Below are 56,338 nucleotides of genomic sequence, written 5' to 3'. Positions count from 1 at the left end.
TGTATTCGATGATATCCGCGATGATCCGCATCGAGGGTTCTGGCGGATAGACATAGGTATTCCGCACCATGAATTCTTTCAGAATGTCGTTCTGAATGGTGCCCGACAGCAGGCTGCGATCCACGCCCTGTTCTTCACCCGCCACGATGAAAGACGCCAAAATCGGGATCACCGCGCCGTTCATCGTCATGGAAACGCTGACTTTATCCAGCGGGATGCCGTCGAACAGGATTTTCATATCCTCAACGCTGTCAATCGCCACCCCGGCCTTGCCAACGTCCCCCTCCACCCGTGGGTGATCGCTGTCATAGCCGCGATGGGTTGCCAGATCGAAAGCCACCGAGACCCCCTGCTGCCCCGCCGCCAAATTCTTGCGATAAAACGCATTGCTGGCCTCGGCGGTCGAGAACCCGGCATATTGCCGGATCGTCCAAGGCCGCCCCGCATACATCGTGGCCTTCACGCCACGGGTGAATGGCGCGAACCCCGGCAATTCGCCCATCTGCGGCAGGTCTGCGACATCCGCCTGCGTATAAAGCGGCTTTACCGTAATGCCTTCAAGGGTTTGCCAGTTCAGGCTATCGGGGTCACCCCCCTTCATTTCCTTGGCGGCAAGGGTCTTCCAGGCGTTCAGATCGGTCATGGCATTGTCCTGTAGCAGCGGGCGCGGATGGCAAAAGCCGGGGGTTTCACACCCCCGGAACCCCCGTGGGATATTTAAGCGCAGAGGATGAGCGAGAGGCTCACTCAAACTCCATGATCACCTCATCGACCTTCAGGCTGCTGCCCTCGGCGGCCTTGACGGCTTTGACCACGCCCTTGCGCTCGGCTTTCAGGATGTTCTCCATCTTCATCGCCTCGACCGTCGCCAGCGCCTGCCCCTCCTGCACCTCATCCCCAACCGCGACCATGATCTTGGCGACAAGCCCCGGCATCGGGCAGAGCAGGAATTTCGACGTATCGGGCGGCAGCTTTTCGATCATCAGCTTGGCGAGATCGGCCTGACGCGGCGTGCGCACATGCACTTTCAGATCGGCACCGCGCAGCCGCAGCCGGAAGCCGCCGCTGATCTTGCCCACCTTCATCACCAAAGCCGAACCATCGACCAAAAGTGCGGCAAGGCTTTGCCCCGGCACCCAAGCAGATTCGACACGGATCGAGCGGCCATCTGCGAAGGTCACGGTTGACCCCGCAGGGTCCGCTGCAATTTTCACCGCATGTTCAACGCCTTGCAGCGTCACCACCCAATCATCGCCCACCCGGCGCTCGTGGTTGTCCATCGTGCCGCTGATGCGGGTGCGCCGGATTTCCGCCACCCGGTTCATCGCAGCCGCACTTGCCGCAACCCGCGCCAAAGTGTCGGGGTCCAGCACCGCGCCTTGGAAGCCTTCGGGATATTCCTCGGCAATGAACGCCGTGGTGATATTGCCGGATTGAAAACGCGGATGCTCCATCACCGCCCCCACGAAGGGCAGATTGTGGCCGATGCCTTCCACCTCGAACGTGTCCAAGGCCAGCCGCATTTCCTCGATCGCCGCCGCCCGCGTTGGCCCCCAGGTGCAAAGCTTGGCGATCATTGGGTCGTAGAACATGCTGATTTCGCCGCCCTCATACACCCCGGTATCATTGCGCACGATGCCACCGCGCGGCGTGCTGCCTTCGACCGGTGGACGGTAGCGGGTCAGACGGCCAATCGAGGGCAGGAAGTTGCGATAGGGATCCTCGGCATACAAACGGCTCTCCATGGCCCAGCCGTTGATCTTCAGGTCGCTTTGCTGGAACGGCAGCTTCTCGCCATAAGCCACCCGGATCATCTGTTCGACCAGATCGACGCCGGTGATCAGTTCGGTGACAGGATGTTCCACCTGCAACCGGGTATTCATCTCAAGGAAATAGAAATTGCGGGCACCATCGACGATGAATTCCACCGTCCCCGCACTGGTATAGCCCACCGCGCGGGCCAAAGCGCAGGCCTGCTCGCCCATCGCTTTGCGCGTCGCCTCGTCCAAGAAGGGCGAGGGCGCTTCCTCGATCACCTTTTGATTGCGGCGCTGGATCGAACATTCACGCTCGTGCAGATAGACGGTGTTGCCGTGCTTGTCGGCCAGCACCTGGATTTCGATATGCCGCGGTTGCGTCACGAATTTCTCAATGAAAATCCGGTCATCGCCGAAAGACGCCGCCGCTTCGTTCTTTGACGACTGAAAGCCCTCGCGCGCCTCGGCATCATCCCAAGCGATCCGCATGCCCTTGCCGCCACCACCCGCGCTGGCCTTGATCATCACCGGATAGCCGATCTGGCTGGCAATCTTGACCGCCTCATCGGCATCCGCGATAAGCCCCATATGCCCCGGCACGGTGGAAACCCCCGCCGCCTGTGCCAGCTTTTTCGAGGTGATCTTGTCGCCCATCGCCTCGATCGCCGGGCTCGGTGGGCCGATGAAGGCCACACCCGCCGCCTCCAAAGCCGCCGCGAAGTTCATGTTTTCAGACAGAAACCCATAGCCCGGATGCACCGCCTCAGCGCCGCTTTCCTTGATCGCCGCCATGATCTTGTCGATCACGATGTAGGACTGCGCCGCAGGCGATGGCCCGATATGGATGGCCTCGTCCGCCATCTGCACATGCAACGCGCCTCGGTCGGCGTCGGAATAAACCGCCACCGTCTTGATCCCCATCTTGCGCGCGGTCTTGATCACGCGGCAGGCGATCTCACCCCGATTGGCGATCAGGATTTTCTTAAACATCAGCTCTCTCCCCTTCGCGTTCGGGCCAGAACGCGCAAAACAAAACGGCCAGCCGGGGATTTCCCGACTGGCCGTCAAAATAACCCGCCGCGTTTGCGGCGATCAGATCAGTAGCAGGGCGGCAAGCCCAGGTTGACGCCGCAGGTTGCAGCGCCTGCAAGGCCGCCAATGACAGCGCCGGTGACGGCATTGTTGTCAGTGACATCGGCGATTGCAGCGCCAGCCGCAGCACCTGCCAGCCCGCGCGAAGCCGGGTCTTGCAGACAGCCAGCCAGCGGCATGGTGAGAATGGCAAGAAGAAGGAGAGATTTCCGCATAGTGAACTGCCTCTTTTGGTTGTTGTTCTACCTGCAGATTCTACTGTTTCCCGCAGCGATGCAAACTGAAAAATGCACTGCATTTTGCAACTGGCAACAAGCCGCCAAGACGGTGCCAGCTTTGTTAGAAAAAAAGGCCTGACCCCGTCGGAGTCAGGCCAGAGGGTAGGGAAAGGGTAACAGTCTTGCCCAAAGCGTTGCGGTGCAGGCAACGCCCCAAGCACAGATTGATCATCGCGCAAGCCCGCGCGCGGCGCAAATCCTGTTTCGCGCAGCGGGAAGGCCTGCGCGAATTGCTGCCAAGATGCCAAGGGCTTGCGCGGAATCATGCCTAATCCTGATCCTCGTCATCATCCCAATCGCCAAAGTCATAAGGCGCGGCGTCGGGGGCGAAAATTTCAGGGAAAGACACCTGCGCGACCTTGAGGTTGATCTTCAGCAGCGCATCGTAAGAGGCGGGGTTGAAGGGGTCTTCGGCGGGCACCACCTCGCGGCCAAACAGCCACGACAGCCGCCCCGCATCCAGATTGCCACGCTCGAACGGCTCTTCGCCGAACTGCGCCCACAAAGCCGCCATAAAGCCGGTATCGGCGGCGCGGTCAGTGTTCTTGCGATCTGCGTAGCGTTCCCGCCGGATGATCTTGGCTGCGCCCTGCTTCATATTGGCGCGCCGGATCACGAATTGAAAATCAGTGCCGGTCAGGCGGCCAGGAAAACCGCGATGCTTCAGCATGATGCCACCTCCAGACCGGAGGTGAAGGCGGGGCTGTAACCCCGCCCGCAGAGATTACTTGTATTTGCCGGTATAGGTCGGCTCAACCGAGACCGGAGCCGGTGCAGGCTCCATGGGAGCTTCTTTTTTGGCGCAAGCTGCGAAAGCCGAAAGCGCGATGAAGGCGAGGATGGTTGCGGAACGCATGGGATACTCCAGTTTGCAGCGTTGACGTCGCCCGCACCATAGGCGCAGCCAAGGTCAAGTGCAAAGCGGTTCGCAACGCTTCGGTCAGTTGTTGCCGACGGCTGGCAAGCCCTTGCCGCAGATAGAAAAAGGGCGGGCTGGGCCATCAGGCCCAAAGCCCGCCCGATGATATTATTTGTATTTGCCGGTGTAGGTCGGCTCGGTGGTGACAGCCGGTTGATCGACGTAAACCACGTCTTCGGCTTTCTTGGCGCAGCCAGCCACGAAAGCGGCAAGGCAAACGGCCAGAACGGTAACTTTAGTGCTCGACATCCTCGACTCCATTTTTCTACGGGAGGCGTGCTTTGTGCCGCCCCCTTCTGCGAAGGAAAGACCGCTTGGGTTCGGTCTGCTTTAACACTAGCCGATAAACTGCGGAATTGACACGAAAATTCACCAATTGCCCAAAGCTGTGGCAAGGCTACATCAGCCATGGGTTGCACGGGGGTGTTGGCCGCTAGATTTTGTGCTTTCATCAAAAAGCCTCCCATATACAGGCGTCGCCCTCGACACGATACGCCTCAAAGAATTGAGTGGCCTCTGGGGCAGCTTCGCCAAACGGCACGTCGCGGTCGGAAAGGCTGATCACGATCTGGCTGGGCACAGGTCCGGTTCCGGCAATCCGTGGCAAAGCAAAGTTCTTGCACAGATGTTCCATATCGCCTGCCGCCACGTCAAAACCCACGGTTCCGCCGTCTTTGGCAATCGCCGGGGCGACAAAGCGGAAACGCGCAGTCAAGCCATCCGGCCCCGGCGCGTTCATAACCACGTCGACAAACCGCACCTCTTGCCCCGAGGGCACCGGCACCAGAACGCCTTCTGCACTTTCACTTGTGTTCGGATCGGTCATGGCCGCCCCGCTTTTCGGTTGCCCACACGCATTGCTGTTCTCCAAAGGTCACAGCGGAATGTTATCGTGCTTTTTCCACGGGTTCGCCAGCTTCTTGCCGCGCAGGGATGCAAATGCCCGCGCGATACGGCGGCGCGTCGAATGTGGCATGATCACTTCGTCGATAAAGCCCTTTTCCGCCGCCACGAACGGGTTGGCAAAACGGCTTTCATACTCGGCGGTCAGCCGCGCGATTTCTTCCGGCGCCTTGCCGCGATGGATGATCTCGGTCGCGCCCTTCGCGCCCATCACCGCAATCTCTGCCGTGGGCCAGGCATAGTTGAAATCGCCGCGCAAATGCTTCGAAGACATCACGTCATAAGCGCCGCCATAGGCTTTACGGGTGATCACCGTCACCTTCGGCACCGTCGCCTCGCCATAGGCAAACAGCAGCTTGGCACCATGCTTGATCACGCCGCCCAATTCCTGCGCAACACCCGGCAAGAACCCCGGCACGTCCACCAGCGTCAGGATCGGAATTTCAAACGCATCGCAGAAGCGCACGAACCGCGCAGCCTTGCGGCTTGAGTCGATATCCAGGCAACCCGCCAGCACCATCGGCTGATTGGCGACGACGCCCACCGATTGCCCCTCGATCCGGATGAAACCCGTGATGATATTGGCGGCGAAATCGCGTTGGATTTCAAAGAAATCGCCCTCATCGGCCAGCTTCTCAATCAATTCCTTCATATCATAGGGCTGGTTCGGGTTCTCGGGGATCAGCGTATCAAGGCTAGCCTCCAACCGCGCCGGATCATCAAAGAACGGCCGCACCGGAGCTTTCTGGCGGTTGTTCAGCGGCAGGAAATCGACCAGACGGCGCACCTCGGCCAAAGCCTCGACATCATTCTCAAACGCGCCATCGGCGACCGAGGATTTCCGCGTATGCGTTGATGCCCCACCCAGTTCTTCCGCCGTCACCACCTCATTGGTGACGGTTTTCACCACATCCGGCCCGGTGACGAACATGTAAGAGCTGTCCTTCACCATGAAAATAAAGTCGGTCATTGCCGGCGAATACACCGCCCCGCCCGCGCAAGGCCCCATGATCACCGAAATCTGCGGCACGACTCCGCTCGCCATCACATTGCGCTGAAACACCTCGGCATAGCCTGCAAGGCTGGCGACGCCTTCCTGAATCCGCGCGCCGCCAGAATCGTTCAGCCCAATGACAGGCGCGCCGTTCTGCATCGCCATATCCATGATCTTGCAGATCTTTTGCGCGTGGGTTTCCGAAAGCGATCCGCCAAACACCGTGAAGTCCTGCGAAAACACATAGACCATGCGCCCGTTCACCGTGCCCCAGCCGGTGACAACCCCATCCCCTGCCGGACGATCCGCCTCCATGCCGAAATCGGTGCAGCGATGCGCTACGAACATATCGAATTCTTCGAAGCTGCCCTCGTCCAGCAACAACTCGATCCGTTCACGCGCGGTCAGCTTGCCCTTGGCGTGCTGCGCTTCAATCCGGCGTGCGCCGCCGCCCTGACGCGCCACTTCGCGGCGTGCGTCCAACTGTTGCAGGATGTCTTTCATCGGCAGCCCCTCCCTCGAGCGCTGCCAACATAACCTCCGGCACCGCCCACGGGAAGAACAACATCGAAAATATGCAAATCAAGCGAAGCATCCAGACTGCAAATTGCAAACCTGCAAATTATACCGCCCCGATGTTAGTGCGCCCCCGGTTACTGCGCCCCAGTGATGCCCTCGATCGGCGGCAACGGCAAAGGCTGCGTTACCGACGCGGGATCAATCCGCTCATAAAACGCATTGCCGCCCGTGGTCAGCACATATTGCATGTTGTTGTAACCCGCCTTGTAAGTCGCGGTGTGGAAGAATTTCGCATCGCCGATCAAGGGATGCCGCTCGCCCTGCAACACCGATTTGGCCGCCTCGCGCAGCTTGGGCGCGGTGCGGGTATCCATCCGCTTGCGCATCACCCCCGGCGCGAACTGGTTGCGCTGGCCCACCACGCCGCAGACGCTGCGCGGATACTGCCCCGACTCCACTCGGTTCATCACCACACTGCCCACCGCCACCATGCCGTCGCGGCTGGAGCGGTTGGATTCGAAATACATCGCACGCTCCATACATTCCAACTCGCTATGGCCACAGCTTGCCAGCAGCGCCAGCGCAAAACCGGCACCAGAAAGGCGCCGAGCGGTTCGGATCACGGTCATTTTGTCAGTCCTGCTCGTTTTATTTTTTTGTGATCTTAGCGCAAACCGCGCCAAAATGCAGCGATTCCCTTGCGGCCCCGGCAGATCCGGCGCGGCATTGCCCAAACCGCCCCGCCAAACACAACTCTGGCATGGTCCGCACGCGCGCACCAAGCCTGATGGCAAAACCGCGCTTTGTCCTATATACCGCCAAAACCGCCCAACTTGGACCCGAGCCCCATGCCCACCCTTCCCGTCCCGCTAGTCACCATCGGCCTGCTCACGCTGTCGAACGTCTTCATGACCTTCGCCTGGTACGGCCACCTCAAACACAAATCCACCGCCCTGATCACCGTGATCTTCATCTCTTGGGGGATTGCGTTTTTCGAATACTGTCTGATGGTCCCAGCCAACCGCATCGGCTCCACCATTTACAACGGCGCGCAACTGAAAACCATTCAAGAGGTGATCACCCTCTCGGTTTTCGCAGTATTTTCAGTATTTTACCTGAAGGAACCGCTCACCTGGAACCACGCGCTCGGCTTTGCCTTCATCGCACTCGGCGCGTTCTTCATCTTCCATAAATGGAGCTGACCCGCGCTTAAGGTCATCCTCTCTGCTCAAATATCCCCGCCGGAGGCTTCCCCGACCAAGCCTTCGCGCCGCATCAAGGCCATACAATGCCGCACCCCAAGGCGATCTTTCTCAACCGCCGCACGCCGCCAAAAATCCTCACCCTGACCCTGCTCGCGGGCCTGTCAGCGCTGACGATGAACATCTTCCTGCCCTCGCTGCCCGGCATGGCCGCTTACTTCGACGCGCCCTACGCGCTGATGCAACTGTCGGTCGCGCTCTACCTCGCGCTATCGGCGGTGCTGCAAATCCTGATCGGCCCGATCTCCGACCGCTACGGCCGCCGCAATGTCGTGCTAGTGTCGCTCGCGCTGTTCCTGATCGCCACCATCGGCACCCTGACCGCCGCCAACGCCACCGCCTTCCTGATCTTCCGCATGGCCCAAGCCGTGGTGGCCGCAGGCATCGTGCTGTCGCGCGCCGTGGTGCGCGATATGGTGTCGGATGCCGAGGCCGCCTCGATGATCGGCTATGTCACAATGGGGATGAGCCTCGTGCCGATGATCGGCCCGGTGATCGGCGGGCTTCTGGATGAATGGTTCGGCTGGCAAGCCAATTTCGGCCTGCTGCTGGGGCTTGGCGTCATCGTGACCGCCCTCTGCTGGGCCGATCTGGGTGAGACCGCGACCCTGCAACGCCTGTCGGTCAAACAACAGATGCAAAGCTATCCATTCCTGCTGAAATCGCAGCGCTTCTGGGGCTATTGCGGCGCTGCCGCCTTCGCCTCGGGCTGCTTTTACGCCTATCTCGGCGGTGCGCCCTATGTCGGCAACCAAGTCTATCACCTCAGCTCCAGCCATATCGGCATCCTGTTTGCCATCACCGCCGTCGGCTACATGGCGGGAAACTTCTTCGCAGGCCGCTATTCGGTGCGCTTTGGCATGAACAAAATGGTGCTGATCGGCACCACCATCACCACCCTGGGCCTTGCCGCACTGGCACTGATCACCGCACTGGGCCTGTCCGGCCCGGTGATGTTCTTTGGCCTGACACTGACCATGGGGCTTGGCAACGGCGTGGCCCTGCCCTCGGCCAACGCGGGTATCCTGTCGGTGCGCCCCGATCTCGCGGGCACCGCCTCTGGCCTTGGCGGCGCGATCATGGTCGGCGGCGGCGCTGGCCTTGCCGCGCTGGCTGGGGCGGTACTACCCCCCGGCTCTACCGAAATGCCACTGGTGCTGCTGATGCTGGCCTCCTCGGTGCTGTCCACGCTCTGCATCCTTGCGGTGATCCGCCGCGCCCGCGCCTTAGGCATTGCGGCTTGACCACCCGAGTTTGCAAAGCCTAGGCTGGCTTTGCAAAGGAGCGTGCGATGGCCATCCAGAAACTTTACGCCGGTGCCAAACTGCGCGAGCTGCGCGGCCGCCTTGCGCTGACCCAGCGCAGCTTTGCCGACAAACTCGGCGTCTCGCTGCCCTATCTGAACCAGATGGAAAACAACCACCGCCCAGTCTCTGCCACCGTGGTGCTGGCACTGGCGCAGGAGTTTGGACTGGATGTCACCGAACTCAACGCAGGCGAAGGCGAACGTCTGGTTTCCGACATGCGCGAGGCGCTGGCCGATCCGGTCTTCGCCAAAGCCGCCCCGCCCTTGGCCGATCTGCGCCTTGCCGCCTCCAACGCCCCGGCGCTGGCCCGCGCCTTCCTCGATCTGCACCGCGCCTACCGCCAAAGCCACGAACGCCTCGCCTCGCTAGATGAGGCTTTGGGTCGGGAAGACACCGCCCTACGCGCAAGCCCGTGGGAAGAGGTGCGCGACTTCTTTCACTATTGCGACAATTACGTCGATCCGCTCGACCGCGCCGCCGAACATTTCATATCCGCCGCAAGCTCCGGCAAAGACGCGCTTATTATCGCAACCGAGGCACTAGAAAAGCGCGGCATCCATGTGCAGTTTTCGAACACTGGCCCACTGCGCCGCTTTGATCCCAGCACCCGCGCCCTCGCGCTCTCGGCCCGCGCCGCAGCGCCAACCCAGCGCTTCCAACTGCTCTATCAGGTGGCACTGCAAACTCAGAATGAACTGATCGAGGCCAGTCTTGACCTCGCCCGGTTCCAGACACGCGAGGCCCGCGACATCGCCAAGATCGGCATGGCGAACTATTTCGCCGGTGCCGCGCTGATGCCCTACCGCGCCTTCCTTGCAGCGGCGCAAGAAACCCGCCACGACCTTGAACGCCTCGCCGATCTGTTCGGCGCCAGCATCGAACAAGTCGCGCACCGCCTCTCGACCCTGCAACGCCCCGGCGCCAAGGGCATCCCGTTCTTCTTCGTCCGCGTCGATCAGGCTGGCACGATCACCAAACGCCACTCCGCCACCCGCCTGCAATTCGCGCGCTTCGGCGGTGCCTGCCCGCTCTGGAACGTCCATCGCGCGTTCGAAACACCTGGCCATTTCCTGCGGCAACTGGCCGAAACCCCCGATGGTGTGCGCTACCTCTGCCTGTCGCGCGATGTCTCAAAACCCGGCGGCGCCTTCCTCGCCCCAGTGCGCCGCTACGCCATCGGTCTGGGGTGCGAGGTCAGCCACGCCTCGAGCCTCGTCTATGCCGACGGACTTGATCTGAAAGGCCGCTTCGAACCCATCGGCATCTCCTGCCGCATCTGCGAACGCCGCGATTGCCACCAACGCTCGGTGCCCCCCCTGGAGCGTCGGCTGAAAGTCAACCCAGACCACCGGGGCCTTCTGCCATACGACATCGCAGACTGACATTTGGGAACGCTCCGCGGGGGATGTTTGAGCGCAGAGGATGACCAAAGCCGCCCTCTTGCATTTCACCTGTTCTCAAATATCCAAAACGGAATGCCTTGGCATTCCGTGTAGCCGGAGGCTTCAACGCCTGCCCAAAGCACTGCGTGTCCAGCACGTTCCTGCGGCAGCAGCGGCCGCGTGCCGCCTCGATGGCGGCCAAGGCCGCAGCCCGGTTGCGATCAGGCTTTCAGATGCTGCCAGATATGATCTTTCAACGCCGCCCGTTGCTTGCGTAACACATCTTCCTCTGCCGCGCTCAGCAACTCCAGCCGAGTCTCAGCCCGATGCACCTTGCCATTCACCGCGTCATATTCCGCGACCAGCTTGGCAAAATGCGCGTCCTTCTCTTTCATCGCCGAAAGCTTCAGAGCAAATTCGGGGAATTCTGCCGCCAATCCATGCGGTGTGTGTGACATCGGTCTCTCCTTGGTAACGCTGACGCCGCCCAGATTAGCGGCGGCGTCTTCGCGTTGCTTTGACCTTGATCAACCACCGATTTATTAACAAAGTCTTAAAATGAGAATACAAGCCTTTGTTTTGATATATAAATTTTTGGTCCCGAGTTGGGACCTCACCTTTGGGACGCCCGCCAGTTCTCATTGATCACCGGCTGCAAATTCGACCGCGCCAGCCGCTTGCCCAGAATATGATCCGCCGCTTTCTCGCCCGTCATGATCGACGGCCCGTTCAGATTGCCGTTCGTGACCTGCGGGAAGATCGAGCTGTCGGCGACCCGCAGCCCCTCCACCCCGATCACCCGGCATTCCTCATCCACCACCGCCAACGGATCATCCCGCCGCCCCATCCGGCAGGTGCCACAGGGATGATAGGCGCTTTCGACATGCTCCTTCAAAAACGCATCCAACTCTGCATCCGACTGCGCCGCCATCCCCGGCTGAATCTCAGATTTCACATGCTCGGCCATCGCAGGCTCAGCGAAAATCTCCCGCGTCAGGCGGATACAGGCGCGGAAATCCTCCCAATCGCTGGGGTCGGACATATAGTTGAACAGGATTTTCGGCGCATCCTTCGGATCGGCTGACCGCAACGTCACCGCCCCGCGCGATTTCGACCGCATCGGCCCGACATGCACCTGAAAACCATGCCCCCCCGCCGCCGCCTTGCCATCATAGCGCACCGCAATCGGCAGGAAATGATACTCGATATCCGGGTAATCCACCCCGGCCTTGCTGCGGATGAATGCGCAAGCCTCGAACTGATTGCTCGCCCCCAGCCCCTTGCCGGTGAACAGCCACTGCGCCCCGATCAGCGCCTTGCCCCAGAGGTTCCAGTATTTATACAGAGTGATCGGCTTTTTCGCCTGAAACTGCATGTAGATCTCAAGGTGATCCTGCAAATTCGCGCCCACACCGGGCCGATCTGCCACCACCTGAATGCCATGTTCCTGCAACGCCTGCGCATCGCCGATCCCTGACAGCATCAAAATCTTGGGCGAGTTTATCGAGGAGGCCGCCACGATCACCTCGGTGCTGGCGCGGATCACCTCAATCGCGCCGCCGCGTTCAATCTCAACCCCCACCGCGCGGCCATTCTCGATCACCACCTTGCGGGCAAAGCCGCGCACCAGCTTGACCAACCCGGTTTTCAGCGCGGGCCGGAGGTAAGCATTGGCCGTCGACCAGCGCACGCCTTTGAAAATCGTCGCCTCCATCGCGCCGAAACCTTCCTGCGCCTGACCGTTGTAATCCTGCGTCACCGGATAGCCTGCCTGCTGACCGGCCTTGATAAAGGCGTTGAACAGCGGGTTTTTGCGTGGCCCGCGCGAGATATGCAGCGGGCCGTCCTTGCCGCGAAACGCAGGGTCACCCGAGGCCGTGCCATCGGCCTCGCCATGCCATGTTTCCATGCGCTGAAAATACGGCAGCACATCGGCATAAGACCAACCCTGCGCGCCCATCTCGGCCCATGTGTCATAATCGCGCGCATGGCCGCGCACATAGACCATGCCGTTGATGCTCGATGACCCACCAATCACCTTGCCGCGCGGCGTCGCCAAGCGCCGACCATCCAGATAAGGCTCCGGCTCTGACTGAAACCCCCAGTCGTAGATTCCCATATTCATCGGATAGGACAAAGCCGCTGGCATCTGGATGAACGGGCCGAAATCGCTGCCGCCCTGCTCGATCACAACCACCCGCTTGCCCGCTTCGGCCAGACGATAGGCAATCGCCGACCCTGCCGAGCCCGAGCCAATGATCACATATTCCGCCGTCATGATATCTCCAGATTTCATCATCTTACCGCGTCAGGCCGCCGAGGCAGCAGCCAGTCAGGGTATTCAATAAGGCGCGTCCACCGGCCCCATACCCACGTAGACGCTTTTCACTTGGCTATAATGCTCCACCGCCGCATGGCCGTTTTCACGCCCCACCCCCGACAGTTTCGATCCGCCAAACGGCATTTCCACCGGAGTCAGGTTATAGGCGTTGATCCAGCAAGTGCCGGCCTGCAACGCCGCAATCACCCGATGCGCGCGGCTGATATCAGCAGTGAAAACACCAGCAGCCAAGCCAAACTCAGTGGCATTGGCGCGCGCCACGGCTTCATCCTCGGTGTCAAAATCCAGCACCGCCATCACCGGGCCGAACACTTCTTCCTTCGCTATGGTCATCCCATCCGTCACATCGGCAAAGACCGTCGGCTGCACAAAGGCCCCCTCGGCCCCGGCCTGTCCACCGCCACAGATCAGCGTCGCACCCTCAGCCTTGGCGGTCTCGATGTAGCCCAGAACCTTGGCCAGTTGCGCGCCCGAGACCAGCGGCCCCATCTGCGTGGCTTCGTCCAACGGATCACCCAGCTTGATTGCAGTCGTGCGTTCTGCAAGCCTTTTCAAAAACTTGGCCTTGATGCCCTTTTGCACGAACACCCGCGTGCCATTGCTGCACACTTGGCCTGCGGAATAGAAATTCCCCAGCATGGCCGCGCCCACGGCATCCTCGACACTCGCATCATCAAACACCAGAATCGGGGATTTGCCGCCGAGTTCCATCGTCACATGCCGCACGCCCGCCGCCGCGAGCGCGTAAACTTTCTGCCCGGTCGGCACCGATCCGGTCAGCGACACTTTCGCCACACGGGCGTCCGACACCAAAGCCGATCCAACCGCTCCACGCCCCTGCACCACGTTGAACAGGCCCGCAGGCAGCCCGGCTTCGATGAAAATCTCGGCCAGTTGCAACGCGCCGAGGGGGGTGACTTCCGACGGCTTGAACACCATCGCATTGCCCAAAGCCAAGGCGGGCGCGGATTTCCAGCAGGCGATCTGGCTGGGATAATTCCACGCCCCGATGCCGACGCAAACCCCCAAAGCCTCGCGGATGGTATAGGCGAAATCGCGGCCCAACGGGATCGTCTCGCCACCCACACTCGGCGCCAGCCCCGCGAAATACTCCAACGCATCGGCACCCGAGGGCCAATCGGCCACCAAGGTTTCCTGTATCGGCTTGCCGGTGTCCAAAGTCTCCAACCGCGCAAGCTCCGGATTGCGGTCCCGGATCAGATCGGCGGCGCGACGCAGCACCCGTGCGCGCTCTACCGGGCGGGTTGCAGCCCAAGCCACCTGTGCACGGGCAGCCGAGGCCAAAGCCGCCTCGATCACCGCAGGCGTAGCCTCGTGCAGACGCGCAATCACCGCACCCGTCGCGGGATAGATCACCTCGATCACAGCGCCCGCTGTGTCTTCAACATATTGACCGTCAACGAAATGACTGGCCTTCGGCTGCGCCATCATGGGCGGGCCCCTTCCAACTTAGAGTTCAGGTAATTCAACGCGGTCGTCACCGCCAATTCACGATCCGGTGGCCCCGATTTCAGCACTTCGCGCAGGTAAAGCCCGTCGATCAACGCGCCCAGACCCTCGGCAATCGGCTCGGCCCGATCGCCTGCCAAAGGCCGCAATCCGGCCAAAAGGTTCGACCGCAACCGCCCCTGATAGACCTTCAGCAACCGCTTGGCCTCGGGCACCGTTTGCGCAAGCACCCAGAAGTTCAGCCATGCCCCGACCGCCTCGCGCCGGAAATTTGCAGCGCTAAAACTTGCGGCCAGAACCGCCCGCAACCGGCTTTCCGGCCCCTCTGCCAGCGCCAATGCTCCGCGCACCTCGGCACCATACAGCGTCAGAATGTGCCGCATCGCCGCCAGAAACATCTCTTCCTTGCTGCCGAAATAGTGATGCGCCAACGCCGACGACATCCCCGCTCGCTTGGCGATCTGACTGACCGTCACGTCCAAAGACCCCGTCCGCCCGATTTCCACAATCGTGGCTTTGACGAGCGCCGCCTTTCGGATAGGCTCCATTCCAAGCTTCGGCATGATGCGGCCCTTGATAATAATGCTTGCCAAAGGCAGCTAGCTTGAAGTTTATTGACTCGTCAATCAACAAAAACAGGGAGCCCACCATGACCCTCAAATCGACGCTGCTCGCGTCCGCCGTCACCTTCGCGATGGCCGGTTCGGCGTTTGCCGCTGGCTGCGATAAAGTCACCTTCTCGGATGTCGGCTGGACCGATATCACCGCCACCACCGCCGCCACCTCACTGGTGCTGGAGGCTTTGGGATACGAGACCGAAACCAAGGTGCTGTCGGTTCCGGTGACCTACGAAGGTCTTGCGTCGGGCGATGTGGATGTGTTCCTGGGCAACTGGATGCCGACGATGGATAGCAACATCGCCCCCTACCGCGATGCCAAAACCGTCGACACTGTGCGCACCAACCTGGAAGGCGCGAAATACACGCTGGCCACCAACGCCAAAGGTGCCGAACTGGGCATCAAGGATTTCAAAGACATCGCCGCCCATGCCGCCGATCTGGATAACAAGATCTACGGGATCGAGGCTGGCAATGACGGCAACAAAATCATTCTGGACATGCTGGACAAGGATTCGTTCGGCCTGAAAGCCGCAGGGGTGGAACTGGTGGAATCGTCCGAGCAAGGCATGCTCGCCGAAGTCGCCCGCGCCGATAACGAAGGCAAGGCGATTGTGTTCCTCGGCTGGGAACCCCACCCTATGAACGCCAATTTCAAGATGACCTATCTGACGGGCGGTGACGATTTCTTCGGTCCTAACCTTGGTGGTGCCACCGTCGCCACCAACTCCCGCGCAGGATATGTCGCCGAATGCCCAAACACCGGCAAACTGCTGCAAAACCTGTCGTTCAGCCTTGCCATGGAAAATGAGATCATGAAGGAGATTCTCGACAACGGCACCGATCCGCGCGAGGCTGCGAAAACCTGGCTCGCCGCACATCCCGATGTGATCGGCCCGTGGCTGGATGGCGTGACCACCAAAGACGGTGGCGATGCCAAAGCCGCCGTGACGGCCGCCCTGCAATGAGCGTAACCGCCCGCTTCAAACGGGCGGTGCTGGCCTTGATGCTTGCGACCACGCCGGTCGCAGGCGTCGCCGCCGATTGCAGCACCGTGCGGATGGTCGATGTCGGCTGGACCGACAACATGGCGCAAAACGGCCTTGCCACCGTGGTTCTGACCGCCTTGGGCTACAAGGTGGAACCCAACCTTTTGTCCTTGCCGATCACCTTTGAAAGCCTTGCGCGCGGCGATATCGACGTGTTCACCGACCACTGGCTGCCCTCGATGGAAGGCATCATCGCCCCCTACAAGGCCGCTGGCAGCATCGACGTGGTGCGCACCAATCTGGAAGGCGCAAAGTTCACCCTTGCCACCAACCCGGCAGGCAAAGCGCTGGGGATCGCCGATTTCAAAGACATCGCCGCCCATGCCGATGCGCTGGATGGCCAGATGTATGGCGTCGAAGCAGGCAACGACGGTAACCGCCTGATCCTTGACATCATTGCGAAAGATGCCTTTGGCATGGGCAAGCTTGCCCTCGTGGAAAGCAGCGAACAGGCGATGATCGCAGAAGTCGCGCGGCTGACCGCCGAAGGCAAGCCGGTGGTCTGGCTCGCATGGGAGCCGCATCCGATGAACGTCAAGCTCGACATCACCTACCTGACCGGCGGCGATGATTTCTTCGGGCCGAACCTTGGCGGTGCCACCGTCTATACCATCAGCCGCAAGGGCTATACCGCCGATTGCCCCAATCCGGGCCGCTTCTTCCAGAACCTCGCCTTCACCCTGCCGATGGAGAACGAGCTGATGGGAGCAATTCTGGATTACGGCACCGATCCGACCGCAGCTGCGAAAACCTGGCTTGCCGCGCACCCCGAGGTTCTGGGGCCCTGGCTGGAAGGTGTCACCACCAAAGACGGCGGCGATGCGCTGGCGGCGGTGACGGCCGCGCTGAAATAACCAAAGGCCCCGGCGGAAGATCGGGGCCTTTTTCTATCCAACAAGGGGACAGTGAATGGATTGGTTGACGGCGTATAAAATCCCGATCGGGGCATGGGCAAACGCAGTTTTCACTTGGATGAAAACTAACCTGAGCGCGATTTTCAACGTGATCGCCGACGTACTTGAAGGGCTGATCAACGGCTTCAAATGGCTGTTGCAAGCGCCCAACCCCTTGGTGATCATCGCCATTTTCATCATCATCGCCTGGGTTCTGCAGCGCAACTGGAAGATATGCCTCGGCGTAGGCCTTGGCTTTCTGTTCGTGCTGAACCAAGGCTATTGGAAAGAAACCACCGAAAGCCTCACGCTGATCCTGTCGTCTTGCGCGGTCTGCATGGCCATCGGCGTGCCGATTGGCATCGCCTGCGCTCATAACGCCAAGCTGAACGCCGCACTCTCGCCGGTGATGGATCTGATGCAGACCTTGCCGACGTTCGTCTACCTGATCCCCGCGATCATTTTCTTTGGCATCGGCATGGTCCCCGGCCTGATCGCCACGGTGATCTTCGTGCTGCCCGCCCCGATCCGGCTGACCGAACTCGGCGTGGCCTCGACCCCCACCGCGCTGCTGGAAGCTGCCACCTCTTTCGGGGCCACCCCGCGGCAACGGCTGTGGAAGGTCGAACTGCCTTGGGCCTTGCCGCAGATCATGGTCGGCCTGAACCAGACCATCATGCTGTCGCTGTCGATGGTGGTCATCGCCTCGATGGTCGGCGCGAATGGTCTGGGCGTGCCGGTGATGCGCGCGCTGGCCTCCGTGAACGCCGCCAAAGGGTTTGAGAGCGGTTTTGTTATCGTTGTGGTCGCCATTGCTCTGCGCGCCACCTTCCAACGCAAGGTGTAAGCCATGGTAAATGCAGTAGAGTTTGATCGCGTCTCTATCGTGTTCGGAGACCAGCCCGACCGCGCCCTGCCGCTGATGGACAAGGGCATGTCGCGCACAGATATTCAGGCGCAAACCGGCCAGATCTTGGGCGTGCATGATTGCAGCCTGTCGGTGGCCGAGGGCGAGATTCTGGTACTGATGGGCCTGTCAGGCTCTGGCAAGTCCACGCTTCTGCGCGGGGTGAATGCGCTGAACCCGGTGGTGCGCGGCGAGGTGCGGGTTTGGGACGGGGCCAAGATGGTGTCCGTGACCAAGGCCAAGGGCGAGTCCCTGCGCGGGTTGCGGTTGTCGAAAATCGCCATGGTGTTCCAGCAATTCGGTCTGCTGCCGTGGCGCTCCGTGCGGGATAACGTGGGCTTAGGCCTTGAACTTGCAGGACAAACGCCCGATGCCCGCCGCGCCAAGGTCGATCAGCAGCTTGCGTTGGTGAACCTGTCGCAATGGGCCGACCGCAAAGTTGGAGAGCTTTCTGGCGGCATGCAGCAGCGCGTCGGCCTCGCCCGCGCCTTCGCCACCGAAGCCCCGATCCTGCTGATGGACGAGCCGTTCTCGGCCCTCGATCCGCTGATCCGCGCGCGGCTGCAAGATGAACTGCTCGACCTGCAAGCCAAGCTGAAACGCACCATCATCTTCGTGTCACACGATCTGGATGAGGCGTTCAAACTCGGCAACCGCATCGCACTGATGGAGGGTGGCCGCATCGTGCAGATCGGCACCGCGCGCGAGATCATCGCCGACCCGGTTTCCGACTATGTTGCTGATTTCGTGGCACATATGAACCCGCTCGGCGTGCTGACCGCGCGCGATGTGATGCAGGCAGGCTCGTGCGATGGTGCCTCAGTCGATTGCGAAACCCCCGTGAAAGCCGTGATGCAACGCCTGTCCGACAGTGAAACCGCGTTGAACGTCAGCGAAAACGGCGTGCATATCGGTGTGATCCGCGCTGCGGGGTTGATGGCGAAACTCATCAACCCGCGCGCTTAAATTCAGTCGTCGACCACGTCAGAGACAGCGGCCTTGGCTTTCGGGGCCGCTGTTTTCTTGGCTGCAGGCTTTTTCGCCGCTCCCTTTGCGGGGGCCTTGTCCGCCGCCTTCTTCGCAGGTGCTTTTTTCGCCGCAGCAGGTTTGGCCGCCGCCTTCTTCGCCGGGGCCTTTTTGCCGGATTTGCCCGCCTTTTCCGCGATCAAAGCCACCGCCTCCTCCAGCGTCACCGCCTCCGGGCTCAATTCCTTCGGCAGGGTCGCATTGACCTTCGCCCATTTGACATAGGGCCCATATTTCCCAGGCATCACCTGCACCGGCCCACCATCAGGATGCTCGCCCAAAGCCCTGAGCGGCTCCGCCACCGCAGCCCCGCGCCGCCCTGCCGCCTTAAGCGCCAGAACTTCCACCGCGCGGTTCATGCCGATGGTAAACACTTCCTCAACATCCGGGATATTGGCGTAAACCGTGCCGTGTTTGACATAAGGCCCAAACCGCCCGATCGCCGCTTCCACCATCACACCATCTTCGGGGTGCGGCCCGATCTGGCGCGGCAGGCTCAACAGTTCAATCGCGCGCTCCAACGTCAACGCGCCGGATTCCCAACCCTTCGGCAGGCTGGCGCGCGGCGGTTTCGGCACCTCTTCCGAGGCTTCCCCCTTCTGCACATAAGGCCCAAACCGCCCCGCACGCAGAGAAATCTCGACCCCATCCTCATCCACGCCCAACACCCGGCCATCAACCGAGCCGCCCTCCTCGCCCGAAATCGGGCGGGTATACCGGCACTCAGGATAGTTACCGCAGCCGATGAACGCCCCACCCGAGCGCGAGGTTTTCAGATGCAGCCGCCCGGTGCCGCAAGACGTGCAAATCCGCGGGTCTGAGCCGTCCTCGCGCAGTGGATACAGATGCGGGCTGAGGAAATCGTCAATCTTGTCCAGCACTTCGCCAATCCGCAGATCGGCCGTCTCGGCAATCGCCGCCGAGAAATCTCGCCAGAACCGCGCCAGAACTTCCTTGTAATCGCGCTCCCCCGCCGAGACGTCATCCAACTGGCTTTCCAGATCAGCGGTGAAATCATATTCGACATAGCGGCGGAAAAAGTTGGTCAGAAACGCCGTGACAAGCCGCCCCTTGTCCTCGGGGAACAGGCGGTTCTTGTCCTTGCGGACATATTCACGGTCGACAATCGTGGTTAACACAGACGCATATGTCGAAGGCCGCCCGATCCCCAACTCCTCCATCCGCTTGACCAGAGTCGCCTCAGTATAGCGCGGCGGCGGTTGGGTGTGGCTTTGGCTGGCCAGAATCGCACCATCCGGGCTGATCACCGCCGAGGCCACCCGGCGCAGCGAAGCCTTGCCCGCGATCAGATCGAAATCATCCTTGCCCGCCGCATCAGCCTGCTTCTTGAACGCCGCCTCGAAACCACCCTTGCGGGGGGTGGCCGCCTCGCCCTGCATGATCTGCGGCAGACGACCTTCGTCTTCATCCTCGTCGTCGCGGCCTTCTTCGTAAACCTTCAAAAAGCCATCAAACAGAACCACTTGGCCATTGGCCCGCAGGCCCACTTGCCCGTCTGCGCTGCCGATTTCAACCACCGTCCGCTCCATCCGCGCGCCGGCCATTTGGCTGGCAATGGTGCGCTTCCAGATCAGCTCATAGAGGTTTGCCTGATCACGTTCCGACAGGCGCAGGTCAGCCGGGGCCACGCCCATATCGGTCGGGCGGATACATTCATGCGCTTCCTGCGCGTTCTTGGCCTTGTTTTTATAGATCCGCGGCGCATCCGGCACATAAGCTACGCCAAAGCGTTTACCAATTTCCGCCCGCGCCTGCGCCACCGCTTCAGGCGCCATATCAATGCCATCGGTTCGCATATAGGTGATGTAGCCCGCCTCATACAGCCGCTGCGCCGCCGACATGCAGGCCTTCGCCCCCATGCCGTATTTGCGGCTGGCTTCCTGTTGCAGGGTCGAGGTCATGAACGGCGGATAGGGGTTGCGGCTGGCGGGCTTGGCCTCGACCGAAAGCACTGCCAATGTTCGAGAAGTGACAGCCTGCACGGCCAACTCCGCAGCCTCCGCCGTCGGAATGTCGAATTTGTCCAAGCGTTTGCCGCCCAACACCGTCAGCCGCGCCTCAAAATCCTGCCCCCGGGGCGTGGCCAGCACCGCCGCAACCGACCAGAACTCGCGCGCGCGGAAGGCTTCAATCTCCATCTCGCGCTCGACAATCAACCGCAGGCAAACCGATTGCACCCGCCCCGCCGAGCGTGACCCCGGCAGCTTGCGCCACAGCACCGGCGAAAGGGTGAATCCCACAAGATAATCCAAAGCGCGGCGCGCGAGATAGGCGTCAACCAGCGGCTGATCAACTTGGCGCGGATGCTTCATCGCATCCGTCACCGCCTCTTTGGTGATGGCGTTGAAGGTGACGCGCGACACCTTTTTGCCTTTCTTCAGCGTGCTGGCCAAAGCCTCTTGCAGATGCCAGGAAATTGCCTCGCCCTCGCGATCAGGGTCGGTCGCGAGGATCAGCGTATCGTCGGTTTTCAGCGCCTCGGTGATGGCACGAATGTGCTTTTTGCTGTCGGCCGCGACCTCCCACAGCATGTCGAATCCGTGTTCGGTATCCACCGATCCATCTTTGGCAGGCAGGTCGCGCACATGGCCGTAAGAGGCCAGAACCACATAGTCCGAACCAAGATATTTATTGATTGTCTTGGCCTTAGCAGGCGATTCTACAACGACGACGGGCATGAAATTCCCTTGAAAACAGGCGAATGGGCGGCGAGGCACCATGTGGGGCTTTGCGCGGGGATGTCAACCGGGCCTCTACCGAAACCGCTTTGGTCATGCACAAGTGATACTTTCACATTGGCGCAAATACTCCCGCCGGAGGCATCCGACCGAAGCCATAGAAGCCTCCGGCGGGAGTATTTAAGCCAAGATGAAAGCCCAGTGCCGCTCAGTCCACTCGGCTGAGCAGGCCCCCCGATTGCCGCAAAATCCGCCCCTCCAGCTCCAGCGAGATCAGCGCGGGCGATAGCATCCCCGGCGGCAACGCCAGATCACGGATCAGTTGATCCTCGGCCAAGGGGCTGGGGCCAAGCCGGGCGAGGATCTGGCTGTGGACCGCCGCAATATCCGCCAGCGGGCGGCGTTGTGGCACTGGTCCGGGCAGCGGGTCTGGCACCGCGACAGGCTCAACCGGGGCTGCTGCGGCAGCGGCGAAATGCCCCTGCACGCCAATCGCCTCTAGCACATCCTGCGCCGAGCGCACCAGCATCGCGCCATCGCGCAGCAGTATATTGCAGCCCGCCGCCCGCGCATCGAACGGATGCCCCGGCACCGCCAGCACCTCGCGCCCTTGATCCAGCGCGTTTTTCGCGGTGATCAGGCTGCCGGACCGCGCCGCAGCCTCGACCACCACCACCGCCCGCGCCAGCCCCGAGACAATCCGGTTGCGCTGAGGAAAATGCCGCGCCTGCGGCACCAAGCCCATCGGTTGTTCCGAAATCCGGCAACCCCGTTCGGCAATCTGTGCCGCAAGGTCGCTGTTCTCAACCGGATAAACCACATCCACCCCGCCCGCCTGCACCGCCACCGTGCCAGTGTCCAGCGCCGCCTGATGCGCCTCGGCATCAATGCCGCGCGCAAGGCCCGAGACCACGACTTGCCCCGCCTGCGCCAGCCCTTCCACCAACCGCCTCGTCATCCGCAGCCCCAGGCTTGATGCATTGCGCGCGCCCACCAGCGCCACCATCGGTCGCGCCAGCAGCCCGACATCGCCCTGCGCCCATAGCACGGGCGGCGCATCGGCCAGATCCATCAGCGCTGCCGGATATCCCGCCTGCCCCCACAGCAGCAACCGCGCCCGCGCCAGCCGCGCCTGCGCCATCTCGGCCCGCACCACCTCAAGCGGACAAAGACTGTAATCCTCCACTCCCGCCGCCTTTGCGATCTCCGGCAGCGCCGCCAGTGCCGCCTCGACCCCGCCGTGATCCGCCAACAGCCGATGAAACGTCACCGCACCCACACGACGCGAGCGAATGAGACGAAGCCAAAGAACAGGGTCCGCGTCCGAGGGTGCGGAACTTGGGGTGTGGGATATGTGCAAACCCTTGGCCATCTGCGCCTCGCCTCATTCACGATTCGCAGTCTGCACCGGCCAAAGTTAACAACAAGTGAATCGCCATTAACTTTGCCCCTCGCGCAGTCCAGACTGGACTGAACCCACCCCATAACTGGACTTATCGAAACCATTTCTGGGCCGATGGACGCTTTACCAAAATTTTGATCATATGCGGCGCAAGAAAGTCGCCAAACTCGCGCGACCGCCACGAAGGGGAATCTGATGAAAAACGCCGAAATCGCCCGCCGCCGCACAGACAGCATCTCGCGCGGGGTGGGGGTGCAGACCGAAATCTACGTCGATCACGCGCTGAATTCGGAAGTCTGGGATATTGAGGGCAACCGCTACATCGACTTCGCTGCTGGCATTGCGGTGGTCAACACTGGCCATTGTCACCCGAAAGTCATGGCCGCCGTGACCGCGCAGATGTCGAAATTCACCCACACCTGCCATCAGGTTTTGCCCTACGAAAACTATGTACGCCTGGCCGAGCGTCTGAACGCGCTTGTCCCCGGTGATTTCCCAAAGAAAACCGTCTTTGTCACGACCGGCGCTGAAGCCGTTGAAAATGCGGTGAAAGTGGCCCGAATCGCCACAGGCCGCAACGCCATCATCGCCTTTGGTGGTGCCTTCCACGGCCGCACCCTGCTCGGCATGTCGCTGACTGGCAAGGTCGATCCCTACAAAAAGGGCTTCGGCGCGATGATGCCCGATGTCTACCACGTGCCCTTCCCGCAAGAGATCCACGGCATCTCGACAGATGACGCGATGGCGGGCATTACCAAACTGTTCAAGGCCGATCTGGACCCGACCCGCGTTGCCGCGATCATCCTTGAACCCGTGCAGGGCGAGGGCGGCTTCTACCCCGCACCGAAAGACCTGCTCCGCGCCGTCCGCAAGCTGTGCGATGACCACGGCATCGTAATGATCGCGGATGAAGTGCAAACCGGCTTTGCCCGCACCGGCACCATGTTCGCGATGGAGCAATCAGGCGTGGCTGCCGATATCACCACCATGGCCAAGGGCCTTGCAGGCGGTCTGCCGCTGGCAGCCCTCACTGGCAAAGCCTCTCTGATGGACGCAGCCCACCCCGGCGGTCTGGGCGGCACCTATGGCGGCAACCCGATCGGCATCGCCGCCGCCAATGCCGTGCTGGATGTGATCGAGGAAGAGCAGCTTTGCGCCCGCGCCAATGAACTTGGTGGCCGCCTGAAACAGCGTCTGGAAGCAATCCGCTCCACCACGCCGGAAATCGCCGACATCCGTGGCCCCGGCTTTATGGTCGCCGTTGAATTCGCCAACCCGGCGAACCACGAACCAGACGCAGGCTTCACCACCCGCGTCCGGGTCGAGGCGCAAAAACGCGGCCTGATCCTGCTGACCTGCGGCGTCTACGGCAACGTGGTGCGCTTCCTCGCCCCGATCACCATCCCCGACGCGCATTTCGCCGAAGCGATGGATATTCTTGAGGCTGCGGTGGCTGCGGCGCGTCAGGGCTAAGCCAAGCGATGAGAAATCAAAACGCCGGGGTCAAACCCGGCGTTTTTCGTTGTGCGTAAGTTTGCCTCACGGTCCGCGCTGCTCAATAATTTTGCAGAGGGTCATGCCCGATTTCACGGCCAATTTCCGCGTCAGCGCGGGGCTGCGGGCCAAGTTCGTCGTAGCACTGCCTTCACATTCCAGCATGGCGCGCTCTTTGGCTTCCGCCAAGTCTTCATATCCCCACGCATAGCCCGGATTGCCCATGGCGTTCTGAGCGAACACCCCGTAACTGTTCGGCTTAAGGTTTGGAAGATATTGCTTGGCATAGGTTTTCATCGAAGATGCAGACAGACCTTGCGCCGTAACGGCATCCCCGACGAAGCCTTTCGGCACCACCGCCGCATAAAGCTTGCAATGGTTTTTCACTTTGGAAACCCGCTCACATTCGGCCTGTGCGATCCGCATGGCATCTTTTACCGAGGCGACATCCATGATTCCCCACGCTACATCTTCTGCAGCGTTATAATAGAACGCGCCAAAGTAACGGCCGTCTTTCTTGAAATCGCCAAAGTAGCCGCGTCCGGCTTCCCCGAGCTTGTCCTCGGAATAAAGCCGCATTTCACTTTTCAGCGGGTAAACTTTCACATCTGCCATGCTGGGCACTGCAGTCAGCGCCAGCATGATTCCGGCCCATAACTCACGCAAATGAACACCCCATCTTCCGCGCCAAATTCGCTCCCAACGGCATCTATGCACGCAGACAGCATCAACGCCAGCCGTTTCAGGTTGATACAAATTTCCCTGCGCCGAAATCTACCGCCTCAACCGCACAAACTTCTGCTCTAGCACCTCACTACCCCATTGCTGGCCTGGCCGCTCCTCCACCAACTCAAATCCATGCGCTTCATACAAATGCCGCGCGGCTGAAAGCCCGCTGAATGTCCACAGATGCGTCGCCTCAAACCCCTGCGCTTCGACAAAACCCAGTGCTGCGTCCAACAACTGCCGCCCTGCCCCTGATCCCCGCACCGCATCATCGGTGATGAACCAACGTAGGTGAGCGCAGTTGCCGCCCAGATCCTCGCCATCAATCGCGATAGAACCGACAATCTGATCGCCCTGCAGCGCCGCCCAGATCGCGTTGCGTGGGCGGTCCAGACGGCCGCTAAACCCGGCCAGCCCGCCAGCCACCACGGCCTCAAACTGGCGGCCAAAGCCTGCGTGCCGGGCGTAATATTCCGCGTGCATCTGGGTGATCCGCGCGGTCAGCCCGCTGCGATAACCTTCGGCGATCTCGACCGCAGGCGGCGCAGCGTTGGCCCCCAGTGCCTTGGCATAAAGCTGCAACCCCGCCAGCACCACCCGATCCTGCCCAGGCTGCAACCGTGCCAGCGCCTCGGCCACCTGCGCCCGCGCAAAGGCATGAATCGCTGCCAGCCGCTTCTGCCCGGCTTCGGTCAGCGCCAGCCGTTTGAGCCTTCCGTCGGCAGTGGACTGCTCAACCACCTCACCACTTGTGATCAGCTTGCGCAGCATCCGGCTGACGCTGGATTTCTCCAGATGCAACAGCAGCCCCAGATCCCGCGCGCTGACCTGCCCGGCCTCGATCTCGATCAGCGCATGCACCGCCGAGGGCGACAGGTTTCCGCCCGCAAAATCACCGCCCATAAAGCCAAGTTCGCGCACCAGCAGCCGCGCCGCGCTGCGGATGTGTTCAACGGTGTCGGGGATCGAAGCAGAGGGCATGGCGGCTTGCCTATATAGTTGTATATTGCAACCATATAGGTAACTCGGCATCCGTCAACGCCTTCACCAAGCCGTTTGACAACGCGCTGCGTGCGCAATGCGCAGCTCAAAAGTTAACAACTCCTGAAAACGCCAATCTAAGCCATTGATTTCATTACATCGCCTGATGGTCCCAACTCGGGACCACCCTCACCCCCTTCCCCCCTCTCCCGCACCGCGCTATCACCGGGCCAAGCAGGGAACCCGTAAATGACCAGCAGCCAAGGCATCACCCTTCAGAACGCCTCCGTCACCTTGGGCGGCAAGGTGATCCTGTCGGGCCTTTCGCTGACCCTGTCCGAGCATCGCATCGGCATCATCGGCCGCAACGGCTCGGGCAAGACCACGCTCCTTCGCCTGCTGGCAGGGCTGATCCCGCCCACCACCGGCAGCGTGACCATCGACGGCCTCAACCCCACCGACCGCAAGGCGATCCTGCCGCGCCTGGGCATCCTGTTTCAGAACCCCGACCACCAGATCCTGTTCCCCACCGTGGCCGAGGAACTCGGCTTCGGCCTGCGCCAGCAAGGCCAGACCGAAGCGCAAGCCCAGCGCGCCGTCACCACCCTGCTGGCCGCCGAAAACCGCAGCCACTGGGCAAAGGCGCTGACCCACACCCTCAGCCAAGGCCAGCGGCATTACCTGTGCCTGCTGTCGATCCTTCTGATGCAGCCCGCCACCATCCTGCTTGACGAACCCTTCGCCGGGCTCGACCTCCCCACCCAAACCCGTCTCGCCCGCCGCCTGTCAGCCGTACCGCAACGCCTGATCACCATCACCCACGATCCCGCCACCGTTTCGGCCTGCGACCGCGTGCTGTGGCTGGATCAGGGCGGCATCCGCGCCGATGGGCCGCCCGACACAGTTCTGCCCGCCTTCACCGCCGAAATGGCCCGGATCGGAGAGCATGATGCTGACACTGACCTCGCCGATTGAGACCTACGCCCACCGCATCCCCGCCAGCCTGAAACTCGCAGCCTTCGTGGCGCTCACCATCGCCCTGTTTGCCACCGATAGACCCTGGCTGCTCGCCCCACCCGTCGCCGCACTGATCCTGTCCTGCGGCCCAGCCTTCGCGCTGCAAACCCTGAAATCCCTGCGCCCGCTGGTCCCGCTGATCGTAATCCTCGCGCTCTGGCACCTCTGGCTGCGCGACCCGGCGGGTATCACCGTGATCACCCGCATGATCATCGGTGTGGCTGCCGCGAATTTCGTCACCATGACCAGCAAACTGACCGAGTTGACGCGCTGCATCCAAAGCCTCGCCCGCCCACTCAGCCCGATCATCGCGCCGAAAACCCTTGCACTGGCCATTGGGCTGACCATCCGCTTCATCCCCACCATGCTACTGCGCGCAGGCCAAATCGCCGAGTCCTGGCGCGCCCGTTCCGCCAAACGTGCAGGCTGGCGCATCTTCCTGCCCAGCACGCTCGCCGCGCTCGACGACGCCACCCATACCGCCGAGGCTTTGCGCGCCCGGGGTGGCTTGGGCTGAAGGCCCAATGCCTCCAACCGCGCCATGTCAGACAACCCCCAAACCCCGCTGTCCAAAAATAGCGGTTGCGCGCCCGTAATCCCCCGGCCTAACTGCGCCACACAAGCAGGAGAGACGCCCATGGAAAAGAACCTCACCCACATCGCCCTTTTCGCCGCGCTGATCGCCGTGCTGGGTCTCGTGCCCAAAATCGACCTCGCCGCAGGCGTGCCGATCACTGCGCAAAGCATGGGCATCATGCTGTGCGGCACCGTGCTGGGGGCCAAACGCGGCGCGCTGGCGGTGCTTTTGTTCCTTGTCGTCGGGCTGATCGTGCCGGTATTTCCGGGCTTTACGACCACATGGCAGAAAATCCAATCGCCCAGCATCGGCTATGTCGTGGGCTTTCCGATTGCCGCCTTTGTCGCCGGCCTGATCACCCAAAACACCAGACTCGCGCTGTTCCCCGCAGCCTTTGCGGGCGCGCTGATCGGCGGCATCGCGGTGCTTTACGCTTTCGGCATCCCCGGCATGGCGATCATGCTGGACAAACCGCTGCCCGACATGGCGATTGCCGCCGCAGCCTTCCTGCCGGGCGATCTGATCAAAGCCGTCCTCGCCGCGCTGATCACCAAATCCATCGCCCAAATGCGCCCCGAGGCCCTGCTGTCGCGCGGGTAAGGTAGGCCGATCCGGTTTATTGTAGGGCGGGGTTAACCCCGCCCTTTTTTGTTGCGTTACTAAAATCCCAGCAACCAAGCCCCCCATTTCACCTTGGCACAAATATCCTCAAGGGGGTGAGGCCGCAGGCCGCGAGGGCAGAATGCCCCCTGATCTGGTGCAAGCAAACCCGGCCAAACCTTAACAAACCCTGAACACCACCCCATAACCCCTTGAAATCATTTATACGAAACCCGTGTCCACGCGTGGACACCTATTTCTGCACCACCAAGGCGGTGCCGATCCCGCCCGCCGCCGCAATCGCGGCAAGGCCGATCCCGGCCTGCAATTCATGAAACAGCCGCACCGCCAGCACCGCGCCCGAGGCCCCGATCGGATGCCCACGCGCCAGCGCCCCGCCGCCGATATTGACCACGGCAGCATCCAGCCCCGCCCCGGTCAGGCAGGCAATCGCCTGCGCCGCATAGGCCTCCATCACCTCGGCCGCCGCGACCTGATCCGCAGCGACTCCAGCTCGCTGCAACGCTGCCGCAATCGCCGCCACCGGGGCCAGCCCCGGCTCAACCGGGTCGCCCCCCAGCGTCGCCCCGCCCACAATCCGCAAGCCCCGCCCCGCCGCGATGCGATCCGAGACCACCAGCACGAAAGCCGCCGCATCCGCCGCCACCGCCGCATTCGCCGCTGTGATCGTGCCGGTCAAAACCTTGGCCCGCGCTGCCACAGCCAAACTCAAGCCGCGCGCAAACACGTCCCGCTCCACCCCGGCCAAGGCGACAATCTCGCCCGCGCAGACCCGCGCCTTGGCATGGCTCGCCACCGCCCAAGCATCCTGCGCCGCCCGCGCAATCCCCAGCCGCGCCGCCAAAGCCGCCGCCGCCTCGGCCATGCCGGGGTCACGGTCGGGCCAGGGCGTGAAGCGGGCCTGATCATAGACCACGGCTGGCCCGCCACCCGGATCGCTGCGCAGCCGGATTGGCCGGCGCGAGTAGCTTTCCACCCCGCCCGCGATCACCACCTCTGCCGCGCCGCTGTCAACCAAAGCCCGCGCCAGCAGCACCGCATCCAGCCCGCCCGCGCATTGCCGATCCACCGACAGCCCTGCCACCCGTTCTGGCAAACCCGCCGCCAGCGCCACCCGCCGCGCCGGATTGCCCCCCGCGCCCAAGGCGTTGGCGCAGATCAGCTCATCAACCGCCCCCGCCGTAATCCCCGCAGCCGCCAGCAGAGCCTGCACCACCGGCGCGGCCAGATCCTCGATCTCCAGCCGCGCGAACGCCCCGCCGCGCGGCACCACCCCAGTCCGCTTCGCTGCAAGAATAGCACTCACAGCCCAACCTCACGCGCCAGCCGGACAAGATCGGTTTTGCCCGATGCCAGCACCGGCCAATCCGCGCGCCAGATCACCGCCTTCGGGGCCACCAACCCGCCCAAACGCTGCCGACAGGCGGTCAGGATTGATGTTTCAGCCGCCGGATCACCCTGCACCACCGCCACCATCACCGCCCCGCGCAGCGCATCGGGGCGCGGCAACACCGCCACCCGCGCCACCCCCGGCAATCCGGCGATGAAGCTCTCGATTTCTTCGGGAAACACGTTCTGATCTGCCACCGTCACCATGCGCCCGGCACGCCCCGACAGATAGAGATAATCGCCCTCCATCCGCCCCATCTCGCCGACCGAAAGCCAGCCCTGATCCCAAACAGCGCCGCCCGCATCCGCCCCAGCATAACCCTGAAACAGATAGGGCGATCGCACCCAGATCTGCCCGGCCCGCACATCAACCTCTACCCCCGGATAGGGCATGCCAACCGAATCCGCAGGCGCATCCGGCCCAGCGAGTGTGATGAAACTCGCCTCGGCGGCACCGTAAAACTCGCGCACCTCCGCCCCCGCCAAAGCTGCCCGCAGGCCCGCATCCAGTTTCGAGCCGCCCACCAGAATCAGCCCCTGCGCCTGCCAGTCCGCCTCGACCAACAGCCTGAGTTGCGCCGGGGTTGCATAGATCACCTGCACCCCGGCCAAAGCATGCGCCTGCCGATCCGGGCGCAGACCGCCCAGCAGCATCACCTCTGCGCCCAGATGCAGCGCTTCCATCGCACCATAAAGCGCCAAAGACTGCACAAGATCGCCCAACACAGCCATTCGGCACCCCGGCCCGATGCCAAACAGCCGCGCATTCACCGCAAAACTGGCCAGCCAAGACTCCATGCTGCGCAAAATTCGCCGCGGCTGCCCGGACGAGCCAGAGGTCAGCGTCTCAAAAACGCCCTCGCCCACCGGCTGCGGGCCGACCCCGCCGATCCGAAACGCCTGCCCCGGCGCAGCCAAAGCCGCGCGCAACGCCCGGTCGTCGCCCAGAACCCGCGCCTCTGGATGCCACAGAAAGCCCTTCATCTTGGCCTAAATACTCCCGCCGGAGGCTCCCACCCAACCATCGCCCTAACGCTTCAGAACCGAAGCCATCCGCCGCAAAGCCAGCAGATAGCCCTCGGTGCCAAAGCCCGCGATCACGCCCTCGGCACGACCCGAGACGAAGGAATGATGCCGGAACGCCTCGCGTTTGTGGATGTTCGAGATATGCACCTCAAGCACCACGCCTTCGAACAGATTGAGCGCGTCCAGAATGGCAATGGACGTATGCGAATAGGCGCCGGGATTGATGATGATCCCCGCCGCCACCCCGCGCGCGCCTTGAATCCAATCTACCAACTGACCTTCGTGGTTCGACTGCATGCAGTCGATGCTGACCCCCAGTGTGGCGGCCAAGTCGGTAAGTTGCGCCACCACATCGGCCAAGGTTTCCTGCCCGTAAATCTCGGGCTGGCGCAGGCCAAGCATGTTCAGGTTCGGACCGTTCAGAACGAAAATCGGCTTCATGGGGGCATCCTTGCGATATTTTCCAAGCTTTACCGCATCCTGCCCGCCTCCGCCTATGAAAAAACGCGCCTCCCGTGGGGGGAGGCGCGCGAGTGAGGCCGCCGGTCCTGGGGGACCTGCCGTCAGGGAGACGTTAACGCTTAAGCGACCTTTTCGAGTGCGATTTGCGGGGAGAGTTCAGGCGCGATGCCCAAGGCGCGCACGACTTCGCGCGTCAGTTCCGGGCGGTTGAGGGTGTAGAAGTGCAGATCTTCAACCCCACCTTCGATCAGACGGCTGCAAAGCGTCGTGCATTGGGTCAGCGCCAGTAGGTCTTCGCGCCCGTCACGCTTGGCGGCGGCAAAGCCTTCGTCCAGCCGCTGCGGGATCGTGGTGCCGCAGCGGGCGGCAAATTTCTTGGTGCCGTCCCACGACTGGATCGGCAAGATGCCGGGGATGATCGGGGCGGTGATGCCAGCCTTCACGCAGGCATCGCGGAAGCGGAAGAACGTATCGGCTTCGAAGAAAAACTGCGTGATGGCGCTGCTGGCCCCGGCGTCAATCTTGCGCTTCAACCAAGTGACATCGGCGAAACGGTCGGCGGCATCCGGGTGCGGTTCGGGATAGGCGCCGACGCGGATGTTGAATTTTCCGGTTTTCGCCAAGGCGGCGACCAGTTCGGCCGAGTCGGCAAAGCCTTGCGGATGCGGGGTGAAACGGTCTGCGCCTTTCGGGGCATCGCCACGCAACGCCACGATCTCGGTGACGCCCACATCGGCATAAGCCTGAGCAATCTCAAGGGTTTCGGCGCGACTGGCATCAACGCAGGTCAGATGTGCGGCCACGTTCAGCCCGTAGTTGCGCTTGATCGTGCCGACCGCTTCATGCGTCAGCTTGCGGGTGGTGCCGCCTGCGCCATAGGTGACGCTGACGAAATTCGGTTGCATCGGGGCCAGCACCTGCACAGTTTCCCACAGTTTGAACGCAGCGTCCAAGCTTTGCGGCGGGAAGAATTCGAACGAAATGCGCGGTGCAGACATGGGGTAGGCTCCTTTTGCTTGACCTGTTTATGACAGAGCGCATAAATTGAATCCAATTCATAGTTTTCACCATAATGATGAAAGTTGCGCATGTATCTGGAGCTTCGCCATCTTCGCACCATCCGCGCCATCCATCAGGCAGGCGGACTTGCCCGCGCGGCTGACCTGATGAACATGACGCAATCGGCGCTGTCGCATCAGGTCGCAGGGCTGGAGGCGCAGGTGGGGATGGAGCTGTTCGTGCGCCGCTCCAAACCGATGACGCTTTCGGCGGCGGGGATCAGGATGCTGCGCGCGGCGGAGCGGATCTTGCCGGAAATCACCGCGCTTGAGGAAGAATTCCGCGCGCTGCAAGCGGGCAAGACCGGGCGGCTTCACATCGCGATCCAGTGCCACGCCTGCTTTGACTGGCTGTTTCCGGTGCTTGAACTGTTCCGCCACGCTTGGCCGGAAGTCGATGTCGATATTCGCGCCGGGTTGGCGTTTGACAGCTTTCCGGCGTTGCTGCGTGAGGAGGTCGATCTGGTGATCTCGTCCAACCCCGAGCCTTTGCAGGGCATTACCTTCAATCCACTGTTTGACTATCATCCGATGTTCATCGCCTCGGTGCAGAACCCGCTTGCCGCCAAGATGATGATCGAGGCCGAAGATTTCCGCGATCAGACGCTGATCACCTACCCGGTGCCGCGCGACAAACTGGATGTGTTCACCGAACTGCTGACCCCGGCCAAGATCGAGCCGCGCGCCCAGCGCCCGGTCGAGTTGACGGCGGTGATCCTGATGCTGGTCGGCAGCAATCGCGGAGTGGCGGTGTTGCCCGATTGGGTGCTGCGCGATGTCAAAAGCAATGCCGATTATGTCACCCGCCCACTAGGGCCAGGCAGCATCACCAAACGGCTTTACGCCGCCACGCGCGAAGAAGACGCGGCCAAGCCCTACATCGGGCATTTCCTGCGACTTGGCCGCTCGGAAGCGGTGAAACTGCAACGCAGCTAGGGCGCAGGCTGCATCGCAGCCATGCAGGAAACGCATTGGAATAATAAGCCTGCTTATAATATCTATGCACAATGAATTTTGCACAAGATCAGCTTGGCCCCCTGCTGCACGACGCCTCCCGTCTGGTGCGCAAACGCTTTGCACAGCGGGCGTCGGAGTATGGCCTATCCTCGGCGCAATGGCGGTTGCTCGCCGTGGTGCTGCGCGAAGGCCGGGCCAGTCAGGCCCGTATCGCCGACAAGCTGGAGATCGAGCCGATCTCGGTCTCTCGGCTGGTAGACCGGATGGAGCAAGCCGGATGGGTCGCGCGCGAGCCTGATCCCGAAGACCGCAGGGTGCGGGTGATCGTGCCGACGGCCTCGACCATGCTGATCCGTAATGACCTGAAGGCAATGGCGGATTCCGTTTTTGCCGAAGCGCTGTCGGACCTGCCGCCCGAAGCGCGCACCGCTTTGATTGCCGGGCTGACCTCGGTGACGACAACCCTGTCTCGGGCCGTCTGCGATGCAGCGGCAGATGTTAAGGACATTTGATATGACGACCACCTCGACCAATCCGCCGGCCACTGTCACGCCGATCACCCCCACCGTGGCGGCACCAGCGGCAGCGCCGACCCCGCCACCGCGCAAAAAGCGCCGCGTGTTGATGATCGCAGGGCCGCTGCTGCTGCTTTTGGCCGCTGGCGGCTATTGGCTGATGGGCGGGCGCTATGAAGAAACCGAAAACGCGTACCTGCATCAGGCCCGGATCTCGGTAGCCTCCTCGGTGCCGGGACGGATCGACAAGGTTTTTGTGAAAGACAACCAGACCGTCAAGACGGGCGATGTGTTGTTTCAGGTCGATCCGGTGCCGTTCAAACTGGCGCAGGCGCAGGCTGATGCGGCCGTGACTGCTGCGCGCATCAGCGTTGAGCAGTTGAAACTGGCCTACGCCACCGCCCAAGCCAATCTGCAACTGGCCAAGGATGAGGCAGATTATCAGAGCATTGAACGCCAGCGGCAGGAAAGCCTTGGAGCGAAGGGCGTTGCCACCGATTCCAACCTGATCGACGCACGGCATGATGAACGCACGGCGCTGGACAAGCGCGATCTGGCCGAGCAGGCGGTCGCCTCGGCGCTTGCCGCAATCGGGGGCGATCCGCTGATACCGACCGACAATCACCCGGCGGTGCGTTCGGCCATCATTGCCCGCGAACAGGCCGCCTATAACTATGCAAATGCGGTGGTCAAAGCCCCGGCGAATGGGGTGATTTATCAAGCCTCGTCCTTCAAACCCGGCCAGATGGTTGCCGCAGGCCAAAGCCTGTTTGCACTGGTGCAGACCGATGACATCTGGGTCGATGCGAACTTCAAGGAGACGCAACTGGCAGGTATCACCGTGGGTGCCCCGGCAGAGCTGACCTTTGACGCCGATCCGGGCCGCACGATCAAAGCCACCGTCGCGGCTATCGGTGCTGGCACGGGGTCGGAGTTTTCGCTGCTGCCCGCCCAGAACGCCACCGGCAACTGGGTGAAAGTCACGCAACGCGTGCCTGTGACCCTGCGGCTGGACAACCCTGCTGACGTGGCCGGTTTGGCCTCGGGTGTCAGTGCAAGCGTTTCGGTCGATACCGGGCGGCACCGCAGCCTGTCTGATCTGCTGCCCGACTTCTTGAAGTAATCCGTCATGAGCACCCCCAGCACCGAAGTCCCGCACAAGGGCTTGATCACGCTTTCCATCATGTTGGCGACGATCATGCAAGTGCTGGATACCACCATCGCCAACGTCGCCCTGCCCACCATGACGGGCGACCTTGGGGCGTCGCAGGACACGATCACTTGGGTTCTGACCAGCTATATCGTGGCTTCTGCCATCATGACCCCGGCAACGGGGTGGATTTCTGACCGCATCGGCAAGCGCGAGTTCTTTTTGATCTCGATCGCTGGGTTTGTGGCCACCTCTATCGCCTGTGGCCTGGCATGGAGCCTGCCATCCATGGTGCTGTTCCGCCTGCTGCAAGGCGTGTTTGGCGCGGCTATCGTGCCGTTGTCGCAGACCTTCCTGTTGGACATCAACCCGCGCGAAAAGGCGGGGCAAGCGATGGCCTTGTGGGGGGCTGGCATCATGGTGGGGCCGATCATCGGCCCGACTTTGGGCGGCTGGCTGACCGAAAGCTTTAGCTGGCGTTGGGTGTTTTTCGTCAACCTGCCTGTTGGCATCATCGCGTTTCTGGGTTGTGCGGCTTACCTGCCGAAATCTGTCACCCGCCCGCGCCGGTTTGATTTCTTTGGCTTTGCCATGCTTTCGCTGGGCATCGGCGCTTTGCAGTTGATGCTGGACCGGGGCGGCGAGGTGGATTGGTTCTCATCCGCCGAGATCTGGCTTTATCTGTTCCTGACGCTGACGGGGATGTGGATTTTCATCATCCATATCCTTGGCGCTGACAAACCCTTCCTTGACCCGCGGATGTTTCTGGACCGCAACTTTTCCACCGGGCTGGTGTTTATCTTCATCATTGGCATCATTCTGTTGGCCAGTCTTGCGCTGCTGCCGCCGATGCTGTCGAAAATCTTCGGCTATCCCACCATCACCACCGGGATGGTGATGGCCCCGCGCGGGGTGGGGACGATGATTTCGATGATCGCCGTGGGGCGGTTGGTGCAAAAGGTCGATGCGCGGCTGTTGGTGTCGGTCGGGCTGATCCTGACGGCGGCGTCGCTGCACTACATGACGCAGTTCACGCCACAGATGGATTCGACCCTGGTGATCTGGACCGGCGTTTTGCAAGGGCTGGGCCTGGGGCTGGTGTTCGTGCCGCTTTCGACCATCGCCTTTGCCACCATTGACCCTGCCTACCGCGCCGATGCCACCAGCCTGTTTTCGCTGGTGCGCAACATCGGCTCGTCCATCGGGATTTCGATGGTGACGCTGATGCTGACGCGCAATGTGCAGATCAATCATTCGGTCATTTCGACCGCGATTTCGCCCTTCAACCCGAATTTCAACATGGTGGTGCCGCCCGGCACGCTGACCGCAACCACGTTGCAGCAGATGGAGGGGTTGGTTTCGACCCAAGCGCTGATGATCAGCTATATCGACGATTTCTATCTGATGATGGTGATCACGCTTTGCGCGCTGCCCTTGGCGTGGTTCCTGCGCAAGGCGCAACCGCGCACCATGGCCCCCGGTGAAGCCCCGGTTGCGCATGATTGATTTCTGCTTGGGCAGGCGCTAACCTGCCCCAGCACACACAGCCAAAAGGAGGGGGTGCCATGCATTTGATCTGCCACCCACGCACCTATGGCCCTGCATCTGCCCTGCCTTTGTCGCAGGGCTGACCCAAACCGCATCGCAGGTTGTCCTGTCCGCCCCTTAACGGCGCCTTTGCGCTATATTCAACGCGGATACCTTCATGACCTTGCTTGCCACCAAATCCTTGGGCCTGACCCTTGGCCAACCCCTGTTCACCGATCTTTCGTTCAGCCTTGAGGCGGGCGACCGTATAGGTCTGATCGCCGCGAATGGGCGCGGCAAATCATCCTTGCTGCGCTGTCTGAGTGGCGCGTTAGAGCCGACTGCGGGCGAGATCACCCGCGCGCGTGGGCTGAAACTGGCGCTGGTGGATCAGAATGTGCCGGATGCGCTGCTGCCGCTGAGCTTGCGTGCCGCAACGCTGGCGGCGCTGCCTGCCGAGGTGGCCGAATACGAATCATGGCGGGTTGAGATCGTGCTGGATGATCTGGCGGTGCCGGAAGCGTTGCGCGATACGCCGCTTGGCGCATTGTCGGGGGGCTGGCAACGCACGGCGCTGCTGGCGCGGGCGGCGGTGGGCGAGCCTGATCTTTATCTGCTGGACGAGCCGACCAACCACCTTGACCTGTCGCGCATCGGTATGCTGCAACGCTGGCTGGCGGCCCTGCCGCGTGATGTGGCCGTGATCACCACCAGCCATGACCGTGCGTTTCTGGATGCCGCGACCAGCCGCAGCCTGTTTCTGCGGGCGAGTGCCAGCCGTATGTTTGCCCTGCCCTACTCGAGTGCGAGGATGGCACTGGAGGAGGCTGACGCGGCCGATGCGCGGCGGTTTGAGAATGATCTGAACAAGGCCGATCAGTTGCGCCGCCAAGCTGCGAAGTTGAAGAACATCGGCATCAATTCGGGATCGGATTTGCTGATCACCAAGACCAAGCAGTTGAAAGACCGCGCCGAGAAGCTGGAAGCAAGTGCGCGCCCTGCCCATCGTGAGGCTTCGGCAGGGGCGATCCGGTTGGCCAATTCCGGCACCCATGCCAAGGCGCTGATCGCGCTGAATGAGGCGGCGATCACCACGCCGGATGGGCGGGCGCTGTTCTCGACTGGGCAGAAATGGATCGAGCGCGGCGACCGGGTGGTGATCTTGGGGGCGAATGGCGCGGGCAAATCGCAGCTGATCCGCGCGGTGCTGGCGGCTGTTCAAGGGGCCGAGGGGGCGGTCAAGGCGGCGCCGACGCTGGCCTTGGGGTATTCCGATCAGAACCTTGCGCAACTGCCTGACGACACCACTCCACAGGCTTTGGTCAGCCAGTTTGCCAATGATCAGGCCAGCAAGACGCTGCTGGCGGGGGCTGGCATTAAACCCGATTGGCAAGCCCGCCCGCTGGGGCGGCTTTCGGGCGGGCAGAAGGCGCGGTTGGCGATGCTGTTGTTGCGGCTGTCGCAGCCGAACTTTTACCTCTTGGACGAGCCGACAAACCATCTGGATATCGAGGGGCAAGAGGCCTTGCAGCAAGAGCTTTGCGCGCAAGGGGCCACCTGTCTGCTGGTCAGCCATGACCGCGATTTCATCCGGGCGGTTGGGTCGCGGTTCTGGCAGATCGAAAAGCGGCGGTTGATCGAGGTGGACAGCCCCGAGCCGTTCTTTGCCTCCGAACTGAATCGGGCGAACTGAATCGGGCGAACTGAACCGCCCCTGATAACGCCCGGCTGCCTTGCGCAATTTCGCGCGCCCGTGTATGCCCCCCACCTTAGCCATCACCGGAGTCCGCCCATGCAAGGCAGTGCCAACCTCAACCTGATGATCAAGGCGGCCCGCCGCGCTGGCAAAGCGCTGGTGAAAGACTTCCGCGAGGTTGAGAACCTGCAAGTCTCGACCAAAGGCCCCGGTGATTTTGTCACCAAAGCCGACCGTGAGGCAGAGCGGATCATCAAGGAAGATCTGATGGGGGGCCGCCCGACCTATGGCTGGCTGGGCGAAGAAACCGGCGAGCAAGAGGGCCAAGACCCGACCCGGCGCTGGATCGTTGACCCGTTGGATGGCACCACCAACTTTCTGCACGGGATGCCGCATTGGGCGATTTCCATCGCGCTGGAGCATAAGGGCGAGATCGTCTCGGCTGTGGTGTTCGATGCTGCCAAGGATGAGATGTTCTGGGCCGAAAAAGGCTCGGGCGCGTGGATGAACGACCGCCGCCTGCGGGTGTCGGGCCGTCGCGCGATGCATGAGGCGGTGTTTGCCACGGGCGTGCCGTTCAGCACCAAGAAAACCCTGCCCGCGACTTTGGCCGATCTGGCCCGCCTGATGCCCGCTTGCGCCGGGATGCGGCGCTGGGGTGTGGCCTCGCTGGATCTGGCTTATGTCGCGGCGGGCCGTTTTGACGGCTATTGGGAGCGCGAGTTGCAGACCTGGGACATCGCCGCGGGCATTCTGCTGGTGAAAGAAGCGGGCGGCCTGATTGGCCCGGTGCGCGAAGGCTATGACATTCTGGAAAAGGGCGCGCTGATCTGCGCCAACGAGAACCTGTTCGCGCCGCTGACCAAGATCATCCGCGACGCATAAGCCCGGCTTGGCGCGCAAAATCCTTCCCATCTGGGAATGACTTGTGTTTTGCGCGGCGTTTTGGGGCAATTTCCACAAGATGTAGTGTTTTGCCGCGATTTCTGGGCGGATAATGCGCTCGGGATCACCGCTTTGGCACGCGCGGGATGCGGCTGGGGCTGATCGGGTATTGCGCCGCCGGATGCGGGGGTTTGCCGTCGTTCTGCGCCCAAAGCCTGCGCCGGATCAGCACCGGCAACACCAGCACGGCCCCAGCGATGAAGCCGCCGATATGGGCGAGATAGGCCACGCCATCGGCGGTGGCGGCATAGCCGTTGAACGATTGGATCGCGAACCACACGCCCAGCACGATCCATGCTGGGATCGAAAACACCCGGAAGAAGATGATGAAGATGAACAGCACATCGACCTTGGCGCGGGGAAACAGCATCAGATAGCCGCCCAACACCCCCGCAATCGCACCGGATGCGCCGATCAGCGGGCCGTCGAACCACGGGTCACCGGCGATCTGCAACGCAGCCGCCGCCAGACCACAGGCTAGATAGAACAGAAGATAGCGGACATGGCCCAACTGGTCTTCCAGATTGTCGCCAAATATCCACAGAAACAGCATGTTACCGGCCAAGTGCATCCAGCCGCCGTGCAGGAACATATGGGTCAGCAGGCCGCCATAGCCCTGCCCCTGCATGAACTGCGCAGGCACCAGCCCCCAAGTGTAGTAGAACACCGCCAGCGCGTAATCGCTTTGCAGGCTCAGCCAGTAGAACACGAATATCGCGATATTGGCGACCAGCAGCGCGTAGGTCACATAGGGCGCGCGGCCAGAGGGGTTATGATCGCGGATGGGAAACATGGGCTGGCCCTATGGATTGTGCTGAAAACCTAGAACCTTGCCCACGATATGCAAGAGCCCACCCGCAACCGGGCAGGCTCTGCCAACAGGTTGGACTTATTCCATCGCCTTGATGACTTGATCCACCGCATCGCAGGCCTTGGCCGGATCGGACGCCGCAGCAGCCAGATCGCCCTGCACCGCTTGCAATTTCTCGTTCACGGCTTGCAGTTTTTCGGGATGGTTGGTGGCAAGATCCTGCATTTTGGTCATCATCTCGGCGGCCTTTTTGCTGGCCTCTTCCTGCGTGCAGGCAGCTTTTTCCTCTTGGCAGGCCGAAAGGCTGAATACGGTTGCCAGAATGGCGAAGGGGGCGATCATACGCATCGTAAACTCCACAAAAATTTGAGCAACATGCTCGACCGCACGCGTAACATCGCCGTGATACGCTGCCAAGGTCGCCAGATGAAATTCCTGCATCTGGCGACAAGCGGCGCTCTAGTCCGAGACTTCGGCCAGCAGTTGCGCGTTGCCGCCCGATGCCGTGGTGTCGATGCAGACGTGACGTTCCAGCATGACATGGGCGAGGTCGGGCATCTCGCCGATCAGCGGCAGGATAGGGCCTTTGCGCGCGGCAAGGGCCTGGGCGCGGATGCGGGCGGCTTCGGTATCGCCCCACCACAGCGCGCCAGAGAAGCCTTGCAGGCGGGTGAGGGCCAAGGGGGCAAGGCCATCGGCCAGCACCGCCTGCCCGCCAAGATCGCGCACGGCTTGGGCTTGGGCCTGCGCGGCATCGGCCCCCGGGCCAAGGCAGAGCAACGGCGTGCGGGGCGAGGCGGTGAGGCGGTTGGACTCGCCGGTCGGCCCTGGCAGCACGCGGGCCTGTTGAATTTCGGCGGCGGGCTGATTTTGCAATGCGGCGGCGACCGTGGCTTCGGGCAGATCGGCGGCGCCGGTGGTCGCGCGCGGGGAGGATTGAACGGTGAAGCGCAGCAGGTATTCCGGCCCGCCCGCCTTTGGCCCTGTGCCGGAAAGGCCTTCTCCGCCAAAGGGTTGGCTGCCCACCACCGCGCCGATCTGGTTGCGGTTGACGTAGAGGTTGCCGACATGCAGCGTCTCGATCACCGCCTGCACGCGGTCATCAATCCGGGTGTGCAGACCGAAGGTGAGGCCATAGCCCGTGGCATTGACGGCTTGCACGACCTTTTCCACCTCGCCCGCCTTGAAGGTGGCGATGTGCAGGACGGGGCCGAAAATCTCGCGCGGCATGGCGGCGATGCCTGCAACCTTGATGACGGTGGGGGCGATGAAGGTGCCGGTGGCGGGGGTGGTCATTTCGCGCAGCACACGGCCCTCAGCGCGCGCGGCGGCGATATAGTCGCGGATGGTGGATTGTGCCTGCGCGTCGATCACGGGGCCGACGTCGGTGAACAGATCAAGCGGATCGCCCAAAGCCAATTCGTCCATCGCGCCGAACAGCATTTCTTGCACGGCGTGGGCGACATCCTCTTGCACGTAAAGGCAGCGCAGGGCCGAGCAGCGTTGCCCTGCCGATTGGAAGCTGGAGGCCAGAATGTCGCGCACGGCCTGTTCGGGCAGTGCTGTTGAATCCACCAGCATGGCATTCAGGCCGCCGGTTTCGGCGATCAGCGGAGCGGTGGGGTCAAGGTTTTCGGCCATCACACGGCGGATTTTCAGCGCGGTTTCGGTTGATCCGGTGAAGGCCACGCCGTTGACGCGCGGGCTTTGGGTGATCCAGCCGCCCACAGCACCATCACCCGGCAGCAGTTGCAGGGCCGAGGTGGGAACCCCGGCTTTCCACAGCAGATCTATCGCGAGGGCGGCGATCAGCGGGGTTTGCGGCGCGGGCTTGGCCAGCACCGCATTGCCTGCGGCCAAGGCCGCGCCAATCTGGCCCGAGAAGATTGCGAGCGGGAAGTTCCATGGGCTGATGCAGGCAAACACGCCGCGGGCGGGGTGTTTCAGGCCTGCCGCGCCGTCGGCGTAGTAGCGCAGGAAATCCACCGCTTCACGCAGTTCGGCCACGGCATCGGCGAGGGATTTTCCGGCCTCGCGTGCCAGCAGGGCAAAGATCGGGCCAAATTCGGCCTCATAGAGGTCTGCCGCGCGGCGCAGGACGGCTGCACGCGTGGCGGCATCGGCGGCCCAGGGTTCGGCAAGGCGCATGGCAGTTGCCACGTCAGCCTGCGAGGCGGGCAGGACATGGCCCACCAGCGCGCCGGTGGCGGGGTTGCGCACCTCGGCCCGGACACCGCCGACGCCATGACCGGCAAGCATCGGGCGGGCTTCGAACTGGGTGGTTTCGTGCGGGGCGCGGGCATCTGCGATGGCAGCGAGATCGCCCGCGTCGGTCAGATCCCAACCCTTGGCGTTCTGGCGCGCGCCAAACAGCGCAGGGCCAGTGGCAATCGCCGGGCTTGGCACCGGGCTGATCGCCTCCATCGCGGTGATCGGGCAAGCGGCGACGGTTTCGGGGCTGACCTCTTCATTGACGATCTGGTTCACGAAGGACGAGTTCGCGCCGTTTTCCAGCAGGCGGCGCACGAGATAGGCCAACAGATCGCGGTGCGCGCCGACGGGGGCGTAAATGCGGCAGCGGGTGGCGTTGTCGGTCAGCACAATGTCGTGCAGACGTTCGCCCATGCCGTGCAAGCGCTGGAACTCGAAGGCTTTTTTATCGGTGGCCATATCCAGGATGGCGGCCACGGTATGCGCGTTGTGGGTGGCGAATTGCGGATAGATGCGGTCGGTCATGCCCAGCAGTTTGCGGGCATTGGCGATGTAGCTGACATCGGTCGCCTGTTTGCGGGTGAACACCGGGAACGAGGCAAGGCCCAGCACCTGCGCCCGCTTGACCTCGGCATCCCAATAGGCGCCCTTGACGAGGCGGACCATGATGCGGCGGTCAAGCCGCTGCGACAGCGCATAAAGCCAGTCGATCACCGCGCCCGCGCGCCGACCGTAGGCCTGCACGACGACGCCAAAGCCATCCCAGCCGCGCAGGGCCGGATCGGACAGAACCGCCTCGATCACCTCAAGCGATAGGGCAAGGCGGTCGGCTTCTTCGGCGTCGATGTTAAAGCCCAAGCCTGCCGCCTTGGCCAAACCCGCCAAGGCGCGGACGCGGGGCACCAGCTCTTCCATCACGCGGGCGCGCTTGGCGACCTCGTAGCGCGGATGCAGGGCGGACAGTTTCACCGAGATGCCGGGATTGGTGCGGATGTCGCCGGTGGTGGCGGCCTTGGCGATGGCCGTGATCGCGGCAGAGTAGGACAGATGATACCGGCGGGCGTCGGCTTCGGTGCGGGCGGCTTCGCCCAGCATGTCGTAGCTGTAGGTGTAGCCCTGCGATTCGAGTTCTTTGGCGCGTTTCATTGCCTTTTCAATGGTTTCGCCCAACACAAAGTTGCGCCCCATTTCCTTCATCGCGCGGGTGACGGCGGTGCGGATCACCGGCTCTCCCAAGCGTTTGACCGCAGCCTTCAGGTGGCCGACCACGCCCGGTTCGCGTTCATCCAGCACTTTGCCAGTCAGCATCAAGGCCCAAGTGGAGGCGTTGACCAGCGACGAGGCCGATTTGCCCAGATGCTGCCCCCAATCGGAAGGCGCGATTTTATCCTCGATCAGCGCGTCCATCGTGTCGGCGTCAGGCACCCGCAACAGGGCTTCGGCGAGGCACATCAGCGCGATGCCTTCGTCGGTGGACAGGCCGTATTCAGCCAGAAACACCTCCATCAACCCCGGCTTGGCGCTGCTGCGGATGCGGCGAACATAATCGGCCCCGGCGGCGGTGATGCGGGCGCGTTGCGCGCTGTCCATACCGGCCTGAGCGATCAGGCTGGCGATCAAGGTCGCCTCGTCGCGCAGAGAATCACGCTCAATCACAGTCCACGCGTCACGCATATCGGCCCCCTTAGGATTTTGCCCATGATAGCGCAGGTTTGACAGGCTGTTTCCCTCATTATACACTCAATCTCAGCCGAAACGCCGCAAATGGAGCGCTGCGCCATGCCAATCGACCGGGCTGATCTGGATCGTTTTGATCATGCGATCCTGCGCGAGTTGAGCATGGATGGCCGGATCAGCGCCACCGAGCTGGGCCGCCGGATTGGCCTGTCAAAATCGCCGACGCAAGCGCGGATGAAGAGGCTGGAAGATGGCGGGGTGATCACCGGATACCGCGCCAACCTTGACCCGATCCGCATGGGTCAAGCGCATGTGGCCTTTGTGGAAGTGCGGCTGTCGGACACCCGCGAAGCCGCGTTGCAGGCGTTCAACAAGGCGGTGCTGGCGGTGCCAGAGGTGGAACAGGCGCATATGATCGCCAGCCGGTTTGACTATCTGCTGAAGGTGCGCACCACGGATATTCAGGATTACCGCAGGGTGCTGGCCGAGCGGATTTCGGCCCTGCCCTACGTCGCCTCGACATCAACCTATGTCGCGATGGAGGCGGTGAAGGAGTTGTATTGACGCGGTGTGGCGACGGCGGATCGGAAACCAAGGGCTATTCAGACTCGATACTTTGATTTGATGCACCGTTGGTCTAGACACCGGAAAAACGCTGGAGGTTAGAACATGCGATACATCGCGCTCCCGATTGGTCTCGCACTGCTTTTGGTCGCTGGCTGTGCAGAGATGAGCAGTAGCCACGCCGTGGTTAAGGGTGCCGGGCCTGACGAGCTTTTGAAGCTGCGCGCGGGGCCGGGGCTGGGCTACAAGATTATTGTGGGCTTGCCAGATGGCACGCGATTGACGCGTCATACTTGCGTTACCGAAGAGGGCCAGCTTTGGTGCGAGGTGACGGTCAACGCATCGCCTTATCTGAAGGGTTACGTCTCGGCAGATTATCTTTCTGCTAAGTGATGTTGATTGCTTGCGGGCATTTCGTAACGGGCGCTCTGTGCCGATACCGGCCCGCGGACGGGACTTTCTGCTGCAACAGGCGTTCTTCGCCATCACCGCGTTTCCGCGTTGTGGCTTCTGGCTGCGGACTGATGGGCCATTCGACGAAATGTGTGGGTCTGGCGGAACTGAGCGGCCGCTGCTGCGTTTTGCTTCGGTCTTGATCGGACGTTTTGTCGCCGGGAGAATGTTTTGCGTATCACCTTGACCATGGTATTGGCCCTCGTTCTGGGGGCATTTGGCGTTTTCTTAGTGTTTGGCGGCGGATGGTTGCTGAGCCTAGGGGGCAGTCCTTACTACATACTGGCGGGGATTGGATTTATCGCAACCAGCGTGCTGCTGATGCGAAAGCGTCGGGCGGCTTTGGCAGTCTATGCGCTGACACTGGGCGGCACATTGGTTTGGGCGATTTGGGAGGTTGGCTTCGATTGGTGGCAGCTTGCACCGCGCGGCGGCGTTCCGGTTTTGCTTGGTTTGCTGCTGCTATTGCCGCGGGTTTGGAAGGATCTGCCAGCCGATCTGCCGCCCGCGATGCCAGCACGCTTTCCCATGGCGTTGGGGAGTGTCGTGCTCGGATCGGTGGCGATAGCGGGATATGCGATGTTTCAAGACCCGTCGGCCATCAGGGGCGAGCTGACCAAAGATATTGCCGCGCCCATGCGCACAGCGCTGAACACTGGCAATGAAGCAGGCGATGGCGAATGGCGGCAGTATGGCCGCACCAGCTTTGGCCAGCGCTGGTCGCCGCTGGATCAGATCACTGCCGCGAATGTGCGTGAATTGGTGCCGGCATGGCAATATCAGACCGGCGATGTGAAGCGCCCCGATGATGTTGGCGAAACCACCTATCAGGTGACACCGATCAAGATTGGCGACAACCTTTACGTCTGCACGCCGCATAACATCGCAATTTCGCTGAACGCCAAGACCGGCCAGGAAAACTGGCGGTATGATGCGAATTCTGGCATGAACCCCGACCGCCAGCATCAGACCTGCCGCGGCGTGACATGGTGGGAGACCCCTGCCATCTTGCCAGACACGGCGACTGCGGCGCAAATCGCGCTGCATGCGACGGCGTTGGCAGAGTGTCCGCGGCGGATCTATCTGCCGACTGCTGACGCGCGCCTGATCGCGCTGAATGCTGATACCGGCAAGCCCTGCAGCTTTTTCGGCGAGCAAGGCACCCTGCGTCTTGAACAAGGGATGGAGTATAACCCGGCTGGCTATTATTATTCCACCTCGCCACCCGTTGCCACCGCTGGCAAGATCATTGTCGGTGGCGCTGTAAACGACAACTTTTCAACCAAAGAGCCGTCGGGCGTGATCCGCGCCTTTGACATCGATTCCGGCACGCTTTTGTGGAACTGGGACAGCGGGAACCCCGAGCAGACCGCCCCGATTGATCTCGCTGCGGGCGCGCGATACACCACCAACTCGCCCAACAGCTGGTCGGTGTTCAGCTATGATGAAGCGTTGGGGCTGATCTATCTGCCGATGGGCAACCGGGTGCCCGACCAGTTGGGCTATGACCGCTCGGCCGAGGTTGAGAAATTTTCGTCCTCTATCGTCGCGCTGGAAATTGCCACTGGCAAACTGCGTTGGGTGCGCCAGACCGTGCATCATGATCTGTGGGATATGGACGTGCCAGCCCAGCCGGTGCTGATTGACGTGACCCGCGATGGCGTGGTTATCCCGGCGCTGGTCGGGCCGACAAAACAGGGCGACATTTGGGTGCTGGATCGCCGCACAGGCGAGCCGTTGTCGCCGCGCGAAGAATTGCCTGCGCCGGGCGGTGCTATTCCCGAGGATTGGACATCGCCCACCCAGCCGATCAGCAAGCTGACGCTGCGGCCCGAAAAGCTTGTCGAAGCTGATATGTGGGGCGCGACCATGTTTGACCAACTGTCGTGCCGGATCAAATTCCGCTCGCTTGATTACGAAGGCCAATACACCCCGCCGACGCTGAAAGGCTCGATCGTGTATCCGGGCAATTTTGGCACTTTCAACTGGGGCTCGGTTTCCGTGGACCCAGAGCGTCAGGTGATGTTCGGCATGCCGACCTATCTGCCGTTCACCTCGCGTCTGGTGCCGGCGGCGGAGATCCCGCCTAAGGGCAATGAAACGGCCAGCGAGCAGGGCCTGAACCGCAATGATGGCGCGGCTTATGGTGTGGTGATGGGGCCGTTCCTGTCGGCTTTGGGTGTGCCTTGCACCGCGCCGCCGTGGGGGTTTGTCGCCGGGGCTGATCTGCGCGGCGAGAGCGTGGTGTGGAAGCACAAGAATGGCACCGTGCGCGACATGACACCGCTGCCGTTGAAGATAACGCTCGGTGTTCCGGGCATCGGCGGCCCCATGACGACGCGGTCGGGCTTGGCCTTTCTGGGCGCTGCGGTGGATGATTACTTCCGCGCCTATGATGTGACGACGGGGGCGCAGTTGTGGGAAACCCGCCTGCCTGCCGGAGGGCAATCGACGCCGATGACCTATAGCGTGGATGGCAAGCAATATGTGGTGATTGTCGCAGGCGGCCATGGGTCGATCGGAACCAAGCCCGGCGATTACATTATGGCCTATACACTGCCATAGCCCAGCGCTGGCACACTGAACGCTGTCGTTGCCCACGCGGTAAGTTGGGCAACGGCTACCGCCGTTGGTTGGGCAGGCGCGCCTTGCGTTTGTAGGGGGGCACTAGCCTTGCCGCGATACCGATGCCGAAGTCAGGCGTGCCGGACAGCGCGTTTGGGTTGCAGCAGGCTAATCTGGCCTGTTCTGCCGCTCGCCAATCATCACATCCACTTCTTTGCCAAGCAAGACGATGAAAGACGATAACCACATCCACATCAGCAGCGACACCACGCCGCCCAACGTTCCGAAAGTTTTGTTATAGCCTGCAAATTCGCGCACATAGATGGAGAATGCGATTGATCCGGCAAGCCACAACAAGGTTGCCAGCAACGCGCCCGGCGTGAACCACAGTGCGCCTGAAACCCGGTGGCGAAGCGTCAGGCGGTAGAAGGCGCCCAAGCCAAGTGCCGTCGCAACGCCGACTATGGGCCACCGCAACGTGCCTATGATTATGGCAAAGAAACCCTCAACTTTTAAAGCGGCAAAAACCGCGGGCACAAACACCGTCGATACCAAGGCCAAAACTGCCAGAGCGATCACAAAAAATGTCATGGCCAGCACAAACAGCGTGCTGGCCAGAAAACCACGTTGGTCCGTCTCGCCCGCGGCGATGTGCAAACCCTCGATCAGCGCCCCAACTGCCTTGGAGGCCGCATAGATCGATACGAGAATGCCAATTCCTGCCGCAAGCCCAAGCCCGCCGTTCTGTGACCCGGCAATCTCGGTGGCCTGATCAATGATTATACTGCTGGCTTCCACTGGCAAAACTGATCCGAGTTTCTGCATCTCGCCAACAAGTGCCGCAGGTTCTGTCATCAGCCCGCCGATGGCCATGATCGCGGCGATTGCCGGAAAAATGGACAGCAAGCCGTAGAAAGCGATACCAGCAGAGATCAGTCCGACGCGATCCTTTTTCAACTCGGCGCTCAGGTCTTGCGCAAACTTCCAGCCGGTTTTGAGGCGAAATCGCATAGAAGAAACCTTCTGTCACTTTGCGTGAAACTTGCAGACTGCGGTGGCATTGCCGCGCCGGTTTGGACGCATTGCAAGGGTCTTTGCGGTCGGGATGCGCCATCTGCAAGTCACGGTTTTATTGAAGAAAAGCTACACGGGAATGCCGTGCAGCTTTTCAACAGACGGGTATAGGCGGCCGCAGTTTGCTGTGGTGCGCCTGATGCCCCACTCAGGTTTCGTCGGGATCATTAACATCCGGCACGCCGTCATCGTTGAGATCGTCGTTTTGCGGATCATCGGCGGCATTCAGGGCACTTGAGGCGATGTCAGCGTCGGCGGTCGATACGTCTGGCAAATCAAGCTCGGGGAAATCTTCTTGCGGAAGAACGCCGCCGGTTTCCGAGGCGTCACCGTCAGAAAGGCGGATATCGTCGTCGGCGTAAGGATCGTCCTCGGGCGCAGCGTCCGGGAAGGTCATCTCATCGCCTTGGTCGCGCAAGGTGGGGAATTCGCCAAGGTTGCTTTGAAGCGCAGCCTCTTCGACGACTGGCATTGCGGAGTGCGCAACGTCTAGCGTTGGCACATCTACTTCTGCCATTGCGACCAGTTCGCGCGCTTGATCGCTAAATCGCGCATGTCCGCCTGCGGGGCTGCCCGCAGCCGCCCAAAGGCCACGTGCCCTATCTTCGACACGTTGATCCAAAGCCTGAAATTCTTTGCGGTTCATGGGACACCTCGCTTTCGCAATACCAACGGCGTGTCGACGCATAGGTTCCGTCGAAGGCCCGATTTTCGAAAGCTCGACCGCCTATGTAACCTGCGCACATACGCGCAACACCGTGCCCTGACGGTGGTCTGATACTAATGGCGCGTCAGCGAACGTTCCGTTGGGGGAATATGAGGCGGAACTTTTGCGATCACGTGGGGTTTATGTTGCAGCATATCAAAAGGATTGCTGTCATGAGCAAAGATCGAGAAACGCGCCACCCCGCCCCCAATGTCGTGGACCAGCGCCAGCAACAAATCGACCCCGCAGGACATCACCATGTCGATCCAAACAAGCGTCCCGCCACCAACACCAAGCAGCCTGGGAATCTGCCGGTGCTGTCAGATGCAGAGATCAAGGAAAACTACAGGCGGAACCCCACAACCAAGCGGTAATCTTGTCATGCAGTCGCAGTGAATGGTTATAGAATCCGCGTTTTTTACGCGCCCGGCATCCGAAGTCGCCCCCGACTTGATCGGTTGCTTTTTGTCTAATAGGCAAGTGGGCGGGATAATTGTAGAGACAGAGGCTTATCAGCCTGATGATCCTGCATCGCATAGCTTTTCGGGCCCATCGCCGCGCAACCGAGCGATGTTTGGCCCTGCAGGCCGTTGTTATGTTTACCGAAGTTATGGCTTGCACTGGTGTATGAACGTGGTCTGCAATCCCGGCCACGCCGTCTTGTTGCGTGCTTTGCGGCCGACAATCGGCCTTGAAGAGATGGCAATCCGGCGCGGCAACCAAGTTGAAAAATTGCTGTGTGCCGGGCCGGGAAGATTGGCCGCAGCATTGGGCATCGACAAAAGCCATGATGGTTTGGCCTTTGATGGCCATCCGCTTTCGCTGATCCAACAGCCCGACGGCCCTGTCAAAAGCGTGCAGAGCGTGCGGATTGGGATCAGCCGCGCGGTCGATGTTCCTTGGCGATGGTGTGCTGCACATAGTCCTTGGCTTAGCCGCAAAGCGTAAGATTTGACAGCTTCTGCACGGCATAGTCCCCGAAGGTCGCAAGGGCTTAGCAGGCGCAGGCGGCGATTGTGATAACCCAGCCAAGCATAGCCCGCTTGGCTGGGTCTTATGACCTAGCGACCAGCCAGATCAGGTTGCATTAAGACGCTTTCTTCTTTGCGCCATCCGCCGTGTCTTCATCATATTCAGAAGCCGCCGCGTTGATGCTGCCCTCTGCCATTTCGCTGAGCTTTGATTGGGCGGCATTCTCTTGATCAAGTGTCGATTGCAATTTCTGATGCACTTCGTCCAAGCCAAGGGCATCAGCAAAACCGATCATCGCGCTGTAGCGGGCGATCTCGTAATGCTCGACGGCGCCGGCCGAGAAGATAATCGCAGCGTCGCCCGCCATCGTGCCACCAAAGTCTTCCAGGATGGTTTCAGCCTCGGTCAGAATACCGTCGATTGCATCGCATTTTTCCGCCTTGGCGCGCACGCCCAGCAATTCGAACACCGCTTCCAAGGTCTCGATGTGGCCTTGCGTTTCTTCGCGGTGCGCGGTCAGCGCCTCGACCAAGGCCGGGTCTTCGGCAGCTTTGATCATTTTCGGAAGCGAGCGGTAGATTTTGCGCTCGGCGTAATACATGTCCTTCAGGCCATGTTCGAGCAGATCTGCCAGACCCATTTGATCCTGCTGCTTGTCGCGTGCGGTCTTGGTCTGCTTGGTCGCTGCGCGCGATGCGACGGTCTGCGCCCGGCGTTGACGGGATTCCGGCGAGGGTTTGGCGCGATCAGCCGTCTTTGCCTGAGTGGAGCGGGCGGGCGTAGCGGCGGACTTCATGTCAGTTTTGGTCGTAGCCATTTTATCACCTTTGAGTTGACGTTGATGGAATTACGTTTGGCAATGCGTTGCCAGCACACATCAACGCCGGGCCCTACAAGCCGTTCCGACAATCCAAAGGCGAAATGCAGCCGTCCGCCTATGCTTGGCGGATGTGCGCCCATGACCTGCAAAATCAGGCAAAATGGCGCGTAACAGCTTCACCTGAGCGGTTTGTAAGGGAACGGTCACCACAGTTGTGATGGCGTTTGAGTTGCGATCTTGCCAGGCGGTTCACCGAGCGCCGGGTTGTGTCGCAATCGACAATCTGGTCAGAGCAAGGCCTGCAAGTTGTGCATTCCGACCACACATTGCAGTCTACGATGATCGCGCCTTTTCTGCCTTCATCGTTTCTACGAGTTTCGCAAGATCGGCGCGAAATCTGGCCCGTTCTTGCACCTGCTGATCAGGATCAGGCAGCCGCAAGATCCACGAAGGATGCACGGTGATGAACAGCGGTGTTCCGTCCGACAGCGTCTCGAAAGTGCCGCGTCGGGTCAGGATGTCTTTTCCTGTGCCGCTCAGGCTGGCAACCGCGGTCGCCCCCATGGCGAGGATGAGCTTGGGGCGGACCGTGGCGCGTTCAAGGTCAAGCCACCATCGGCAGGCGGTCACTTCGCCCGCGTCTGGGCGCTGGTGGATGCGGCGCTTGCCGCTGGGCCGGTATTTGAAATGCTTGACGGCGTTGGTGATATAGGCCGCAGTGCGGTCCAGTCCTGCCTCTTGCGCGGCGGCGTCAAAGAGTTGGCCCGCCGGGCCGGTAAAAGGCACGCCAGTCAGATCCTCGGTGTCTCCCGGCTGTTCACCGACGATCATCAACGGCGCATCCGGCGGCCCCACCCCAAACACCACCTGAGTCGCGGGGCCATGAAGCGGGCAGCGGGTGCAGCGGCCTGCCTCAGCACGCAGTCCGGCAAGCCCACCGATGGGCGCAGGCGGCAGCGATCGCTGCACCATCGCTTTGGCCTGCATCAACAAGCGCGGGCTGGCCTCGGATGGCGCCGCCGCCTGCATGGCTGCGGCCCGAACGCCCGCGCTGCGGATCAGGCCGGGGATAAGATCGGCCTCGGGCAGGTTTTTCCAGTATTTGCGCGGCATTTCCGACGTCATCGCGTCGACCATCAGACGGGCGGGGTTGAAAATGTTGGCGTAATAGGTGCGCCACAGCCCTTCGGTCGCATCCTCGGGCATCACCGTGCCTGGCGCGGTCAAGTCATACCGCAGCACGCCATCGACAAAGCTGGCGGTGATCCGGGGGGTCAGGATCGCCCAATCCATGTCGCCGAACCGACGCGCAAAGAACGGAGTCGCGGCCTCGACCACCGGATGATCTGGTTCGAACCAAGCCATGAAGGCGCGCCTGCCTTGTTCACCGCCAACATCCCGAAACCGCACGAAGGCGTGCATCTTGTGGATCGCACGGCGCACCGTCTTGGCTTGGTCCAACAGCTTGCGCATCGCGGGGTCCGCCCGGTCGCCCCAGCGCAGATCCCCCGCCGTAAGACGCCGCAGCAGGCCATAGGCGCGGGCAAAGCGCTCTGGGTCGGCATGGCAAAGTGCCGTCTCGATCTCGGCTATTGCCTGCCGGGGCAGCATCTGGGCTGGTGCGACGGTCTGCACTGCAGGTGCGGTGTTTGCGAACAGATCGGGCACCGCATCGCCCACATGCCAGACCACATCGGTTTCGCCCGCCGCAAGCAACCCCCGCGCGGCGCGGCGCCATGCCGCGACTGTGCCGATCTCTGGCAGCATCACATTCTGCATCAAAACAGCGACAGTTGCACCGGCGCCGGCGCGAACCGCTCTCGCAAGGTTGCCGCATCGGTCATGCCCTTTGGCGACCAGCCTACTGCCGTAATAAAGGCCTTGGCCGTTTTCATCACCGCCCCCATCGCCACCAGATGGTCATAGCGCAGCGCGCCATGTCGGCGGGCCTCAAGAATGCGGCGCACGGTCTTGGTGCCGAACCCCGGCACACGCAGCAGCATCTCACGCGGGGCCCTGTTCACATCCACCGGAAAGGCTGCGCGATGTGCCAGCGCCCAAGCCAGTTTGGGGTCCACTTCCAGATCGAGCATATCCGAAGCGCCAGCGATCTCGTTCACCTCGAACCCGTAGAACCGCAACAGCCAATCGGCCTGATATAACCGATGTTCCCGCAACAGCGGCGGGCTTTTTAGCGGCAAGAGCGCCGAGGAATCCGGGATGGGCGAGAAAGCCGAGTAATACACCCGCGACAGACCATAGCCCGCGTAAAGCTGCGCCGCCTGCGTCAGGATCGTGCCGTCACTGGCCGCATCGGCGCCGATGATCATCTGTGTCGATTGCCCGGCCGGTGCGAACAGGGCCTTGCGCTTACCAGTATGGGTTGTTTCGCGTGACGCCTCACGCCGCTGGCGCACATTGGCCATCGTCTTGCGAATACCGGTCGCGGATTTCTCGGGAGCCAGTCGCGCCAGCCCGTCGACGGTGGGCAGTTCGACGTTGATCGACAGCCGGTCCGCCCACCGACCCGCCTCGTCAAGCAGTTCGGGGCTGGCGTCGGGGATGGTTTTCAGATGAATGTAGCCCCGAAAATTCTCGACCTCGCGCAGGGTGCGGGCAATGCGGACCATGTCGGCCATCGTCTCATCCGGCGACCGGATGATGCCGGATGAGAGGAACAGCCCCTCAATATAGTTGCGCCGATAAAACTCGACCGTCAGGCGCACCACCTCCTCGACCGTGAAACGCGCGCGTTCGATCTGGCTCGACACCCGATTGACGCAATATACACAGTCGTAGATGCAAAAATTGGTCATCAGAATCTTCAGCAGGCTGATGCAACGGCCATCCGGCGCATAGGCGTGACAGATGCCACTGCCACCCGACGACCCCAGCCCAGTCCCATCGCGCGAATTGCGCCGCTCGCCGCCCGAAGAAGCGCAGGACGCATCGTACTTCGCCGCATCAGAGAGGATCGCAAGCTTCTGGTCTACGGTGAGTTTTGCCATATGTTCTATATATGTTCTTCATCGTTGACCGGCAAGTCCCACAACCTCGTTGCGGCGGAAACTGGCACAGATGCTTCGGATCGTTGATTTGCACCCAGAAGTGAACCGGGTACCGTGACAAATAATGTGATCGAATATCGCGGGCAATCAATCGGACGTGTGCATAAAGGCTTCGGTGCGGTAGTTGAAGGCGCGGGTCTGGAAGGGCGAGGGATCACGCCGCACATTATGCGTCACAGCGCGATGACCTGGCTGATGCAGGCGGGCGAGGATATTTACAAAGTTGCGGGCTTTGCTGGGCACAAGGACATCAAGATGATCGTCCAAAGATACGGGCATCATCACCCGGATTTTCAATCAGGAATTGCGAAAACGCTGTCGCAGAAGCGCTGAGCATATAGCCCGCCATTCCGGCGGGCTATTTTTTCATCAGTTTCGAATGAGGGAGTGCTCCTGCGTTCATTTGAACGCAGTGAACGCAAAACGCACGAAAAACATCTCTACAGAAACACTACTTTTTCTATGTGTTCGTGTGGAGATGCGGAGGTGAAAAGCATGAAAATCAAAACCTTATGTCGATTTTTGGGGACAACTCGGACAGAAATTTGGCCGGAGCACTCCCTTGGTAAGGGAGAGGTCGAGAGTTCAATCCTCTCTTGCAGCACCATCATAACCATTTGAAATATATATATGATTTTCAAACCACTCGGTTCAATTCGACGATTCCAGGGGTGTGGCCCTGCGTTCAAATGAACGCGCACCGCGATTTTTGCATGTCAATCTGATGATCACTGCGCTTACTAAGGCCTCCTACCAGGCAGTGGATTTATATGCCGATTCAAGCCCAAGTATCTCGTGCAATGCGGGGATGTCATTCACCTCGATCAGAACCACACCGCTGCGCAATGCCAGGGCCTTAGCGCTTTTGGTGTAATTTCCGGTGGAAATGACCACCGCATAGTTCAACCCTTAGAAGTGTTTGCCCGCAATGGCCTCCTGAACAGCGCCGTTGCCGACCGATCCGCTGAAGCGCTTGCATTGGATGCCAACCTGCTTCCCAAGCCGCACCGCGATGACGTCAACGCCCTGATCCCCGGAGCCACGGGTGACTTCGGCCTTCCAGCCATAGAATTTGAGTTTGGCAGCGACCCAGTGCTCGAATTCATGGCCGTTCAGCGGATACTGGGTCAGATCGTCGTTTTTGGCCCGATCGGGGCCCGATATATTTTGCTGTTGCGGAGTATCTTTTCTCATATTCCAACAGACAGTCGCGCCCACAACCGCCGAAATCAACAACGCGTAAGGCACATCGGCGCGGCTGAGGGCCGCCGCGGTTATGAGGAAAACAAAGATGAAAACCCACCCCACTACAAAGGCTTTATGAAACATTTTAGACATCGGCGCGCCTTTTCCAGTTGGTGTGCCAACCGTCACTGCGATGCCGGCGATGCCCAGCCTTTTGTAGTGACGCCGTGCCGAACCCAAGTCGTCTCTCCGGGCGTTTTCCCAAACGTATCATGAAATTCCTAACAAACAGTTGTGACGCAATGAGAAAGTTGCATCAAGCTCAACGGCAGATATTCATGCGACGACGATCTCATGTTTGTCGTAAAGCAGCGGCAGATGTTTGTGATTGACGCGGAATTGGTTTCTGCGGCGCTCGATCCGGACATTGCCGGCCGTCGTGATGCCGTTGAACGAGGGGTCCATATAGACCGTCCCGTCATGCATAGCTTTCAGGAGTTTCAGGAAGTCGGTGCCGGTGAAGAGGTGCAGGTTGTCTGAATACTGATATTCCACGGCGTCCTTGTTCGCCAAGGCGGGAACGTAGCAGGCCTGCGCGTGCTTGGTGAGCCAGTGCGTAAGAAGACGCGGAAATACCCATTCTGCGGCGACGATATCGGCTGGATCGAGTAGACGCAGGGTGCCGTTGTCATCCGTGACGATGCCCTTTGCCGCGTTGTAGCCCGTCATCTCCAGCCTGAGCGTCGTGAGATGATGAGCCGCCTCGCCGACTTTATAAATCCCGCCGAAATTCCGCCTGTTGGGCTTTCCGCTCTGATCGGGATAGCCGTATCTTTCAAGAAAATCATATATATCAGCGGAATAGACGCCTCCAGTGGGCTCCGGCGTTAGCAGCGTGACCGCGTTCACCGGTGTCATCTTCAGGAAATTGGTGACCGCATATTGCTTGACTTCCCAGCCGTGGAAATCCGGTTCTGCGATGCCGTTAGGTATGATGCCAAGCTCAGCTTCAAGTGTGTAGCCGCCGCCGTTGCGGGCTGCGTAGGCCCTGGCTATGCCGGTTTTGTCGAGGCGCTTCGATGCGATCCAGCCAGCACCGCAGCATTGCGAACCTCGTTGCGCCTCAACCCTGCCGCAGTCCAGACATTGAACCGCCCCGGGTTTACCGGAGGGTGGTTTTTTCAATGACTATGCGACCATATCGAGTGAGTTCAGGTTTGCATAGAACGCCTCCTCTGCTTCTGCGGGCGGGATGTAGCCGATGGGGCCTAGAA

54 protein-coding genes (1 of these 54 cut by a window edge) are annotated in these 56,338 nt (G+C 61.4%); 23 read left to right on the top strand and 31 right to left on the bottom strand.

Annotation, left to right across the window (positions count from 1 at the left end; genetic code table 11):
* The 9 genes from scpA to ACFOGH_RS00230 form a co-directional block, all read right to left on the bottom strand.
* On the bottom strand, positions 1–643 hold the 5' end (the start) of the coding sequence (scpA, locus tag ACFOGH_RS00270; protein ID WP_380071059.1) for a methylmalonyl-CoA mutase. Its footprint begins 1,484 nt before the window's first position; the window shows 643 of its 2,127 coding nt (coding positions 1–643); its start codon is at positions 641–643; its stop codon lies off the left edge, out of view.
* Between the two features lie 100 nt (positions 644–743).
* Entirely contained in the window at positions 744–2,747 is a 2,004-nt protein-coding gene (locus ACFOGH_RS00265) for an acetyl-CoA carboxylase biotin carboxylase subunit (RefSeq protein ID WP_380071058.1), read from the bottom strand.
* A 107-nt stretch (positions 2,748–2,854) separates the two neighbouring features.
* The gene (locus tag ACFOGH_RS00260; protein ID WP_380071057.1) at positions 2,855–3,028 is read right to left on the bottom strand and encodes a hypothetical protein; all 174 of its coding nucleotides are present in this window, start codon (positions 3,026–3,028) and stop codon (positions 2,855–2,857) included.
* Positions 3,029–3,395: 367 nt separating this feature from the next.
* Positions 3,396–3,797, bottom strand: a complete 402-nt coding sequence (locus tag ACFOGH_RS00255) for a hypothetical protein (RefSeq protein WP_380071056.1) — start codon at positions 3,795–3,797, stop codon at positions 3,396–3,398.
* A 54-nt stretch (positions 3,798–3,851) separates the two neighbouring features.
* Entirely contained in the window at positions 3,852–3,983 is a 132-nt protein-coding gene (locus ACFOGH_RS00250) for a hypothetical protein (RefSeq protein ID WP_380071055.1), read from the bottom strand.
* Between the two features lie 171 nt (positions 3,984–4,154).
* Positions 4,155–4,295, bottom strand: coding sequence for a hypothetical protein (locus ACFOGH_RS00245; protein ID WP_380071054.1), 141 nt, complete (start codon positions 4,293–4,295; stop codon positions 4,155–4,157).
* A 202-nt stretch (positions 4,296–4,497) separates the two neighbouring features.
* Positions 4,498–4,872 (bottom strand): DUF6497 family protein, encoded by a 375-nt coding sequence (locus ACFOGH_RS00240; protein ID WP_380071053.1) that lies wholly within the window; start codon positions 4,870–4,872, stop codon positions 4,498–4,500.
* A 48-nt stretch (positions 4,873–4,920) separates the two neighbouring features.
* A complete protein-coding gene (locus ACFOGH_RS00235; RefSeq protein WP_380071051.1) occupies positions 4,921–6,447 on the bottom strand; it encodes an acyl-CoA carboxylase subunit beta in 1,527 nt (508 codons plus the stop codon).
* A gap of 149 nt (positions 6,448–6,596) precedes the next feature.
* Positions 6,597–7,091: a cell wall hydrolase gene (locus ACFOGH_RS00230; RefSeq protein ID WP_380071050.1), complete on the bottom strand. Its 495-nt coding sequence runs from the start codon at positions 7,089–7,091 to the stop codon at positions 6,597–6,599.
* Positions 7,092–7,310: 219 nt separating this feature from the next.
* On the opposite strand from ACFOGH_RS00230, the gene ACFOGH_RS00225 reads away from it, so the two are divergent.
* The 3 genes from ACFOGH_RS00225 (at position 7,311) to ACFOGH_RS00215 (ending at position 10,413) form a co-directional block, all read left to right on the top strand.
* On the top strand, positions 7,311–7,664 hold the full coding sequence (locus ACFOGH_RS00225) for a DMT family protein (RefSeq protein ID WP_380071049.1): 354 nt from the start codon (positions 7,311–7,313) through the stop codon (positions 7,662–7,664).
* Positions 7,665–7,750: 86 nt separating this feature from the next.
* On the top strand, positions 7,751–8,968 hold the full coding sequence (locus tag ACFOGH_RS00220; protein WP_380071048.1) for a multidrug effflux MFS transporter: 1,218 nt from the start codon (positions 7,751–7,753) through the stop codon (positions 8,966–8,968).
* 47 nt (positions 8,969–9,015) lie between these two features.
* A complete protein-coding gene (locus ACFOGH_RS00215) occupies positions 9,016–10,413 on the top strand; it encodes a helix-turn-helix domain-containing protein (protein WP_380071047.1) in 1,398 nt (465 codons plus the stop codon).
* A 221-nt stretch (positions 10,414–10,634) separates the two neighbouring features.
* Here the strand turns inward: ACFOGH_RS00215 and ACFOGH_RS00210 are convergent, their stop codons facing one another.
* From ACFOGH_RS00210 to betI, 4 genes are all read right to left on the bottom strand, one after another.
* Positions 10,635–10,871, bottom strand: coding sequence for a YdcH family protein (locus ACFOGH_RS00210; protein ID WP_380071046.1), 237 nt, complete (start codon positions 10,869–10,871; stop codon positions 10,635–10,637).
* Positions 10,872–11,026: 155 nt separating this feature from the next.
* The gene (betA, locus tag ACFOGH_RS00205) at positions 11,027–12,691 is read right to left on the bottom strand and encodes a choline dehydrogenase (RefSeq protein ID WP_380073933.1); all 1,665 of its coding nucleotides are present in this window, start codon (positions 12,689–12,691) and stop codon (positions 11,027–11,029) included.
* Between the two features lie 63 nt (positions 12,692–12,754).
* Complete coding sequence (betB, locus tag ACFOGH_RS00200) at positions 12,755–14,206, bottom strand: betaine-aldehyde dehydrogenase (RefSeq protein ID WP_380071045.1); 1,452 nt, start codon at positions 14,204–14,206, stop codon at positions 12,755–12,757.
* Entirely contained in the window at positions 14,203–14,787 is a 585-nt protein-coding gene (gene betI, locus ACFOGH_RS00195) for a choline-binding transcriptional repressor BetI (protein WP_380071044.1), read from the bottom strand. The genes betB and betI overlap by 4 nt, the downstream gene beginning before the upstream one ends.
* Positions 14,788–14,873: 86 nt before the next feature.
* Here betI and choX (ACFOGH_RS00190) point away from each other — a divergent pair, with 86 nt between their 5' ends.
* The 4 genes from choX (ACFOGH_RS00190) to choV are packed head-to-tail and all read left to right on the top strand — an operon-like array spanning position 14,874 to position 18,656.
* A complete protein-coding gene (choX, locus tag ACFOGH_RS00190) occupies positions 14,874–15,809 on the top strand; it encodes a choline ABC transporter substrate-binding protein (RefSeq protein ID WP_380071043.1) in 936 nt (311 codons plus the stop codon).
* Positions 15,806–16,744, top strand: a complete 939-nt coding sequence (gene choX, locus ACFOGH_RS00185; RefSeq protein ID WP_380071042.1) for a choline ABC transporter substrate-binding protein — start codon at positions 15,806–15,808, stop codon at positions 16,742–16,744. Before choX (ACFOGH_RS00190) ends, choX (ACFOGH_RS00185) begins: the two co-directional genes overlap by 4 nt.
* Positions 16,745–16,799: 55 nt before the next feature.
* A complete protein-coding gene (gene choW / locus ACFOGH_RS00180; RefSeq protein WP_380071041.1) occupies positions 16,800–17,630 on the top strand; it encodes a choline ABC transporter permease subunit in 831 nt (276 codons plus the stop codon).
* Positions 17,631–17,633: 3 nt separating this feature from the next.
* A complete protein-coding gene (choV, locus tag ACFOGH_RS00175) occupies positions 17,634–18,656 on the top strand; it encodes a choline ABC transporter ATP-binding protein (RefSeq protein WP_380071040.1) in 1,023 nt (340 codons plus the stop codon).
* 2 nt (positions 18,657–18,658) lie between these two features.
* Here choV and topA read toward each other — a convergent pair whose 3' ends face one another.
* Together topA and dprA are read right to left on the bottom strand one after the other, a co-directional pair.
* The gene (gene topA / locus ACFOGH_RS00170) at positions 18,659–21,415 is read right to left on the bottom strand and encodes a type I DNA topoisomerase (RefSeq protein ID WP_380071039.1); all 2,757 of its coding nucleotides are present in this window, start codon (positions 21,413–21,415) and stop codon (positions 18,659–18,661) included.
* 208 nt (positions 21,416–21,623) lie between these two features.
* A complete protein-coding gene (gene dprA, locus ACFOGH_RS00165; RefSeq protein WP_380071038.1) occupies positions 21,624–22,787 on the bottom strand; it encodes a DNA-processing protein DprA in 1,164 nt (387 codons plus the stop codon).
* A 225-nt stretch (positions 22,788–23,012) separates the two neighbouring features.
* Between dprA and ACFOGH_RS00160 the strand changes: the two genes are divergently transcribed.
* Positions 23,013–24,290, top strand: a complete 1,278-nt coding sequence (locus ACFOGH_RS00160) for a 4-aminobutyrate--2-oxoglutarate transaminase (protein ID WP_380071037.1) — start codon at positions 23,013–23,015, stop codon at positions 24,288–24,290.
* Positions 24,291–24,356: 66 nt separating this feature from the next.
* Here the strand turns inward: ACFOGH_RS00160 and ACFOGH_RS00155 are convergent, their stop codons facing one another.
* On the bottom strand, positions 24,357–24,953 hold the full coding sequence (locus tag ACFOGH_RS00155; protein ID WP_380071036.1) for a hypothetical protein: 597 nt from the start codon (positions 24,951–24,953) through the stop codon (positions 24,357–24,359).
* Between the two features lie 132 nt (positions 24,954–25,085).
* The gene (locus tag ACFOGH_RS00150) at positions 25,086–26,018 is read right to left on the bottom strand and encodes a bifunctional helix-turn-helix transcriptional regulator/GNAT family N-acetyltransferase (protein WP_380071035.1); all 933 of its coding nucleotides are present in this window, start codon (positions 26,016–26,018) and stop codon (positions 25,086–25,088) included.
* A 249-nt stretch (positions 26,019–26,267) separates the two neighbouring features.
* On the opposite strand from ACFOGH_RS00150, the gene ACFOGH_RS00145 reads away from it, so the two are divergent.
* From ACFOGH_RS00145 to ACFOGH_RS00135, 3 genes are all read left to right on the top strand, one after another.
* Complete coding sequence (locus ACFOGH_RS00145; protein WP_380071034.1) at positions 26,268–26,993, top strand: energy-coupling factor ABC transporter ATP-binding protein; 726 nt, start codon at positions 26,268–26,270, stop codon at positions 26,991–26,993.
* Entirely contained in the window at positions 26,968–27,552 is a 585-nt protein-coding gene (locus tag ACFOGH_RS00140; RefSeq protein ID WP_380071033.1) for an energy-coupling factor transporter transmembrane component T family protein, read from the top strand. Before ACFOGH_RS00145 ends, ACFOGH_RS00140 begins: the two co-directional genes overlap by 26 nt.
* A gap of 120 nt (positions 27,553–27,672) precedes the next feature.
* Positions 27,673–28,212 carry a biotin transporter BioY gene (locus ACFOGH_RS00135; RefSeq protein ID WP_380071032.1) on the top strand — a complete coding sequence of 180 codons (540 nt, stop codon included), beginning with the start codon at positions 27,673–27,675 and terminating at the stop codon, positions 28,210–28,212.
* A gap of 253 nt (positions 28,213–28,465) precedes the next feature.
* Here the strand turns inward: ACFOGH_RS00135 and ACFOGH_RS00130 are convergent, their stop codons facing one another.
* The 4 genes from ACFOGH_RS00130 to metF all read right to left on the bottom strand — a co-directional run bounded on the left by ACFOGH_RS00130 (position 28,466) and on the right by metF (position 32,108).
* Entirely contained in the window at positions 28,466–29,539 is a 1,074-nt protein-coding gene (locus tag ACFOGH_RS00130; protein WP_380071031.1) for a thiolase family protein, read from the bottom strand.
* Positions 29,536–30,606, bottom strand: a complete 1,071-nt coding sequence (locus ACFOGH_RS00125) for an AMP-binding protein (protein ID WP_380071030.1) — start codon at positions 30,604–30,606, stop codon at positions 29,536–29,538. Before ACFOGH_RS00125 ends, ACFOGH_RS00130 begins: the two co-directional genes overlap by 4 nt.
* 45 nt (positions 30,607–30,651) lie before the next feature.
* Complete coding sequence (gene aroQ / locus ACFOGH_RS00120; protein WP_380071029.1) at positions 30,652–31,089, bottom strand: type II 3-dehydroquinate dehydratase; 438 nt, start codon at positions 31,087–31,089, stop codon at positions 30,652–30,654.
* Between the two features lie 140 nt (positions 31,090–31,229).
* Entirely contained in the window at positions 31,230–32,108 is an 879-nt protein-coding gene (metF, locus tag ACFOGH_RS00115; protein WP_380071028.1) for a methylenetetrahydrofolate reductase [NAD(P)H], read from the bottom strand.
* A 90-nt stretch (positions 32,109–32,198) separates the two neighbouring features.
* On the opposite strand from metF, the gene ACFOGH_RS00110 reads away from it, so the two are divergent.
* The 6 genes from ACFOGH_RS00110 (at position 32,199) to ACFOGH_RS00085 (ending at position 38,898) form a co-directional block, all read left to right on the top strand.
* Positions 32,199–33,104, top strand: coding sequence for a LysR family transcriptional regulator (locus tag ACFOGH_RS00110; RefSeq protein WP_380071027.1), 906 nt, complete (start codon positions 32,199–32,201; stop codon positions 33,102–33,104).
* Between the two features lie 71 nt (positions 33,105–33,175).
* Complete coding sequence (locus ACFOGH_RS00105) at positions 33,176–33,637, top strand: MarR family winged helix-turn-helix transcriptional regulator (RefSeq protein ID WP_380071026.1); 462 nt, start codon at positions 33,176–33,178, stop codon at positions 33,635–33,637.
* 1 nt (position 33,638) lies between these two features.
* Positions 33,639–34,763 (top strand): HlyD family secretion protein, encoded by a 1,125-nt coding sequence (locus ACFOGH_RS00100; protein ID WP_380071025.1) that lies wholly within the window; start codon positions 33,639–33,641, stop codon positions 34,761–34,763.
* 6 nt (positions 34,764–34,769) lie between these two features.
* On the top strand, positions 34,770–36,296 hold the full coding sequence (locus ACFOGH_RS00095) for a DHA2 family efflux MFS transporter permease subunit (RefSeq protein WP_380071024.1): 1,527 nt from the start codon (positions 34,770–34,772) through the stop codon (positions 36,294–36,296).
* Positions 36,297–36,495: 199 nt separating this feature from the next.
* A complete protein-coding gene (locus tag ACFOGH_RS00090; RefSeq protein WP_380071023.1) occupies positions 36,496–38,010 on the top strand; it encodes an ATP-binding cassette domain-containing protein in 1,515 nt (504 codons plus the stop codon).
* 99 nt (positions 38,011–38,109) lie between these two features.
* A complete protein-coding gene (locus tag ACFOGH_RS00085; RefSeq protein WP_380071022.1) occupies positions 38,110–38,898 on the top strand; it encodes an inositol monophosphatase family protein in 789 nt (262 codons plus the stop codon).
* A gap of 124 nt (positions 38,899–39,022) precedes the next feature.
* Here ACFOGH_RS00085 and ACFOGH_RS00080 read toward each other — a convergent pair whose 3' ends face one another.
* From ACFOGH_RS00080 to putA, 3 genes are all read right to left on the bottom strand, one after another.
* Positions 39,023–39,751: a rhomboid family intramembrane serine protease gene (locus ACFOGH_RS00080; protein WP_380071021.1), complete on the bottom strand. Its 729-nt coding sequence runs from the start codon at positions 39,749–39,751 to the stop codon at positions 39,023–39,025.
* 96 nt (positions 39,752–39,847) lie between these two features.
* The gene (locus ACFOGH_RS00075) at positions 39,848–40,117 is read right to left on the bottom strand and encodes a hypothetical protein (RefSeq protein ID WP_380071020.1); all 270 of its coding nucleotides are present in this window, start codon (positions 40,115–40,117) and stop codon (positions 39,848–39,850) included.
* A 111-nt stretch (positions 40,118–40,228) separates the two neighbouring features.
* Positions 40,229–43,654, bottom strand: coding sequence for a bifunctional proline dehydrogenase/L-glutamate gamma-semialdehyde dehydrogenase PutA (gene putA, locus ACFOGH_RS00070; RefSeq protein WP_380071019.1), 3,426 nt, complete (start codon positions 43,652–43,654; stop codon positions 40,229–40,231).
* 105 nt (positions 43,655–43,759) lie between these two features.
* Between putA and ACFOGH_RS00065 the strand changes: the two genes are divergently transcribed.
* From ACFOGH_RS00065 to ACFOGH_RS00055, 3 genes are all read left to right on the top strand, one after another.
* On the top strand, positions 43,760–44,221 hold the full coding sequence (locus ACFOGH_RS00065; RefSeq protein ID WP_380071018.1) for an Lrp/AsnC family transcriptional regulator: 462 nt from the start codon (positions 43,760–43,762) through the stop codon (positions 44,219–44,221).
* 105 nt (positions 44,222–44,326) lie between these two features.
* A complete protein-coding gene (locus ACFOGH_RS00060) occupies positions 44,327–44,614 on the top strand; it encodes an SH3 domain-containing protein (RefSeq protein ID WP_380071017.1) in 288 nt (95 codons plus the stop codon).
* A gap of 249 nt (positions 44,615–44,863) precedes the next feature.
* Entirely contained in the window at positions 44,864–47,239 is a 2,376-nt protein-coding gene (locus tag ACFOGH_RS00055; RefSeq protein ID WP_380073932.1) for a glucose/quinate/shikimate family membrane-bound PQQ-dependent dehydrogenase, read from the top strand.
* A 168-nt stretch (positions 47,240–47,407) separates the two neighbouring features.
* Here the strand turns inward: ACFOGH_RS00055 and ACFOGH_RS00050 are convergent, their stop codons facing one another.
* Positions 47,408–48,250 carry a YihY/virulence factor BrkB family protein gene (locus ACFOGH_RS00050; RefSeq protein WP_380071016.1) on the bottom strand — a complete coding sequence of 281 codons (843 nt, stop codon included), beginning with the start codon at positions 48,248–48,250 and terminating at the stop codon, positions 47,408–47,410.
* Positions 48,251–48,461: 211 nt separating this feature from the next.
* Complete coding sequence (locus tag ACFOGH_RS00045) at positions 48,462–48,959, bottom strand: hypothetical protein (protein WP_380071015.1); 498 nt, start codon at positions 48,957–48,959, stop codon at positions 48,462–48,464.
* Between the two features lie 233 nt (positions 48,960–49,192).
* Between ACFOGH_RS00045 and ACFOGH_RS00040 the strand changes: the two genes are divergently transcribed.
* Together ACFOGH_RS00040 and ACFOGH_RS00035 are read left to right on the top strand one after the other, a co-directional pair.
* A complete protein-coding gene (locus ACFOGH_RS00040) occupies positions 49,193–49,393 on the top strand; it encodes a hypothetical protein (RefSeq protein WP_380071014.1) in 201 nt (66 codons plus the stop codon).
* A 22-nt stretch (positions 49,394–49,415) separates the two neighbouring features.
* On the top strand, positions 49,416–49,967 hold the full coding sequence (locus ACFOGH_RS00035; RefSeq protein WP_380071013.1) for a DNA-3-methyladenine glycosylase: 552 nt from the start codon (positions 49,416–49,418) through the stop codon (positions 49,965–49,967).
* A gap of 139 nt (positions 49,968–50,106) precedes the next feature.
* Here ACFOGH_RS00035 and ACFOGH_RS00030 read toward each other — a convergent pair whose 3' ends face one another.
* The 3 genes from ACFOGH_RS00030 to ACFOGH_RS00020 all read right to left on the bottom strand — a co-directional run bounded on the left by ACFOGH_RS00030 (position 50,107) and on the right by ACFOGH_RS00020 (position 53,819).
* On the bottom strand, positions 50,107–50,808 hold the full coding sequence (locus ACFOGH_RS00030; RefSeq protein WP_380071012.1) for a YciE/YciF ferroxidase family protein: 702 nt from the start codon (positions 50,806–50,808) through the stop codon (positions 50,107–50,109).
* 336 nt (positions 50,809–51,144) lie between these two features.
* A complete protein-coding gene (locus ACFOGH_RS00025) occupies positions 51,145–52,590 on the bottom strand; it encodes a UdgX family uracil-DNA binding protein (protein ID WP_380071011.1) in 1,446 nt (481 codons plus the stop codon).
* Positions 52,590–53,819, bottom strand: a complete 1,230-nt coding sequence (locus ACFOGH_RS00020) for a putative DNA modification/repair radical SAM protein (RefSeq protein WP_380071010.1) — start codon at positions 53,817–53,819, stop codon at positions 52,590–52,592. The genes ACFOGH_RS00025 and ACFOGH_RS00020 overlap by 1 nt, the downstream gene beginning before the upstream one ends.
* Before the next feature lie 114 nt (positions 53,820–53,933).
* Between ACFOGH_RS00020 and ACFOGH_RS00015 the strand changes: the two genes are divergently transcribed.
* Positions 53,934–54,212: a tyrosine-type recombinase/integrase gene (locus ACFOGH_RS00015; RefSeq protein ID WP_380071009.1), complete on the top strand. Its 279-nt coding sequence runs from the start codon at positions 53,934–53,936 to the stop codon at positions 54,210–54,212.
* 576 nt (positions 54,213–54,788) lie between these two features.
* On the opposite strand, the gene ACFOGH_RS00010 is transcribed toward ACFOGH_RS00015, so the two are convergent.
* The gene (locus ACFOGH_RS00010; RefSeq protein WP_380071008.1) at positions 54,789–55,304 is read right to left on the bottom strand and encodes a restriction endonuclease; all 516 of its coding nucleotides are present in this window, start codon (positions 55,302–55,304) and stop codon (positions 54,789–54,791) included.
* Between the two features lie 96 nt (positions 55,305–55,400).
* A complete protein-coding gene (locus tag ACFOGH_RS00005; RefSeq protein WP_380071007.1) occupies positions 55,401–56,249 on the bottom strand; it encodes an MvaI/BcnI family restriction endonuclease in 849 nt (282 codons plus the stop codon).
* Positions 56,250–56,338 lie beyond the last annotated feature (89 nt).

It is taken from the genome of Cypionkella sinensis (assembly GCF_042646385.1).
In the GTDB taxonomy this organism is placed as follows: domain Bacteria; phylum Pseudomonadota; class Alphaproteobacteria; order Rhodobacterales; family Rhodobacteraceae; genus Cypionkella; species Cypionkella sinensis.
Note: the sequence above shows the minus strand (reverse complement) of the source record. Positions and strands in the feature narration are given on the sequence as shown.

What these genes read in the sequence shown, in the direction of transcription:
- ACFOGH_RS00265 (WP_380071058.1), bottom strand. Translation starts at nt 2,747, where the DNA reads ATGTTTAAGAAAATCCTGATCGCCAATCGGGGTGAGATCGCCTGCCGC.
- ACFOGH_RS00260 (WP_380071057.1), bottom strand. Translation starts at nt 3,028, where the DNA reads ATGCCGCTGGCTGGCTGTCTGCAAGACCCGGCTTCGCGCGGGCTGGCA.
- ACFOGH_RS00255 (WP_380071056.1), bottom strand. Translation starts at nt 3,797, where the DNA reads ATGCTGAAGCATCGCGGTTTTCCTGGCCGCCTGACCGGCACTGATTTT.
- ACFOGH_RS00250 (WP_380071055.1), bottom strand. Translation starts at nt 3,983, where the DNA reads ATGCGTTCCGCAACCATCCTCGCCTTCATCGCGCTTTCGGCTTTCGCA.
- ACFOGH_RS00245 (WP_380071054.1), bottom strand. Translation starts at nt 4,295, where the DNA reads ATGTCGAGCACTAAAGTTACCGTTCTGGCCGTTTGCCTTGCCGCTTTC.
- ACFOGH_RS00240 (WP_380071053.1), bottom strand. Translation starts at nt 4,872, where the DNA reads ATGACCGATCCGAACACAAGTGAAAGTGCAGAAGGCGTTCTGGTGCCG.
- ACFOGH_RS00235 (WP_380071051.1), bottom strand. Translation starts at nt 6,447, where the DNA reads ATGAAAGACATCCTGCAACAGTTGGACGCACGCCGCGAAGTGGCGCGT.
- ACFOGH_RS00230 (WP_380071050.1), bottom strand. Translation starts at nt 7,091, where the DNA reads ATGACCGTGATCCGAACCGCTCGGCGCCTTTCTGGTGCCGGTTTTGCG.
- ACFOGH_RS00225 (WP_380071049.1), top strand. Translation starts at nt 7,311, where the DNA reads ATGCCCACCCTTCCCGTCCCGCTAGTCACCATCGGCCTGCTCACGCTG.
- ACFOGH_RS00220 (WP_380071048.1), top strand. Translation starts at nt 7,751, where the DNA reads ATGCCGCACCCCAAGGCGATCTTTCTCAACCGCCGCACGCCGCCAAAA.
- ACFOGH_RS00215 (WP_380071047.1), top strand. Translation starts at nt 9,016, where the DNA reads ATGGCCATCCAGAAACTTTACGCCGGTGCCAAACTGCGCGAGCTGCGC.
- ACFOGH_RS00210 (WP_380071046.1), bottom strand. Translation starts at nt 10,871, where the DNA reads ATGTCACACACACCGCATGGATTGGCGGCAGAATTCCCCGAATTTGCT.
- betA (WP_380073933.1), bottom strand. Translation starts at nt 12,691, where the DNA reads ATGACGGCGGAATATGTGATCATTGGCTCGGGCTCGGCAGGGTCGGCG.
- betB (WP_380071045.1), bottom strand. Translation starts at nt 14,206, where the DNA reads ATGATGGCGCAGCCGAAGGCCAGTCATTTCGTTGACGGTCAATATGTT.
- betI (WP_380071044.1), bottom strand. Translation starts at nt 14,787, where the DNA reads ATGCCGAAGCTTGGAATGGAGCCTATCCGAAAGGCGGCGCTCGTCAAA.
- choX (WP_380071043.1), top strand. Translation starts at nt 14,874, where the DNA reads ATGACCCTCAAATCGACGCTGCTCGCGTCCGCCGTCACCTTCGCGATG.
- choX (WP_380071042.1), top strand. Translation starts at nt 15,806, where the DNA reads ATGAGCGTAACCGCCCGCTTCAAACGGGCGGTGCTGGCCTTGATGCTT.
- choW (WP_380071041.1), top strand. Translation starts at nt 16,800, where the DNA reads ATGGATTGGTTGACGGCGTATAAAATCCCGATCGGGGCATGGGCAAAC.
- choV (WP_380071040.1), top strand. Translation starts at nt 17,634, where the DNA reads ATGGTAAATGCAGTAGAGTTTGATCGCGTCTCTATCGTGTTCGGAGAC.
- topA (WP_380071039.1), bottom strand. Translation starts at nt 21,415, where the DNA reads ATGCCCGTCGTCGTTGTAGAATCGCCTGCTAAGGCCAAGACAATCAAT.
- dprA (WP_380071038.1), bottom strand. Translation starts at nt 22,787, where the DNA reads ATGGCCAAGGGTTTGCACATATCCCACACCCCAAGTTCCGCACCCTCG.
- ACFOGH_RS00160 (WP_380071037.1), top strand. Translation starts at nt 23,013, where the DNA reads ATGAAAAACGCCGAAATCGCCCGCCGCCGCACAGACAGCATCTCGCGC.
- ACFOGH_RS00155 (WP_380071036.1), bottom strand. Translation starts at nt 24,953, where the DNA reads ATGCTGGCGCTGACTGCAGTGCCCAGCATGGCAGATGTGAAAGTTTAC.
- ACFOGH_RS00150 (WP_380071035.1), bottom strand. Translation starts at nt 26,018, where the DNA reads ATGCCCTCTGCTTCGATCCCCGACACCGTTGAACACATCCGCAGCGCG.
- ACFOGH_RS00145 (WP_380071034.1), top strand. Translation starts at nt 26,268, where the DNA reads ATGACCAGCAGCCAAGGCATCACCCTTCAGAACGCCTCCGTCACCTTG.
- ACFOGH_RS00140 (WP_380071033.1), top strand. Translation starts at nt 26,968, where the DNA reads ATGCTGACACTGACCTCGCCGATTGAGACCTACGCCCACCGCATCCCC.
- ACFOGH_RS00135 (WP_380071032.1), top strand. Translation starts at nt 27,673, where the DNA reads ATGGAAAAGAACCTCACCCACATCGCCCTTTTCGCCGCGCTGATCGCC.
- ACFOGH_RS00125 (WP_380071030.1), bottom strand. Translation starts at nt 30,606, where the DNA reads ATGAAGGGCTTTCTGTGGCATCCAGAGGCGCGGGTTCTGGGCGACGAC.
- aroQ (WP_380071029.1), bottom strand. Translation starts at nt 31,089, where the DNA reads ATGAAGCCGATTTTCGTTCTGAACGGTCCGAACCTGAACATGCTTGGC.
- metF (WP_380071028.1), bottom strand. Translation starts at nt 32,108, where the DNA reads ATGTCTGCACCGCGCATTTCGTTCGAATTCTTCCCGCCGCAAAGCTTG.
- ACFOGH_RS00110 (WP_380071027.1), top strand. Translation starts at nt 32,199, where the DNA reads ATGTATCTGGAGCTTCGCCATCTTCGCACCATCCGCGCCATCCATCAG.
- ACFOGH_RS00105 (WP_380071026.1), top strand. Translation starts at nt 33,176, where the DNA reads ATGAATTTTGCACAAGATCAGCTTGGCCCCCTGCTGCACGACGCCTCC.
- ACFOGH_RS00100 (WP_380071025.1), top strand. Translation starts at nt 33,639, where the DNA reads ATGACGACCACCTCGACCAATCCGCCGGCCACTGTCACGCCGATCACC.
- ACFOGH_RS00095 (WP_380071024.1), top strand. Translation starts at nt 34,770, where the DNA reads ATGAGCACCCCCAGCACCGAAGTCCCGCACAAGGGCTTGATCACGCTT.
- ACFOGH_RS00090 (WP_380071023.1), top strand. Translation starts at nt 36,496, where the DNA reads ATGACCTTGCTTGCCACCAAATCCTTGGGCCTGACCCTTGGCCAACCC.
- ACFOGH_RS00085 (WP_380071022.1), top strand. Translation starts at nt 38,110, where the DNA reads ATGCAAGGCAGTGCCAACCTCAACCTGATGATCAAGGCGGCCCGCCGC.
- ACFOGH_RS00080 (WP_380071021.1), bottom strand. Translation starts at nt 39,751, where the DNA reads ATGTTTCCCATCCGCGATCATAACCCCTCTGGCCGCGCGCCCTATGTG.
- ACFOGH_RS00075 (WP_380071020.1), bottom strand. Translation starts at nt 40,117, where the DNA reads ATGCGTATGATCGCCCCCTTCGCCATTCTGGCAACCGTATTCAGCCTT.
- putA (WP_380071019.1), bottom strand. Translation starts at nt 43,654, where the DNA reads ATGCGTGACGCGTGGACTGTGATTGAGCGTGATTCTCTGCGCGACGAG.
- ACFOGH_RS00065 (WP_380071018.1), top strand. Translation starts at nt 43,760, where the DNA reads ATGCCAATCGACCGGGCTGATCTGGATCGTTTTGATCATGCGATCCTG.
- ACFOGH_RS00060 (WP_380071017.1), top strand. Translation starts at nt 44,327, where the DNA reads ATGCGATACATCGCGCTCCCGATTGGTCTCGCACTGCTTTTGGTCGCT.
- ACFOGH_RS00055 (WP_380073932.1), top strand. Translation starts at nt 44,864, where the DNA reads ATGGTATTGGCCCTCGTTCTGGGGGCATTTGGCGTTTTCTTAGTGTTT.
- ACFOGH_RS00050 (WP_380071016.1), bottom strand. Translation starts at nt 48,250, where the DNA reads ATGCGATTTCGCCTCAAAACCGGCTGGAAGTTTGCGCAAGACCTGAGC.
- ACFOGH_RS00045 (WP_380071015.1), bottom strand. Translation starts at nt 48,959, where the DNA reads ATGAACCGCAAAGAATTTCAGGCTTTGGATCAACGTGTCGAAGATAGG.
- ACFOGH_RS00040 (WP_380071014.1), top strand. Translation starts at nt 49,193, where the DNA reads ATGAGCAAAGATCGAGAAACGCGCCACCCCGCCCCCAATGTCGTGGAC.
- ACFOGH_RS00035 (WP_380071013.1), top strand. Translation starts at nt 49,416, where the DNA reads ATGGTTATAGAATCCGCGTTTTTTACGCGCCCGGCATCCGAAGTCGCC.
- ACFOGH_RS00030 (WP_380071012.1), bottom strand. Translation starts at nt 50,808, where the DNA reads ATGGCTACGACCAAAACTGACATGAAGTCCGCCGCTACGCCCGCCCGC.
- ACFOGH_RS00025 (WP_380071011.1), bottom strand. Translation starts at nt 52,590, where the DNA reads ATGCAGAATGTGATGCTGCCAGAGATCGGCACAGTCGCGGCATGGCGC.
- ACFOGH_RS00020 (WP_380071010.1), bottom strand. Translation starts at nt 53,819, where the DNA reads ATGGCAAAACTCACCGTAGACCAGAAGCTTGCGATCCTCTCTGATGCG.